General features: G+C 67.1%; 52 protein-coding genes, 1 pseudogene and 1 riboswitch (1 of these 54 running past the window's edge). Of the genes and pseudogenes, 32 read left to right on the forward strand and 21 right to left on the reverse strand.

All coding sequences use genetic code 11. From position 1 onward, the window contains the following. Positions 1-242, reverse strand: a pseudogene (locus J2X34_RS24430) (steroid 3-ketoacyl-CoA thiolase); the annotation flags it as partial. Between the two features lie 301 nt (positions 243-543). On the opposite strand from J2X34_RS24430, the gene J2X34_RS24435 reads away from it, so the two are divergent. From J2X34_RS24435 to J2X34_RS24450, 4 genes are all read left to right on the forward strand, one after another. Further along, the gene (locus J2X34_RS24435) at positions 544-909 is read left to right on the forward strand and encodes an ArsR/SmtB family transcription factor (protein WP_114724219.1); all 366 of its coding nucleotides are present in this window, start codon (positions 544-546) and stop codon (positions 907-909) included. A gap of 153 nt (positions 910-1062) precedes the next feature. Beyond that, positions 1063-2949, forward strand: coding sequence for a phosphoenolpyruvate carboxykinase (GTP) (locus J2X34_RS24440; protein ID WP_429519980.1), 1887 nt, complete (start codon positions 1063-1065; stop codon positions 2947-2949). Between the two features lie 157 nt (positions 2950-3106). Further along, on the forward strand, positions 3107-4831 hold the full coding sequence (locus tag J2X34_RS24445; protein WP_429519981.1) for a SulP family inorganic anion transporter: 1725 nt from the start codon (positions 3107-3109) through the stop codon (positions 4829-4831). A gap of 2 nt (positions 4832-4833) precedes the next feature. Continuing rightward, entirely contained in the window at positions 4834-5241 is a 408-nt protein-coding gene (locus tag J2X34_RS24450; protein WP_429519982.1) for a DUF5313 family protein, read from the forward strand. 23 nt (positions 5242-5264) lie between these two features. Here the strand turns inward: J2X34_RS24450 and J2X34_RS24455 are convergent, their stop codons facing one another. From J2X34_RS24455 to J2X34_RS24485, 7 genes are all read right to left on the reverse strand, one after another. After that, entirely contained in the window at positions 5265-6158 is an 894-nt protein-coding gene (locus J2X34_RS24455; RefSeq protein ID WP_429519983.1) for a carbohydrate ABC transporter permease, read from the reverse strand. A 9-nt stretch (positions 6159-6167) separates the two neighbouring features. Then, positions 6168-7133: a carbohydrate ABC transporter permease gene (locus J2X34_RS24460; RefSeq protein ID WP_429519984.1), complete on the reverse strand. Its 966-nt coding sequence runs from the start codon at positions 7131-7133 to the stop codon at positions 6168-6170. 30 nt (positions 7134-7163) lie between these two features. Next, on the reverse strand, positions 7164-8063 hold the full coding sequence (locus J2X34_RS24465; protein ID WP_429519985.1) for a phosphodiesterase: 900 nt from the start codon (positions 8061-8063) through the stop codon (positions 7164-7166). 34 nt (positions 8064-8097) lie between these two features. Further along, complete coding sequence (locus tag J2X34_RS24470; protein ID WP_429519986.1) at positions 8098-8862, reverse strand: tyrosine-protein phosphatase; 765 nt, start codon at positions 8860-8862, stop codon at positions 8098-8100. An 11-nt stretch (positions 8863-8873) separates the two neighbouring features. After that, positions 8874-10229, reverse strand: coding sequence for an ABC transporter substrate-binding protein (locus J2X34_RS24475; RefSeq protein WP_429519987.1), 1356 nt, complete (start codon positions 10227-10229; stop codon positions 8874-8876). After that, a complete protein-coding gene (locus tag J2X34_RS24480; protein WP_114724228.1) occupies positions 10222-11355 on the reverse strand; it encodes an ABC transporter ATP-binding protein in 1134 nt (377 codons plus the stop codon). The genes J2X34_RS24475 and J2X34_RS24480 overlap by 8 nt, the downstream gene beginning before the upstream one ends. A gap of 129 nt (positions 11356-11484) precedes the next feature. Beyond that, positions 11485-12408 carry a MurR/RpiR family transcriptional regulator gene (locus J2X34_RS24485; RefSeq protein ID WP_114724229.1) on the reverse strand — a complete coding sequence of 308 codons (924 nt, stop codon included), beginning with the start codon at positions 12406-12408 and terminating at the stop codon, positions 11485-11487. Positions 12409-12629: 221 nt separating this feature from the next. Here J2X34_RS24485 and J2X34_RS24490 point away from each other — a divergent pair, with 221 nt between their 5' ends. From J2X34_RS24490 to J2X34_RS24540, 11 genes are all read left to right on the forward strand, one after another. Further along, positions 12630-13901 (forward strand): globin domain-containing protein, encoded by a 1272-nt coding sequence (locus J2X34_RS24490; RefSeq protein WP_258558168.1) that lies wholly within the window; start codon positions 12630-12632, stop codon positions 13899-13901. Between the two features lie 97 nt (positions 13902-13998). Then, positions 13999-14868, forward strand: a complete 870-nt coding sequence (locus tag J2X34_RS24495; RefSeq protein ID WP_429519988.1) for a DUF4261 domain-containing protein — start codon at positions 13999-14001, stop codon at positions 14866-14868. Between the two features lie 7 nt (positions 14869-14875). Next, positions 14876-15475: a GDSL-type esterase/lipase family protein gene (locus tag J2X34_RS24500; protein WP_429519989.1), complete on the forward strand. Its 600-nt coding sequence runs from the start codon at positions 14876-14878 to the stop codon at positions 15473-15475. A 64-nt stretch (positions 15476-15539) separates the two neighbouring features. Continuing rightward, complete coding sequence (locus J2X34_RS24505) at positions 15540-16529, forward strand: AraC family transcriptional regulator (RefSeq protein ID WP_114724232.1); 990 nt, start codon at positions 15540-15542, stop codon at positions 16527-16529. Positions 16530-16647: 118 nt separating this feature from the next. After that, on the forward strand, positions 16648-17838 hold the full coding sequence (locus tag J2X34_RS24510; RefSeq protein ID WP_114724233.1) for a serine hydrolase domain-containing protein: 1191 nt from the start codon (positions 16648-16650) through the stop codon (positions 17836-17838). Between the two features lie 136 nt (positions 17839-17974). Continuing rightward, entirely contained in the window at positions 17975-21253 is a 3279-nt protein-coding gene (locus J2X34_RS24515) for an error-prone DNA polymerase (protein ID WP_429519990.1), read from the forward strand. Between the two features lie 64 nt (positions 21254-21317). Next, complete coding sequence (locus J2X34_RS24520) at positions 21318-22961, forward strand: FAD-dependent oxidoreductase (RefSeq protein ID WP_220181970.1); 1644 nt, start codon at positions 21318-21320, stop codon at positions 22959-22961. Between the two features lie 49 nt (positions 22962-23010). Beyond that, on the forward strand, positions 23011-23319 hold the full coding sequence (locus J2X34_RS24525) for a rhodanese-like domain-containing protein (RefSeq protein ID WP_114724236.1): 309 nt from the start codon (positions 23011-23013) through the stop codon (positions 23317-23319). Positions 23320-23419: 100 nt separating this feature from the next. Then, a complete protein-coding gene (locus tag J2X34_RS24530) occupies positions 23420-25594 on the forward strand; it encodes an MMPL family transporter (protein WP_114724265.1) in 2175 nt (724 codons plus the stop codon). 92 nt (positions 25595-25686) lie between these two features. Beyond that, positions 25687-25953 carry a metal-sensitive transcriptional regulator gene (locus J2X34_RS24535; RefSeq protein WP_114724237.1) on the forward strand — a complete coding sequence of 89 codons (267 nt, stop codon included), beginning with the start codon at positions 25687-25689 and terminating at the stop codon, positions 25951-25953. A 39-nt stretch (positions 25954-25992) separates the two neighbouring features. Beyond that, positions 25993-26379: a DUF302 domain-containing protein gene (locus J2X34_RS24540; RefSeq protein ID WP_114724238.1), complete on the forward strand. Its 387-nt coding sequence runs from the start codon at positions 25993-25995 to the stop codon at positions 26377-26379. Positions 26380-26397: 18 nt separating this feature from the next. Here the strand turns inward: J2X34_RS24540 and J2X34_RS24545 are convergent, their stop codons facing one another. After that, positions 26398-27462: a TDT family transporter gene (locus J2X34_RS24545; protein WP_114724239.1), complete on the reverse strand. Its 1065-nt coding sequence runs from the start codon at positions 27460-27462 to the stop codon at positions 26398-26400. A gap of 91 nt (positions 27463-27553) precedes the next feature. Here J2X34_RS24545 and J2X34_RS24550 point away from each other — a divergent pair, with 91 nt between their 5' ends. Beyond that, positions 27554-28447, forward strand: coding sequence for a LysR family transcriptional regulator (locus J2X34_RS24550; protein ID WP_429519991.1), 894 nt, complete (start codon positions 27554-27556; stop codon positions 28445-28447). A gap of 26 nt (positions 28448-28473) precedes the next feature. Here J2X34_RS24550 and J2X34_RS24555 read toward each other — a convergent pair whose 3' ends face one another. Continuing rightward, positions 28474-29493: an alpha/beta hydrolase gene (locus J2X34_RS24555; protein WP_114724241.1), complete on the reverse strand. Its 1020-nt coding sequence runs from the start codon at positions 29491-29493 to the stop codon at positions 28474-28476. A 153-nt stretch (positions 29494-29646) separates the two neighbouring features. Next, positions 29647-30111, reverse strand: a complete 465-nt coding sequence (locus J2X34_RS24560; protein WP_174912138.1) for a tRNA (cytidine(34)-2'-O)-methyltransferase — start codon at positions 30109-30111, stop codon at positions 29647-29649. A 10-nt stretch (positions 30112-30121) separates the two neighbouring features. Here J2X34_RS24560 and J2X34_RS24565 point away from each other — a divergent pair, with 10 nt between their 5' ends. From J2X34_RS24565 to J2X34_RS24580, 4 genes are read left to right on the forward strand one after another with little or no spacing between them, the layout of a single operon-like run. Beyond that, positions 30122-30472: a hypothetical protein gene (locus J2X34_RS24565; RefSeq protein WP_429519992.1), complete on the forward strand. Its 351-nt coding sequence runs from the start codon at positions 30122-30124 to the stop codon at positions 30470-30472. A gap of 43 nt (positions 30473-30515) precedes the next feature. Beyond that, on the forward strand, positions 30516-31124 hold the full coding sequence (locus tag J2X34_RS24570; protein WP_114724244.1) for a pentapeptide repeat-containing protein: 609 nt from the start codon (positions 30516-30518) through the stop codon (positions 31122-31124). Between the two features lie 57 nt (positions 31125-31181). Continuing rightward, positions 31182-32042 (forward strand): bifunctional methylenetetrahydrofolate dehydrogenase/methenyltetrahydrofolate cyclohydrolase, encoded by an 861-nt coding sequence (locus J2X34_RS24575; protein WP_174912133.1) that lies wholly within the window; start codon positions 31182-31184, stop codon positions 32040-32042. A gap of 51 nt (positions 32043-32093) precedes the next feature. Beyond that, a complete protein-coding gene (locus J2X34_RS24580) occupies positions 32094-32339 on the forward strand; it encodes a DUF3017 domain-containing protein (protein WP_174914896.1) in 246 nt (81 codons plus the stop codon). A 364-nt stretch (positions 32340-32703) separates the two neighbouring features. Here J2X34_RS24580 and J2X34_RS24585 read toward each other — a convergent pair whose 3' ends face one another. After that, on the reverse strand, positions 32704-33906 hold the full coding sequence (locus J2X34_RS24585) for a cytochrome P450 (protein WP_429519993.1): 1203 nt from the start codon (positions 33904-33906) through the stop codon (positions 32704-32706). 115 nt (positions 33907-34021) lie between these two features. On the opposite strand from J2X34_RS24585, the gene J2X34_RS24590 reads away from it, so the two are divergent. Next, on the forward strand, positions 34022-35071 hold the full coding sequence (locus tag J2X34_RS24590) for a PDR/VanB family oxidoreductase (RefSeq protein WP_429519994.1): 1050 nt from the start codon (positions 34022-34024) through the stop codon (positions 35069-35071). 170 nt (positions 35072-35241) lie between these two features. Here the strand turns inward: J2X34_RS24590 and J2X34_RS24595 are convergent, their stop codons facing one another. Next, positions 35242-35991, reverse strand: a complete 750-nt coding sequence (locus tag J2X34_RS24595; protein ID WP_429519995.1) for an IclR family transcriptional regulator — start codon at positions 35989-35991, stop codon at positions 35242-35244. Between the two features lie 401 nt (positions 35992-36392). On the opposite strand from J2X34_RS24595, the gene J2X34_RS24600 reads away from it, so the two are divergent. After that, positions 36393-37688, forward strand: coding sequence for an MFS transporter (locus tag J2X34_RS24600; RefSeq protein ID WP_429519996.1), 1296 nt, complete (start codon positions 36393-36395; stop codon positions 37686-37688). A 426-nt stretch (positions 37689-38114) separates the two neighbouring features. On the opposite strand, the gene J2X34_RS24605 is transcribed toward J2X34_RS24600, so the two are convergent. From J2X34_RS24605 to J2X34_RS24615, 3 genes are all read right to left on the reverse strand, one after another. Continuing rightward, on the reverse strand, positions 38115-38465 hold the full coding sequence (locus tag J2X34_RS24605) for a hypothetical protein (protein WP_429519997.1): 351 nt from the start codon (positions 38463-38465) through the stop codon (positions 38115-38117). 638 nt (positions 38466-39103) lie between these two features. Continuing rightward, complete coding sequence (metX, locus tag J2X34_RS24610; RefSeq protein WP_429519998.1) at positions 39104-40249, reverse strand: homoserine O-acetyltransferase MetX; 1146 nt, start codon at positions 40247-40249, stop codon at positions 39104-39106. Continuing rightward, on the reverse strand, positions 40246-41559 hold the full coding sequence (locus J2X34_RS24615) for a bifunctional o-acetylhomoserine/o-acetylserine sulfhydrylase (protein ID WP_114724247.1): 1314 nt from the start codon (positions 41557-41559) through the stop codon (positions 40246-40248). Before J2X34_RS24615 ends, metX begins: the two co-directional genes overlap by 4 nt. Positions 41560-41697: 138 nt before the next feature. Further along, positions 41698-41813: riboswitch (SAM riboswitch) on the reverse strand. A gap of 215 nt (positions 41814-42028) precedes the next feature. On the opposite strand from J2X34_RS24615, the gene J2X34_RS24620 reads away from it, so the two are divergent. The 9 genes from J2X34_RS24620 to yhjD all read left to right on the forward strand — a co-directional run bounded on the left by J2X34_RS24620 (position 42029) and on the right by yhjD (position 51758). Further along, the gene (locus tag J2X34_RS24620) at positions 42029-43420 is read left to right on the forward strand and encodes an amino acid permease (RefSeq protein ID WP_114724248.1); all 1392 of its coding nucleotides are present in this window, start codon (positions 42029-42031) and stop codon (positions 43418-43420) included. 51 nt (positions 43421-43471) lie between these two features. Next, a complete protein-coding gene (hutH, locus tag J2X34_RS24625) occupies positions 43472-45058 on the forward strand; it encodes a histidine ammonia-lyase (RefSeq protein WP_174912130.1) in 1587 nt (528 codons plus the stop codon). A gap of 257 nt (positions 45059-45315) precedes the next feature. Continuing rightward, entirely contained in the window at positions 45316-46539 is a 1224-nt protein-coding gene (locus tag J2X34_RS24630) for an NADP-dependent isocitrate dehydrogenase (protein ID WP_114724250.1), read from the forward strand. A gap of 185 nt (positions 46540-46724) precedes the next feature. Beyond that, on the forward strand, positions 46725-47855 hold the full coding sequence (locus J2X34_RS24635) for an MFS transporter (RefSeq protein WP_114724267.1): 1131 nt from the start codon (positions 46725-46727) through the stop codon (positions 47853-47855). Positions 47856-47884: 29 nt separating this feature from the next. Beyond that, on the forward strand, positions 47885-48688 hold the full coding sequence (locus tag J2X34_RS24640; RefSeq protein ID WP_174912127.1) for an exodeoxyribonuclease III: 804 nt from the start codon (positions 47885-47887) through the stop codon (positions 48686-48688). Next, entirely contained in the window at positions 48688-49209 is a 522-nt protein-coding gene (locus tag J2X34_RS24645; RefSeq protein WP_429519999.1) for a ribonuclease domain-containing protein, read from the forward strand. Before J2X34_RS24640 ends, J2X34_RS24645 begins: the two co-directional genes overlap by 1 nt. A gap of 16 nt (positions 49210-49225) precedes the next feature. Further along, positions 49226-49666, forward strand: a complete 441-nt coding sequence (locus J2X34_RS24650) for a barstar family protein (RefSeq protein ID WP_429520000.1) — start codon at positions 49226-49228, stop codon at positions 49664-49666. A 14-nt stretch (positions 49667-49680) separates the two neighbouring features. Beyond that, positions 49681-50724, forward strand: coding sequence for a tryptophan--tRNA ligase (trpS, locus tag J2X34_RS24655; protein ID WP_429520001.1), 1044 nt, complete (start codon positions 49681-49683; stop codon positions 50722-50724). A gap of 8 nt (positions 50725-50732) precedes the next feature. Further along, positions 50733-51758 carry an inner membrane protein YhjD gene (gene yhjD, locus J2X34_RS24660; protein ID WP_429520002.1) on the forward strand — a complete coding sequence of 342 codons (1026 nt, stop codon included), beginning with the start codon at positions 50733-50735 and terminating at the stop codon, positions 51756-51758. A gap of 7 nt (positions 51759-51765) precedes the next feature. Here the strand turns inward: yhjD and J2X34_RS24665 are convergent, their stop codons facing one another. From J2X34_RS24665 to sdhC, 5 genes are all read right to left on the reverse strand, one after another. Beyond that, on the reverse strand, positions 51766-53103 hold the full coding sequence (locus J2X34_RS24665; protein WP_429520003.1) for a D-alanyl-D-alanine carboxypeptidase family protein: 1338 nt from the start codon (positions 53101-53103) through the stop codon (positions 51766-51768). Between the two features lie 113 nt (positions 53104-53216). Next, positions 53217-53993, reverse strand: coding sequence for a succinate dehydrogenase iron-sulfur subunit (locus J2X34_RS24670; protein WP_114724263.1), 777 nt, complete (start codon positions 53991-53993; stop codon positions 53217-53219). Next, positions 53993-55744 carry a succinate dehydrogenase flavoprotein subunit gene (gene sdhA / locus J2X34_RS24675; RefSeq protein WP_174912111.1) on the reverse strand — a complete coding sequence of 584 codons (1752 nt, stop codon included), beginning with the start codon at positions 55742-55744 and terminating at the stop codon, positions 53993-53995. The genes J2X34_RS24670 and sdhA overlap by 1 nt, the downstream gene beginning before the upstream one ends. Positions 55745-55759: 15 nt before the next feature. Continuing rightward, positions 55760-56203, reverse strand: a complete 444-nt coding sequence (locus tag J2X34_RS24680) for a succinate dehydrogenase hydrophobic membrane anchor subunit (RefSeq protein ID WP_114721834.1) — start codon at positions 56201-56203, stop codon at positions 55760-55762. Position 56204: 1 nt separating this feature from the next. Continuing rightward, a complete protein-coding gene (gene sdhC, locus J2X34_RS24685; protein WP_114721835.1) occupies positions 56205-56609 on the reverse strand; it encodes a succinate dehydrogenase, cytochrome b556 subunit in 405 nt (134 codons plus the stop codon). A 534-nt stretch (positions 56610-57143) separates the two neighbouring features. Here sdhC and J2X34_RS24690 point away from each other — a divergent pair. Further along, positions 57144-57671, forward strand: the 5' end (the start) of a protein-coding gene (locus tag J2X34_RS24690) for an adenosine deaminase (protein WP_114721836.1). Its footprint extends 561 nt past the window's final position; only the first 528 of its 1089 coding nucleotides appear in the window; it begins with the start codon at positions 57144-57146; the stop codon falls past the right edge of the window.

Genomic DNA, 57671 nt, shown 5'->3' on the forward strand with positions numbered 1-57671 from the left:
CCGGTCTGCCACGGCAGGCCCGCGGCGAGCCACGCGGTGCGGGTGACGTTGTTGGACTGCGCGCCGGCCTGCGTGACACAGCCGCCGATGACCTGTTCGACCAGTACCGGATCGATCCCCGCGCGATCGACGATTCCCTTTTGTGCGGCACCGAGGATCTCGGCCGCGTGCAGGCCCGACAACCAGCCACCGCGCTTCCCGATCGGTGTGCGAACTGCCTCGACGATTACTGGTGTGCCCATGGCGAAGAACCTCCGTGTGTCTACCTACTAGAACGTGTTCTTCATATCAGCGGCACATCAAAAAGTCGATATGGCAAGAGGATTCGGGAGATATCCAGGGCTGGATTGGAACAGCAGGGGACGACCTGTGGTGGTGGCCGACGGGTGGCGACAGGCGAGGCATGGCAAATTGCTAAGATTCGCAACTAGTGCATCAATGTGTAGCATAGTTCGCGGACGGCGGGTCTGCCGTGCTGTCCGGGCAGGGTGTGCACCTCTCGGTGGAGAGTTGCTGATTTCGATGGGTACGACAGGAGGTGACATGGTCGCGAACTCGCACCAGCCGCTGTATCGGATGAAGGCCGATTTCTTCAAGACCCTCGGGCATCCAGCCCGGATCAGGGTTCTCGAGTTGTTGAGTGAGCGCGAGCATGCCGTTTCCGAAATGCTGCCCGAGGTCGGAATCGAGCCGGCGAACCTGTCCCAGCAGCTATCGATCCTCCGGCGGGCCGGGTTGGTCACGGCCCGGCGGGAGGGGCTGTCGGTGTCGTATGCGCTGACCTCACCCCGAGTTGCCGAACTGTTGAAGACCGCGCGAGAGATCCTCACCGGTGTGGTCGCCGGCCAGGCCGAGCTTCTCGAGGAGGCCCCCCAGGTGTCGGTGCTGTCAGGCGAGTCGCGGGGCTGAGTTGATGTCTTCTTCGGGCGGTCCACTGCTACTCACTAGTTGCGAACTTTCTAAACTTCTTATCTTCTGTGATTCGATATCGATCGTGGTGAACACGCAGCCGGCCTCGCCGTCGGGTGGTCGGTTCACGAGCCCTGGACGAGGAGAGACGTCATGACGAGTACCCCTGCCGGATCGGCATGCACTGCAACCGGACACCCGGAGATCGTCTCGTGGGTGGCCGATGTCGCCGCACTCACCGAACCGGAGAACGTGGTGTGGTGCGACGGTTCTGCCGCCGAATGGGACCGTTTGACCGCGCTGCTGGTCGACAAGGGCACCTTCGTTCGACTCGAGGGCAAACCCAATTCGTTCTGGTGTGCCTCGGATCCGGCGGATGTCGCGCGGGTGGAGGACCGCACGTTCATTTGCTCGGCATCGCAGTCCGATGCCGGGCCGACCAACAACTGGATGGACCCCGTCGACATGAAGACGGTGATGACCGAGCAGTACCGCGGGGCCATGGCCGGGCGCACGATGTACGTCATCGCCTTTTGCATGGGTCCGCTGGACGCCGCCGAGCCGAAGTTCGGTGTTCAGGTCACCGACTCCGAATACGTCGCCGTGTCGATGCAGATCATGACCCGATCCGGTGCGCCGGTGTGGGACAAGCTCACCGCCGGAACAGAATTCGTCAAATGCCTGCACTCGCTAGGTGCCCCTCTGCGCCCCGGCCAGGCAGACGCGACGTGGCCGTGCGATCACACCAAGTACATCTCGCACTTCCCCGAGGAACGCATGATCTGGAGTTACGGCTCCGGCTACGGCGGCAACGCACTGCTCGGGAAGAAGTGCTACTCGCTGCGGATCGCGTCGAAGATGGCCAAGGACGAGGGCTGGCTGGCCGAGCACATGCTCATCCTCAAGCTCACCTCTCCCTCGCACGAGGTCCGCTACATCGCGGCGGCGTTCCCGTCCTCGTGCGGCAAGACGAACCTCGCGATGCTCGAGCCCGCCCTCGACGGGTGGACCGCCGAGACCATCGGCGACGACATCGCCTGGATGAGATTCGGGCAGGACGGTCGGCTGTACGCCGTCAACCCGGAGGCCGGGTTCTTCGGTGTCGCACCGGGCACCGGCGCGCACACGAACCCGCACGCGATGGCGACCATCGAGCGAGGCAATTCGATCTTCACCAACGTCGCGCTCACCGACGACGGCGACATCTGGTGGGAGGGCATGACCGATCAGCCGCCCGCACATCTGACGGACTGGCGGCGTCGGGACTGGACCCCGAACTCCGGCGAGCCTGCGGCCCACCCGAACTCCCGGTACTGCACCCCCATCGCGCAGTGCCCGACCGTCGCGCCGGAATGGAACGACCCCGCCGGCGTACCGATCTCGGCGATCTTCTTCGGCGGCCGCCGCGGCACCACCGTTCCCCTGGTCACCGAGGCCTCGAGCTGGCAGCACGGGGTGTTCCTCGCCTCCACCCTGTCGTCGGAGACGACCGCCGCGGCCACCGGCAACGTCGGTGTGGTGCGCCGTGACCCGATGGCGATGCTGCCGTTCCTCGGTTACCACGTCGGTGACTACTTCGCGCACTGGCTCGACATCGGCACCAAGACCGACCCGTCGCTGCTTCCGAGGATCTTCTATGTCAACTGGTTCCGCCGCGGTGACGACGGACGCTTCCTGTGGCCCGGGTTCGGCGAGAACGCCCGGATCCTCGAATGGGCGTTGCGCCGGATCGACGGCGCGGCTGGGGCCGAGGCGACGCCGATCGGGAACGTGCCCGCCGTCGACGACTTGGACCTGAATGGCCTGACGGTCGACAAGGCCGAGGTGGCGGCGGCGCTGAACGTCGATCCCGACGAGTGGATCACCGAGACTCGACTGATCGACGAGTGGTTCGCCACCATCGGCGGCAACACCCTGCCCGACGCGCTTCGCGATGAACTCGCGGCCCTCAAGCTGCGACTGTCCGGCCGGGACCTGCTCGGTGATCCGGTGCCGGTGCGCGACGAGCACTTCAGCCGGGTTCGTCGCGACGAGCGGTGACGCGCCCGCAATCGGGGTAGAACGCCCCGTCCATGACGAGGCGTGGAGCGCGTCACGTCGATCCCCCTGCGCTCCACGCCTTCTCGGCCCGACCCGAGCCGAACCGATCTCGACTCGGGTCGGGCCACCCTCAGCCCATCTACCAGGATCACCGTGAATGTCTGAACCTCGTTCCGTTCCCGCCTCGGGCGGCCGCGTCGCCGACGCCGCGCGCGCCGCAGTCGTCTTGATGCCGCGCTGGAGCGACTGGAGCCCCGCTGTCCGCGCGCCGGGCGCCGATCTGCTCGCCGGACTCATCGTCGCGCTCGTCGCGCTGCCACTCGCGTTGGGATTCGGAATCAGTTCCGGTCTCGGCGCCGCAGCAGGCTTGACGACAGCGGTCGTCGCCGGTGTGGTCGCCGCCGTCTTCGGCGGTTCGCGGTTCCAGGTGTCGGGGCCGACCGGTGCGATGACCGTCGTCCTGGTCCCGATCGTCGCCCAGTACGGGCCGACCGGAGTGCTCGCTGTCGGCTTGATCGCCGGCATCATCCTGGTGCTGCTGGCGTTCGCGGGCGTCGGGCGGGCCGTGCGCTTTGTGCCTGCCCCGGTGATCGAGGGGTTCACCGCGGGCATCGCCGTCGTCATCGCCCTGCAGCAGGTTCCGGCCGCGCTCGGTGTTTCGGGCGCGGAGGGGGAGAAGGTGTGGCAGAGCGCCTTCGACGCTGTTCGCCGCTACCTGGAGAACCCGTCGGTCCTGACTCCAGCGACCGCGCTGTGCGTGGCCGCCGTGATCCTCGTCGGCGGCCGCTACCTGCCCCGAGTGCCGTTCTCGCTTCTGGCGGTCGCTGTCGCCACGATCGTGGCGCAGCTGTTCCACCTCGATCTCGCGCGGATCAGTTCCATCCCTTCCGGATTCGCGGCCCCGTCCCTGGATTTCCTGCATCCCGGTGAGGTGACCTCACTGCTGGCGCCCGCCCTCGCCGTCGCCGCCCTCGGCGCCCTCGAATCGCTGCTGTCCGCGACCGCCGCCGACTCGATGGCGGTGGGAACACGCCACAACCCGGACCGTGAACTGCTCGGTCAGGGCCTGGCGAACATCGCCGCACCCCTCTTCGGCGGAGTGCCCGCCACGGGGGCGATCGCCCGGACCGCGGTCAATGTTCGATCCGGTGCCCGCACGCGCCTGGCCGCGCTCACCCATGCGGCAATCCTCGCCGCCATCGTCTACCTCGCCGCCGGACTGGTCGCCGAGATCCCGTTGGCCGCACTCGCCGGAGTTCTCCTGGCTACCACTGTCCGGATGGTCGAGACCGCGTCCATTCTCGCGATCGTGCGCGCCACCAGGGCCGACACGATCGTCATGGTGGCGACGTTCCTGGTCACCGTCGTGTTCGACCTGGTCGCGGCTGTTGCCGTCGGCGTCGGGTTCGCCGCGATCCTTGCGCTGCGTGCAGTCGCGCGCTCCGCCCGCATCGAACAGGTCCCGCTCGACGAGACCGGCGATCACCTGGCCGAGGAACACGAACTGCTGCGCGAGCACATCGTCGCGTACCGGATCGACGGTGCCCTGTTCTTCGCCGCTGCGCATCGATTCCTGCTCGAACTCGCCGAAGTCTCCGACGTCAAGGTGGTGATCCTGCGAATGTCGCGGATCACCGCCCTCGACGCCACCGGCACCCTCGTACTCCAGGACGTCATCGCGAAGCTCGAGAATCGTCAGATCACCGTCCTGATCGCCGGTGCCAAACCCGAGCATCTGCGCCCCCTGGCCGCGCTCGGCGTGTTCACCACCAGTGACGGCGAGAGACGCCGACTCTTCGCCACCACCCCCGAAGCGATCGAGCACGCACGCGCAATCGTCTTCGCCGATACCCGCCATCCAACGATTGCCAGCGAGGACTGACGATGACACACAGCACATTTCCGGCGAGGCCGAGTTCGCCGGCGCCCACCGGCGGTCAGCGCCTCGGCTACATCTTGGGCGGGACGCTTCCCGACCACCTGCACGAGTGGGTTGTCCGGGACATCACCGGGCCGGGCGCCACCCGGCGCTACGCGATCCGTTGCCTGGTTCCGCTGGTCCCGATCCTGGTTGCCCTGCTGTTGATCCCCGGACCGTGGATCATCCGAATCGGCATGGTGCTGTTGCTGTTTCTGCCCTTCGTGTACTTCCTGCTGGCGCTGAAGGCGATCTACCTTCGACACCGCCTCGTCAGCCACAGTCTCGACCCGGAACTGCTCAACGCCCACAAACAACAGCGACTCGGCCAGGAACGAGACGCCTACGAATCGCGTTACCGCCACGGAGCTTGACCACCTGCGCTGTCAGGCGCCGGTCACTTCAACCCGGATCGCACGAAGGCGTCCACGACGTGCCGCTGCAGGAACATGTAGATCAGGAAGATCGGCAGACATGCGATGCCGGAGGCGGCCATCACCGCGCCCCAGTTGTTGCCCTCCGCGCCGAGGAAGCTGCGGATACCGATCTGCACCAGGGCATCGGAGTTCCGCAGGATCAGCGACGGCCAGAGGTACTCGTTCCACGCCGAGATGAACAGCATGATGCCCAGGGCCGCGAGTGCCGGTCGCATGTTCGGCACGATCACACGCCAGAGCGACGCCCACGCACCCTGCCCGTCCATCTCGCTCGCGTCGAGCAACTCACGCGGGAATGCCTCCATGTGCTGGCGCAGCAGCATGACGCCGAACGCCGAGCACAGGTTGGGGATCACCACGCCGGCCACGGTGTCGAGCAGGCCCATCTGCGAGATCAACAGGTAGTTCGGGATCATCGTGACCTGGAACGGCACCAGCCAGGATCCGACGAACAGAAGGAACAGCAGGCGCTTGCCGACGAAGTCCCAGCGTGCGAACGCGTACGACGCGAGCAGGGCTACCAGTAGCTGACTGACCGCGACCACGAACGCCATCGCGAAGGTGTTGAGGAGCATCGACAGCATCGGGATGGTGTCGAACACGTACCGGAAGCTCTCGGTACTCAGCGGCCACGGGACCGGGCTGCCGGACAACGTGTCCTCCGGTCGGCGGAACGCGGTGGCGAACATCCAGTACACCGGGAAGACACTGAACACCGCGAGCGCTGCGAGCGCCACGTGACCGAGCGCGACTCGGCGACCGCTCCTGTGCTGTGGTTCGGGCGATCCGGACGGCGCGGTGGGTGCGTTGGTTGCAGTGGGCACTTTGGGCGGGTCGAGGAGGACGAAGGCCATGACTGGTTCCTAGTTGTCGTAGAAGCTCAGGCGCTCGGTCAGCCGCACGAACACGAGCGCGATGACGCCGAAGCCGAGGAAGAACAGGGTGCCCGCGGCGGCCGACATGCCGGCATCGAAGTTGCGGAAACCGAACTCGTACAACAGGTAGTAGATGTTGGTCGAGGAGCCGCTGGGTCCGCCCTGCGTGAGGACGTCGATCACCGGGTAGGTCCACTGCGCGCTGAGCAGGATCGTCATCATCGCCAGGAACAGCAGGGTGGGGGAGAGCAGCGGCAGCGTGATCCGGCGCGTGATCGTCGACGGCGTGGCGCCGTCGAGCGCGGCCGCGTGGCCGTAGTCGGGGCTGATCCCCGCCATTCCCGCAGAGATGACGAGAACGCCGAAGCCGAGCATCTGCCATCCGACGATCACGACCACGCCGATCAGCGCGAGCTTCGGATCACGGAACACGTTGCCGAGGTCGTGACCCATCGTCGCCGAGATGCGGGCGATCATGCCGTTGTCGGGATTGAACAGCCAGCGCCAGATGGCGCTGCTCGCAACGGGAGTCACGAGGAACGGGACGAAGATCAGTGCTTGGTAGAACGTGCGGGCCCGGCCGCTCACCCGGGCGGACAGGAGCGCGATCGCGAGCGGGAGAACCAGGGAGAACACCATGAATGCGCCGATGTAGAGGGCGGTGTTCCACAGTGCCTGGTGCAGTTCGGGGAGCGAGAGCACGGTGACGTAGTTGTCCAGGCCGACCGGCGTCTTCGGGCTGGTCGGGATCATGTTCCATTTGTAGAACGACAGCCCCACCGTCTCGGCGAGCGGCTTGTAGGTCCACATCACGAGCAGGACGACCGCGGGCAGCAGGAACATGTAGGGGACGGCGCGCCGTGCTGCGCGTGACCGCCACCCCGGCCCTGCCTGCACAGGCAGGGCCGGGGTGACGCTCCGCGGCTCAGCGCTCGCCGGAACTTCGACGAACATCGAATACTCGCAATCGGTTTCGGGGTCGGATCAGTGGTTCGACGCGTCGGCCATGACCGCGAGCTGCTCCTCGGGGGACAGCGACTGGTAGTAGCGCAGCTGCTCCATCGTCACCTCGTACAGCGTCGGGCCCTCCTCGACCGGTACGACGGTGTGCAGGATCCGGTCGGAGTACACGTGCACCAGGTTGAACGACTGCCCGCTGTCCTGGCCGCGCATGCCGCCGCCCGCAGGGAACAGGTCCTGGGTGTAGCAGGTGGCCGATGCGACGGACACCGGGATGCCTGCGAAGGTGCAGGTGGTCGAGTAGTGCAGGTGGCCGCCGAGGATGCCGCGGACGTCGGTGCCGCGCAGCACGTCCTCGAGCCGGTGCTGGTCGCGCAGTTCGACGGACTCGAGCAGTTCCAGCGGGCTCGGCACCGGCGGGTGATGCAGCGCCAGCAGCGTGCCGTGCGGGGCAGGAGTCGCGAGAACATCACGGAGCCAATCGATCTGCTCGTCGGTGATCTCGCCGTGATGGTGGCCGGGAACGGTGCTGTCGAGCGCGATGATCCGCAGGCCGTCGATGTCGTGGACCATGTCCACCGACTCCTGTGTGGGCTCGGTGCCGAGCAGGCCCGCGCGGAACTCGGGCCGGCTGTCGTGGTTGCCGATCACCCAGATCACCTGGGCGCCCAGCTTCTCCGCCGCCGGCTCGACCATGTCCCGCAGTCGGGCGTACGCCTGCGGGTTGCCGGCGTCGGCGAGGTCGCCGGTGAACACGATCGCCTCGGGTCGCTGCCCGGCGCGGTCGAGGCGGTCGAACAGGCGGCCCAGGTTGGCGTCGCTGTCGACGCTGCCGTGGAGCAACTCGCCGTCCCCGACGAAGTGGGTGTCGCTGATGTGCAGGACGAAGTGTTCGGGGGCGCCGTACTGTCCGTTCGTGGACATGGTTGTCTTCCTTCGGGTTAGTGAGGGTGGGGGGTCAGCCGAGGAGGCAGACGCGCAGGTTGTCGAGTTCGATGTCGGTCATGCCGTGCGCGCGCAGGTAGTCGGGCACGTCGCCGTGGCGCTCGCGCAGTGACGCGAGCGTGGCGAGCATCAGCGGGGCCGGGCTGGAGGCGACGATCTGGGTGATGTCGGTTCCGGCGGGCAGGCCGCGCGCCGCCATCACGGCGGTCATCGCGTCCACCCATTCACCGGCCAGCATCAGCTCGGACAGGGAGTAGTCGGCGGCGATGTCGCGGTCGTCGACGCCGACGGCCGCCAGGGCCAGGGCGATCACCAGGCCGGTGCGGTCCTTGCCGGCAGTGCAGTGCACCAGGACCGGGTCGCTTCCGGAGTCGGCGATGAGGCGGACGGCGTCGGTCAGGGCGGAGCCGTGGTCGTCGAGCATCCAGGTGTAGATCCCGCCGAGGTCTAGGGTCTCGGCGGTGTAGGTCGCGCCGCGGGTGCCGAGTCCGTCGCGGTAGACGGGCAGGTGCACCTCGCGGTGCCCGACGCCGTCGAGTGCGTTCGGTGCGCTGGTCCGTTCGTCCGTCTCCCGCAGGTCGATGACGAGCGCCAGGCCGCGGCCCGCCAGTTCGGCCCGGCCGTCGGCGTCGATTCCGTGCAGGGCGTCCGAGCGGAAGAGCTTGCCCCACTTGGTCGTCAGGTTCGACACTGTCGGATATCCGCCGACGTCGCGGAGGTTGTGCACACCGCGGGCAGGGAGGCGGCGGGACGGGGTGCGGTCGAGGTTGGTCGTCATGTTCGTTTCACTCAGCCGATCAGGTCCTGGGCGCGCTGCTGGGCAGCGGCCATCGTGGATGCGGGGTCCTTGCCGTAGAAGACCGACTCCTCGATCGCAGTCGCGAGGATGTCGTCGATCTGAACGTAGCTGTTGCCCGGGTAGGACTGCCACGGCTCGAGCCGGTCCAACTGCTTCAGATTGGGGGCGAGGAGCGGGTTGCCGTCGGCCCAGGCCTTCAGTGCCGTGGGGTCGGTGGTCAGCGACGTGCGCAGCGGCAGGTAGCCGATCTTGGACGAGATCTCGGTGTACGCGTGATCGCTCGTCATGAACTTGATCAGCTCCCACGATGCGCGCTGCTTCGCGGGATCCTGGGAGAACACGAACAGCGCCGAGCCGGAGTTGGTGGGCACCGCCTCGCCGCCGGCGAACGCGGGCATCGCCGCGGCCCGCAGTTCCCAGCCGGCGGCCTTCGACGCGCCCAGCAGCATGCCCTGGACCGCCGAGGACTGCAGCTGGATCGAGCTGTCGCCCTTCATGAAGCTCTCCATCTGGCCCGCCGAGTCCTGGTTGGCGAGCACGCCCTGGTCGTACAGGTCGCGCAGCATCTGCACCGCCGCGAGCGAATCGTCGCTCGCGAACTCGACGGTGCTGCGGTCCTCGGACAGCACATTGCCGCCGGCCGACCGGAACAGTCCCTGCATGCACCAGTTGCCGCCCTTGACCGCGCACGAGATCGTCAGCGCCGGCTTGCCTGTCGTCGCGGTGATCTTCTTCGCGGCCGCCGCGACATCGGTCCACGTCGACAGGTCGGTGTCGGCCGGCAGGCCCGCCTTCTGGAACGCGGTGGCGTTGTAGAACAGGACCGGGGTGGAGAAGACGTACGGCATGCCGTACGTCTGGCCCTCCCAGTCGCCGAGGGTCGCGGCCCGCGGGTGATAGGGGTGCGCGCCTGCGAGATGCTCGTCGACGGCATCGGCGCCGACCATCGAGTCGAGGGAACGGGCACCCAGCTCGTTGACGGCGAAGTCGAGCGTGTCGAAGGTCAACTGCGCCACGTCGGGCGGGGTTCCGGCGAGCAACTGGGTCTGCACGCTGCTCGCCGTTCCGCTTCCCGCGGCCGATGTTCCTTGCGGTGGTTGGGGTTTGACATCGATGTTGGGATGTTCGGCCTCGAAGTCGGCGATCAATCCGGTGATGGTGTCCGTCCACGGACCTGCCTGTGTCAGGTTGTAGGACTCGAAGGTGATCTCGACCTTCTGGTCGGGGTCGAGTTCGGGCACGACGCCGTCGGACGACGAACTCGAGGCGCCGGCGCCGGTGGCGCATCCGGTGAGGGTGAGGGCGGCCAGCGACAGCAGCGCCAGGCCGGTGGTGCGTCTACGCATGGGTCAAGCTCCTAGCTGGAGAAACAGGAACGTCGGTGTGCTGGGGTACATCGATCCACTCGATTCGCCGACCGCTCGCGCGGTCGAACAGGTGCACGTGTTGCGGATCGGCGGTCAGGGTGAGGATCTGCAAGGGCTTCATCGCGATCGGCCGCGGGGACCGGACACACACCGTCGTGTCGCCGACCGTGCAGTACGCGATCTCCTCGCTGCCGAGGTTCTCGACGGAATCGACAGTCGCGGTGAGGCATACGGATTCGGTGTTGTCGCCGACGCGAAGGTGTTCGGGACGGATGCCGAGGACCACGTCGAGGTCGTCGGTCTCGCCCGGCCACAGGTCCGCACGCATGCCGGGGGCGAGGGCGCACACGGCGCCGTCGACGGTGCGGACCGTGGCGTCGAGCAGGTTCATCGCGGGGCTGCCGAGGAAGCCGGCGACGAACACCGAGGCCGGGCGGTCGTAGACCTCCTCCGGGGTGCCGATCTGTTCGACGGCGCCACCGTTGAGGAGCGCGATCCGGGTCGCCATCGTCATCGCCTCGACCTGGTCGTGGGTGACGTACACGAACGTCGCGCCGAGTCGTCGGTGCAGATCGGTGAGTTCGCGTCGTGTCGCGGTCCGCAGCTTGGCGTCCAGGTTGGACAGGGGTTCGTCCATCAGGAACGCCTTGGGATTGCGGACGATCGCGCGCCCGACAGCCACGCGCTGTCGCTGGCCGCCCGACAGTTCCTTCGGCTTCCGGTCGAGCAGGTGCGCGATCTCGAGTTGGCGCGCGACCTCGTCGACCCGTTCCGCGGCCTGACTCTTCTCGACCTTCCGCACCTTGAGCGGGAAACCGAGATTGCGGGCCACCGACAGGTGCGGGTAGAGCGCGTAATTCTGAAAGACCATCGCGACGTCACGCTTGCGCGCGGGCGCCGAGGTGATGTCCTCGCCGTCGAGGACGATGCGTCCGCTGGTCGGCTCCAGTAGTCCGGCGATCATTCGGAGGAGCGTGGTCTTGCCGCAGCCTGAGGGGCCCAGGAGCACCAGGAAGTCGCCGTCCTGGATCTCCATCGAGATGTCGTCGACGGCGGTGACGCCGCCGAAGCTCCTGCCCAGGCCCTCGATTCGAATACTGCCCATGACCCTCTCCCGATGAAACGTGATTACCCGAATCGGCTCGATTCGGAATTCTCATTACATCGAGTAGTTAGCCAGTCGAAGGTGAACGTGAACTGAATGGTCCAGCAACGAACGATGAGGTTTGGTGGGCTAGATGCGGTCCGTCGGCTCGTTCTCGATGATCGGCGGATTCATCAGGGCGGCAAAGTGTTCCAGGCTCTTCGTGGCGGCGTCGGTGGTCGCCCCGTCGACCTCGGACACCGCGACCTGCAGCCCCAACAGGAACGTCAGCTGGATGATTGTCGCCGACACCCCGTGCCCGGCGTACGGGCCCGACCCGTTCCCGATCACCAGCGCGGAGTCCGACAGTTCGACCAACGTGGACCGGGCATGGCCGGTCACGCCGACGACGTACGCGCCGGCCGCGCGGGCGGCCCTCGTCACGTCGATCGTGTACGCGTTCATGCCCGAGTCGCTGACCGCGACGCAGACGTCGTCGGCGGTCAGGGTCCGTGCTGCGAACAGTTGGACGACGGTGTCGGTGGGTGCCTCGGCGATCCTGCCGTTGACCAGCATCCGAACCGCGAAGGCGGCGGCGGCCGGTGCCGAGCCGCCGTTCGCGACGACGAAGATTCGCCGCGCGTTCGCGAGTACGCGCACCGTGTCGTCGAAGGACTTCTCCGACAGCGGCGCCAGACCTCCGGACAGGTCCGAACCGACCTCCGAGACGATCGCCTGCAGCACGCCGATGCTGCCCGGCGGCGAGGCGTCCTGCGGCGTCGTGGAGGTCTCCGCGCCGAGGTCGCGCAGCAGCAGCATCCGTACGTGCTGGAAGCCGGTGAAACCGAGATTCTGGCACGCGCGCACCACGGTCGCGGTCGACGTCGATGCCGCCTCCGCGAGATCCGCCGCGGACCACCACGCCACCTCGCGCGGCCGCTCCACGCACACGTCCGCGACGCGGCGTTCGCTCGGCGCGAGCCCTGCCGCCATCGCCCGGATGGTCGCGGTCGTCGTGCCGATCGGAAACTGCGTGCCGGAAGCTGACTCTGATTCGGGGGAACCTGCGCTCATGGCTTCTGGATAACACACGCCGGTGAACGGCTGATCCTGTCGGCCCGAGCGCCCGTTCCCGCGGGTTCGAGACGGGATCCCGCGGATCGGGACGAAGAGTGGGCGCTCAAGCCGATCTAAACCGGGCAATTGCCCCGAACTCCATAAATTGCCTGTCGTGGGGGGATCGGTGATGCTGTATTGCGGTAACCGGTCGGTCCCGAAAGGTCTCTGATTTCCTCATGTCTATCGTAGTCGCCCCCGTCGGCATCTCCACTGTCGCGCCCTCCGTCGTCGTGGGCGCCGGCGACTCCGGAACCGGGAGGGCGTCCGCACCGAATTCGTCTCTGCTGTCGCCGGACTCGCTTCCGATCATCGAGGCTACGTTGCCGGTGGTGGGGGAGCACCTGGGGGAGATCAGTGAGGTCTTCTACCGTCATCTGTTCGACGGGGTGCCCGCGCTGGAGTCCGACCTGTTCAACAGGTCCAATCAGGCGAACGGCGAGCAGCAGAAGGCCCTGGCCGGTTCGATCGCGGCGTTCGCCACCCTGCTGGTCACCGAGGATGCACCGCCGGTCGACCGGGTGATGTCGCGGATCGCCGCGAAGCATGCGTCCCTGGGTATCTCGCGGGTGCACTACGACCTGGTGCACCGGGCGCTGTTCAGGGCCATCGGCGACGTGCTCGGTGACGCCGTGACCCCGGAGGTCGCGGCTGCCTGGGACGAGGTGTACTGGCTGATGGCCGACTCGCTGATCGCGCAGGAAGCGGCGATGTACGACCGGGCCGAGGTTGCGGCAGGATGCGTGTGGCATGTGCTCACGGTGGTCGGTCGCCGTGAGGTCGCGCCGGGAGTGTGGACGTTCACGCTGGCAGGCGGTACGGGTGTTTCGATGGTGAACTATTCTGCTGGACAGTATATTTCGGTCGCGATGATCGTCGGCGACGGCGCTCGGCAGATCCGTCAGTACACGGTGATGTCGGGGGACGAGCCGGACACGTGGGAGATTACCGTCGACCCCATGCCGGGCGGTCTGGTGTCGAACAAGCTGATCGCCGAGGCCGGGATCGGATATCCGCTGGTGGTGTCCATCCCGTCCGGGACCGCGTACCCGGTCCGGAACGACAACCCGGTCGTGCTCGGCTCGTCCGGTGTCGGCTCGTCGCTGACCGTCGCGATCCTGCAGGAGATGATCGCCGTGCGGGACACCCGGCCGGTCTATGTGGTGCACGTCGACAAGGATGAGCAGTCGTTCGCTCATCGGAGTCGGATCCTCGGTCTCCTCGAGGCGTATCCCGGCTATTCGTGGCTCGAGACGTACTACGTCGACGACGCGGAGGAGGCGGTGCCACTTCTGCGTGACCGCGAATGGGACAGCGGCGCTGAGGTATACCTGTGCGGATCACCGCGATTCATGCGACAGGTTCGCAGGATCGCTGTCGTCAAAGGTATTTCGCCGGAGAAGGTCCACTACGAGGTGTTCGCGCCGGATTCGTGGTTCGGGTTCGACTGATTCGGTCGCGAGGTCGTCGGCTGTCCGCGTGGGCAGAATGTCGAGGATGTCCGGTCCACGGATAGGGTGTAGCGCGACGCGGTCCTGGAAGCATCCCGTGCGGTCGCCGATCGCGTCGATACGCACACGATTCTCCGAGGGAGCCCATGCCGCGCTCGCGATGCTGTTCCAGGACCGGCTCGACGCCGACGTCACTGCCGAAGCGCTCGCCGCGCAAATGCGGCTGGACTGGCCGGACGTCGAACTCTCCGGCCTTGCCGTCGATCGGGACGAGTCCGCAGACCGGGACGGGCCGGTGCGTCTCGACCTGGACGGCAGGATGATTGCGCTGCTCACGGTTCCTTCCCCGGTGGGCGACGACGTCGCCGACATCGCCGGGCACAGTCGGCTGTGGCCGAAGGAGGTGCCCGCTCCTACCGACTACACCGCGCACACGATCGTCACCGTGCTCCGTCCGGGAAGCACCGACGAGGACGCGATCGCGGACGCGGTGTTGTTGTCCCGTGTCGTCGCGTCGCTCGTCGCGCTCAGCGGCACCATCCGCGCCGTGTACTTCGGCAGTGCGAATCACATCATCCTGCCCGCACTGTTCCGTGACCTCGTGAAGGACGTGCTGCCCGAGCCGCCGTTGCTCGCCTGGGTCGCGATCAACGTCGGCCGGCGCCCCGACGGCGTGATGACCGGTCACACACGAGGTCTCGACATGCTCGACCTCCCGGACATCGATATCCCGGACACCCCCGAGTCCGCCGGCGACACGTTCGACCGTCTCACCGGCATCGCCTCGTACCTTCTCAAGGAAGGCCCCGTCATCAACGACGGCGACACGATCGGGAGCACCGAGGTCGCCGAGATCGTCGTCGATCACGCCCCGAGCGACATCGATCCCGAACGCACCGTCCTACGGCTGAGGTTCGATGCCGGGCAGAGCAAGCGCAAGCGGGGCTGGTTCGGCCGTCGACGCTGACATCATCATGGCTATGGATGATGTGCGGGTGTGCTTCGTCGGTGACTCCTTCGTTGCGGGGGTCGGTGATTCCGAGTACCTGGGGTGGGCCGGACGGCTCGCGGCGGGAACGGCGCGGGCGGCTCTGACGGCCTACAACCTCGGGGTCCGGCGGCAGACGTCGAGCGAGATCCGCGACCGCTGGCTGAGCGAGTGCGCTCCGCGGCTGCCGTCCGGGTGCGCAGGGCACGTGGTGTTCGCGTTCGGGACCAACGACACGACGGTCGAGGACGGATCGGTCCGGATCGATCTGTCGGAGTCCGCGGAGAACCTGGCCACGATGCTGAAGGAGTGCGCCGAGACCGGTTGGCGCGCAATGGTAGTCGGACCGCCGCCGATCGAGGATGCCGGCCAGAACGAGCGGACGGCACGGTTGGACCGATCCTTCGCCGACATCTGCCTCGGTGCCGGGGTGCCGTACGTCGCGGTGTTCGCGGAGTTGTCGGGCAACGCGGTCTGGGCGGAGGAGGTACGCAACGGCGACGGCGCACACCCGGACAGCGGTGGGTACCGGGAGCTCGCAGAACTGACCCGGCCTGCCTGGGACACGTGGATCGCCGATTCCTGATCCGCGAACGGCGCCGGGACGCCGAGGGGTTCCCGGTCGGGGCGAAGCTGCCTATGCTCCCGGTGTGTCATCGACATTCGATCCCCGGACCCGCGATGAGCGGGCGGCGGGACTGGTCACCGACTGGGACGAGATCAAGCAGTGGTCGGACGCGGTCTACATGCCGTACGAGGTGCGACCGGTCGGCCGCGCGCTCGCCCCTGCGTCCAGCATGTTCTCGGCGGAGATCGGTGAGATGACGTTGACCCGGTTCAGCTACGGAATCCCGGTGACGATCGGCGAGTTCGCCCCGGAGGCGGGCAACATCCTGGTGCTCACCACACTCGCCGGGTGGACGCGGCACGAGATCACTGCGAAGTCGAGTGTCGATCTGACGACCGGGGAGACCTTCGTCGCCGACTGCAGTCGGGTCGACTACCGGTTCGACGCGGACGCCGCGCACCTGCAACTGAACCTCACGATTCCGCACCGAATGCTCGCCGATCTGGCACTGAGCTGGTGGGGGTGGATGCCCGACGACCGATTGTGGCGGCACAAGTGCGTCATCGGTGGGCCGGGCGGCCCGTGGCTCGGGTTGATGGAGTACGTCACTCGCACCCTGTCGAGTGCACGGAACCTGGTCGATCACGAACGTGTCCGGCTGAACCTGCAGGAACTGATCGCCGCGCAGCTGCTCGCCGAGTGGGCCGCCGACGCCGGCATCGATCCGGTGTCGACCAGCGGTGTGCGTGCCCCGGGCTATGTCCGGCGCGCCGTGCGCTACATCGAGGACAATGCGCAGGACCTACCGACCGTGTCAGAGGTTGCGGGGTCGGTCGGTGTCAGCGTGCGTGCCCTGTCCGGCGCGTTCCGTGAGTACCTCGGGATCACGCCGCGAGACTGTCTGCGGGAGCAGCGGTTGCAGGGGGTGCGGCGAGAACTGTCGTCGTCGACATCCACGGTCGCTGCCGCTGCCGGTGCGTGGGGGTACGTGAACATGGGTGTGTTCGCAGCCGCCTACCGGCGGCGATTCGGCGAGAATCCGTCGGACACCCTGAGTCGCGCGCAGGGGTGACGCGGCTCACGAACGGCTGCCGATTCGGGACGGGTGTTGCCGATCGGGGACATGGGTGCCGCGCAGATCCTCGTAGGTTGCTCTCCTGCAACGACTTCTCGCTGACAGGAGAAAAACCATGGGCCAACGTGATTCGGAACTGAACGCCGTCCTGCGTGACGTGACGGCGGCCGGCGGTGCCGGGCAGGTGCCCGGTGTGGTCGCGATGCTGACGGACCGGAACGGCACCGTGTTCGAGGGTGCGGCCGGGCTCCGATCGGTCGGTGGCACACAGCAGCCGATGACCCTCGACACGGTCTTCGCGATGTTCTCGACGACGAAGGCGATCACCGGCACCGCCGTGCTGCAGTGCGTGGAGGAGGGGCTCGTCGACCTGGATGCGCCGGCAGCACGTTACCTCCCGGAGATCGGAAAGCTCCAGGTGATCGACGGGTTCGATGCGTCGGGGGCCCCGGTGCTGCGGGCGCCCCGGCGTGAGATCACCACGCGCATGCTGTTGCTGCACACCGCGGGACTCGGATACTCCTTCTTCGACGAGACCTACCACCGCCTGGCGGTCGAGCACGGTCAGCCCAGCATCATCACCGGGACCCGGGCGTCGTTGGAGACGCCGCTGCTGTTCGAGCCCGGTGAACGCTGGCAGTACGGTTCGAACATCGACTGGGCCGGCCTCGTGGTCGAGGCTGTCAGAGGTGAGCGGTTGGGTGACGTGATGGCCGAACGCATCTTCGCCCCCCTGGGGATGGCCGACACTGCGTTCACGATGACCCCGGAGATGGAACGGCGTAGGGCCACCGTCCATCAGCGGGGCGCGGACGGCACGCTCGAACCGCTCGACCTGGTTCTGCCGCAGGATCCCGAGGTGCACATGGGTGGGCACGGGCTCTACTCGACGGCCGGTGACTACACGAAGTTCCTCCGCATGTGGCTCGGTGACGGGGCGGGCGAGCACGGGCGTGTCCTCGCTCCGGACACTGTGCGGCAGGCCGTGCAGAGCGGGTTGGACGGTCACCAGGTGACGATGCTGCCCGGTGTCGAACCCGAACTTTCGCACGACGCGGAGTTCTTCCCCGGCCAGCGCAAGTCGTGGGCGTACACGTTCATGGTCAACGACGAGGACGCGCCGACCGGCCGACCGGCCGGATCTCTCGGCTGGGCCGGGCTCGCGAACCTCTACTACTGGATCGACCGACGCAACGGCATCGCCGGATTCTGGGCGACGCAGGTCCTGCCGTTCGTCGACCCGGCGTCGATTGGGGGCTATCTCGACTTCGAGACCATCACCTATCGCAGCCTCGACCGGAAATAGGCGGTTGCCCGGCGGGGTCCGCGTTGACCCCGCCGGGCACACGTGTCAGACTCGAACATGAGTTCGAAAGATGCGTCTTCCCCGTCGGCATCTTCCCTGGTGTGCGGGCTGGTGCCTGCGGGAAGGCTGCAGAGGGATGGGATGGGGCAACGGTCCGCCGACGTGGGCGGAGATGGAGCGGGTGCTGTCGGGGCGGCCGCGTCGGGATGCGGAGTTCCCGGGCGACGGCGGCGACAGTCCGGCGTGGTCCCGTAAGCGCGGAGACTATCGAGGCGAGACGTCCCGACCCGTCGGTGCCACCGTTCCCTACGCGGAACTGCACACGCACTCGGCCTTCAGCTTCCTCGACGGTGCCAGCCCGCCCGAGGAGTTGGTGGAGGAAGCGGTGAGGCTCGGTCTCGACGCGATCGCGCTGACGGACCACGACGGGCTGTACGGGGTGGTCCGATTCGCCGAGGCCGCGAAGGAACTGAACATGCGGACGGTGTTCGGGGCCGAGTTGTCGCTCGACGCGGCGCCGCGTACCGGCATCCCCGATCCGGACGGCACCCACCTGCTGGTGCTGGCGCGCGGGCAGGAGGGCTACCGGCGACTGTCCCGTCAGATCGCGGCCGCGCACCTGGCCGGCGGTGAGAAGGGCAAGCCGCGCTACGACTACGACACGCTCACCGAGGCCGCCGGCGGGCACTGGCAGATCCTCACCGGCTGCCGCAAGGGTCACGTGCGGAGCGCGCTCGCGGCGGGCGGCCCCGACGCGGCCGCCGCCGCCCTACGCGATCTCGTCGACCGCTTCGGTGCGGATCGGGTGACGGTCGAACTGACACATCGTGGGCTGCCGGAGGACGACGAGATCAACGCGCGGCTCGCAGAACTGGCCGGGCGGCAAGGCCTTTCCGTGATCGCCTCCACGGCCGCGCACTTCGCGGGACCGTCACGGCGACGGCTCGCGATGGCGATGGCCGCGGTGCGGGCCCGGCAGAGTCTCGACGAGGCGGCGGGCTGGCTCGCTCCCACCGGCGGCGCGCACCTGCGGTCGGGGGTGGAGATGGCGCGACTGTTCGCGCAGTACCCGCAAGCCGTGTCGGGTGCGGCCGAGTTGGGGCTCGAGTGCGCGTTCGACCTGCGGCTGATCGCGCCGCAACTGCCGCCGTTCGACGTCCCGGACGGGCACACCGAGGCGAGTTGGCTGCGTGAGCTCACCATGCGGGGTGCGCGTCGGCGTTACGGGCCGCCGTCATCGAATTCGGCCGCCTACGAGCAGATCGAACACGAACTCGGAATCATCGAGAGGCTCAACTTTCCTGGGTACTTCCTCGTGGTCCACGACATCGTCTCGTTCTGCAAGGACAACGACATCCTCTGTCAGGGAAGAGGATCGGCGGCCAACTCGGCCGTCTGCTATGCGATCGGCATCACCAACGTGGACCCGGTGCGCAACCAGTTGCTGTTCGAACGGTTCCTCTCGCCCGAACGCGACGGCCCGCCCGACATCGACGTCGACATCGAATCCGACCGCCGGGAGGAGGCCATCCAGCACGTCTACGCCAAGTACGGCCGCGAGTACGCCGCGCAGGTCGCCAACGTCATCACCTACCGGGGCAGGTCGTCGGTGCGGGACATGGCCCGCGCGCTCGGCTTCTCGCAGGGGCAGCAGGACGCGTGGAGCAAACAGGTCAGCAGGTGGAGCGGCGTCGGCGCCGAAACCGGGACGGACATCCCGCCGGCGGTCCTGGAGTTGGCCGCCCAGATCGAGGGCTTCCCGCGACACCTCGGGATCCACTCCGGCGGCATGGTGATCTGCGACCGTCCCATCGCCGACGTGTGCCCGGTGGAATGGGCGCGCATGGAGAACCGCAGCGTCCTGCAGTGGGACAAGGACGACTGCGCCGCAGTGGGACTGGTGAAGTTCGACCTGCTGGGCCTCGGCATGCTCTCGGCGCTGCATTACATGATCGACCTGGTCGCCGAGCACAAGGGGATCGCCGTGGACCTGGCGCAACTCGACCTGTCCGAGCAGGCGGTGTACGAGATGCTGCAGCGGGCCGACTCGGTGGGCGTGTTCCAGGTGGAGTCCCGCGCCCAGATGGCGACGCTGCCGCGGCTGAAGCCCCGCAACTTCTACGACCTCGTCGTGGAGGTCGCGCTGATCCGCCCCGGGCCGATCCAGGGCGGCTCGGTGCACCCCTACATCCGACGCCGCAACGGCCGCGAACCCGTCACGTACGACCATCCGTGTCTCGAGAAGGCACTGGAACGGACGCTGGGGGTTCCGCTGTTCCAGGAGCAGCTCATGCAGATGGCCGTCGACGTCGCCGGATTCAGTGCCGCCGAGGCCGACCAATTGCGGCGGGCGATGGGGTCCAAGCGCTCACCGGAGAAGATGGAGCGGCTGCGCGGGCGGCTCTACGACGGCATGCGGGAGCTGCACGGCATCACCGGCGCGGTGGCCGACCGGATCTACGAGAAGCTGTACGCGTTCGCGAACTTCGGTTTCCCCGAGAGTCATTCGCAGAGCTTCGCGTCGCTGGTCTTCTACTCGTCGTGGTTCAAGCTGCACCATCCGGCGGCGTTCTGTGCCGGGCTGCTGCGGGCGCAGCCGATGGGTTTCTACTCGCCGCAGTCGCTGGTGGCCGACGTCCGGCGGCACGGGGTGACGGTGCACGGGGCGGACGTCAACGCGAGCCTCCCACACGCGACGGTGGAGGCGGCCGGCACCGAGGTGCGGCTGGGGTTGGGGGAGGTCCGCAACATCGGGACCGCGTTGGCCGAGCGGATCGTCGCGGCCCGCGACGAGGACGGGCCGTTCACCTCGTTCCTGAACCTGACCGGGCGGGTGGAACTGAGCACGGCGCAGGCCGAGTCGCTGGCCACGTCCGGGGCGCTGGGCTGCTTCGGGATCTCGCGTCGGGAGGCGCTGTGGGCGGCGGGTGCCGCGGCGGGGGAGCGCCCGGACCGGTTGCCGGGAATGGGGGCGTCGACACGGGCGCCGACGCTGCCCGGCATGAGCGACATCGAACTCGCCGCAGCCGACGTCTGGGCCACCGGGGTCTCCCCGGACAGCTACCCGACCCAGTTCCTGCGCCCGCAACTCGAGGCCCTCGGGGTGATTCCCGCGTCGCGACTGCTGGACGTCCCCGACGGGGACCGGGTGCTGGTCGGGGGAGCGGTCACGCACCGCCAGCGTCCCGCGACGGCCGCCGGGGTGACCTTCGTCAATCTCGAGGACGAGACCGGAATGGTCAACGTCGTGTGCTCGGTTGGCCTGTGGGCGAAGTACCGCAGGCTCGCGAACAGTGCCCCGGCGCTGCTGGTGCGCGGGCGGGTGCAGAACGCGGAGGGCGCGGTGACGATCGTCGCGGACCATCTCCAGTTGATGGACCTGCGGATGCCGACGAAGTCCCGGGACTTCCGCTGAGAGCAGCTTCACACCCCGCTATATACCCCCTGGGGTATGCTCGACTCCAACATCGAGGAGGTAGATCGTGAAGGTTGTCATCGTCGGAGGTGTCGCCGGCGGCATGTCCGCGGCCACCCGCATGCGTCGTCTGGACGAGTCGGCGGAGATCGTCGTGTTCGAGCGCGGCGCACACGTGTCGTTCGCGAACTGCGGTCTGCCCTACTATGCGGGCGGCGTCATCGAGGACCGCGACGAACTGCTGCTGCAGACCCCCGAGAGTCTCGGCGCCCGCTTCCGCCTGGACGTCCGGGTCCGCAGCGAGGTCGTCTCCATCGACGCCGACGCGCGCACCGTCACGGTCCGCGACCTGGAGTCCGGGAACGCCTACGTCGAGAGCTACGACGAACTGGTCCTGAGCACCGGCGCGAGCCCCATCGTGCCGCCGCTGCCCGGCGTCGAGCGCGCCCTGATCCTGCGCGACGTCGAGGACGTCGACCGCCTGGTCGGGCAGATGGAGACGGCGCGCAGCGCGGTCATCGTCGGGGCCGGGTTCATCGGCGTCGAACTCGCCGAGAACCTGCGTCACCGCGACCTGGACGTCACCGTCGTCGAGCTCGCCGATCAGGTGCTCGCGCCCCTCGACCCCGAGATGGCCGCACCGGTCGCCGACCGCATGCGCGAGAACGGGGTGAACCTCGAGCTGGGCACCCAGCTCACCCGCATCGACGCGACCACCGCCGACCTGGCCGACGGGCGCACCGTCCCGGCCGACGTCGTGGTCATGGCGATCGGTGTCCGGCCCGAGACTGCGCTCGCGAAGATGGCCGGACTGAAGCTGGGGGAGCGTGGCGGCGTCGCGGTCGACGACCAGATGCGCACCTCGGTCCCGCACATCTTCGCGGTCGGCGACACCGTCGAGAAGCACGACGCGATCGGCGACAGCGCAGCGCTGATCCCGCTGGCCAACCCGGCGAACCGTCAGGGCCGCCTGGTGGCCGACGTCATCGCGGGCCGACCCGTGCACGCGCGCTCGTCGTCGGGCACCGCGGTGGTCGGGGTCTTCGGGCTCGTCGTCACCGCGACCGGCTGGAACGAGAAGCGGCTGCGGGCCGCGGGCCGCCCGTACCGGGCCATCCACACCCATCCGCAGTCGCACGCCGGCTACTACCCGGGCGCGCAGCAGATGTCGATCAAGCTGCTGGTCGATCCCGAGACCGACGCGATCCTCGGCGCCCAGGCCGTGGGCGGGGACGGCGTCGACAAGCGGATCGACATCATCGCCACCGCGATGGCCGGTGGGCTCACGGCGTCGGATCTGGCCGACCTCGAACTGGCGTACGCGCCGCAGTTCGGCTCGGCGAAGGACCCGGTGAACATGCTCGGCTACATCGCCGACAACCTGCGCACCGACTCCACCCGCACCGTCCAGTGGCACGAACTCGATACCCTGGTCGCCGACGGTGCGTCGCTGGTCGACGTCCGCACCGCCGACGAGTTCGCGGCCGGCGCCATCCCCGGTGCCGTCAACGTTCCGCTCGACGAGCTCCGGGACCGTGTCGGTGAACTGCCGGCCGGTGACCTGGTCGTGCACTGCCAGGTGGGCCAGCGTGGTCACACCGCGGTGCGCCTGCTCGGACAGCTGGGTCGGCCCGCGGCCAACCTCGACGGCGGCTACAGGACGTGGGACGCGGGACGGCGTGTGAACGCGCCGGCCACCGTCTCGTGACGAACCGCGACAATCGAACGACTGCTGAAGAACATCCGGAAGGAACCCCATGCGCGAAATTGACGTGACCGAACTCGAATCGGTGTTGGCCTCGGGCGCCCCGCTCGTCGACGTCCGGGAGGCGGACGAGTTCGCCGGCGGGCACGTCCCGGGTGCCGTCTCGATCCCGCTGAGCGAGTTCGTCGCGCGCGTCGACGAGGTTCCCGCGGACGCCACCGTGTACATGATCTGCGCGGTCGGCGGCCGCAGCGGCCAGGCTGCCGAGTACCTCGTGGCCCGCGGCGTCGACGCCGTCAACGTCGCCGGCGGCACCATGGCCTGGATGCAGTCCGGCCGCGCCGTCGACGCCGGCAGCTAGTCTCCTCCGGACCCGGTCGAGGTCGTCACGTACTCGGCCGGGTTTCTTCGGGCCGTTCATATACCCCCACCCGTATTTTCGAACCATGAAGGGCAAGCTCATGACCACCACCGGACAGCAGCGAGAAACTGCGAAGTCCCCGCCGCCCTCCAGCGAGTCAGTCGGCGGACCGCTCGCACGACTCGGCGCCGCGATGGCCGGCAACTTCAAATGGGTGATCACCGCCTGGCTGGTGCTCGTCGTCGCCCTCGGCGCCGCGGCGCCGTCGGTGTTCAACTCGCTGGCCGGCGCCGGTTGGCAGGCCAACGGCTCCGAGTCGGTGCAGGTCCGCGAACTCGCGCAGGAACACTTCGGCGGCAACGCGTCGTCCGCGGTCCAGGTCGTCGTCCACTCCGACGACAAGCCGCTCGACGATCCCGCGATGCAGCAGGTGCTGGGCGAGGCCACGTCGATCCTGAAGGCCGACGCCCGCATCGGCGAGGTGATCCCGCCGCAGCCCGGCATGACCATCAGCCCCGACGGCCACACCGGAATCCTGGTGGCCGGCGCGAACGCGAACACCGACGAGATGGTGCGCGCGGTCGACGACCTGGGTGGTGACCTGACGGCCCTGTCCGGCGACGGCATCGATGTCTACCCGACCGGCGCGTCGGCGCTGTGGAGCGACTTCAACAAGGCCAACCACGAGGCGATGATCAAGGCCGAGATGATGTCGTGGCCGGTCACGCTCGGCATCATGGTGCTCGCATTCGGCTCCCTCGTCGCGGCCGGTCTGCCGCTGCTGCTGACCCTCGCGGGACTCGTCGCGTCGGCCGGTGCGCTGGTGCTGCTCAACGAGATCACGCCGATCTCGGTGTGGGCCATGAACTTCGCGATGATGTTCGCCCTCGCCCTCGGCATCGACTACGCACTGTTCCTGGTGGTCCGCTTCCGGGAGGCGCTGCGCGCCAAGGCCGACGCGCGGCTCGCCGTCGCGGAGACGATGGACACTGCCGGCAAGGCCGTGCTGCTGTCCGGGCTGACCGTGCTGGTGAGTCTGTCGGCGGTGCTGCTGGTGCCCGCACCGGCGGTGCGGACGATGGCGGTCGGCATCATGCTCGCGGTCGTGTTCGTCCTCGCCGCGACGCTGACGCTGCTGCCCGCGGTCCTGGCCAAGCTGGGCCGCAAGGTCAACGCCGGTTCGCTGCCGTACGCCAAGAAGCAGCAGACCCAGAAGGACGGCTCGCCGCTGTTCGCGAAGTGGGGACGACTGCTGGACCGGCACCCGTGGCCGTTCGCGGTCGGTGCCGTCGCGATCCTGATCGGACTCGCGATTCCGCTGGGCGGGCTCGAGGTCGCGATGCCGTCGATCCAGGTGGTGCCCGAGGACGCCCCCGTCCGTCAGGGCTACGAACTGGTGCAGGAACAGATGGGCATCGGCGCACCGGGTGCGCTGCAGATCGTCGTGCCCGCGTCCGACGCCCCGGCAGCCGCCGAAGCGGCCGCGGCCGTCGACGGTGTCGCCGCGGTGACACCCGCGATGCCCGCGATGGACGGCTCCGACCTGATGATGATGCAGGCGCTGCCGACAGTGGATCCGTCCGATCCCGCGCTCGGCGGAACGCTCGACCAGCTCCGTGCCGAGCTGCCCGACAGCGCTCTCGTCGGCGGTGCGCCGGCGGAGAACCTGGACCTGCAGCAGGCGCTCAACGACTACCTGCCGCTGGTGATCGGCGTGATCCTGGCGCTCGGCTTCCTGCTGCTGCTGGTCGCGCTGCAGGCCCCGCTGGTGTCGCTGATCGGCACCGTGGTGAGCCTGCTCTCGACCGCCGCCGCGTTCGGTGTCTCGAAGCTGATCTTCCAGGACGGCCACCTGTCCGGGCTGCTCGGTTTCGAACCGCAGGGCTTCCTCGACGGCTGGGGTCCGGTGTTCTTCTTCGCGATGATCTTCGCGATCGCGATGGACTACACGGTGTTCCTGCTGTCGACGGTCAAGGAACAGTACGAGAAGACCGGTGACGCCCGTCGCGCCCAGATCGGGGGCATGGCGCACTCGGGCCGGGTCATCTTCGCGGCGGCCGCCGTCATGGTGGGCGTGTTCTTCAGCTTCGCGCTGGCCGAGCCGCTGCCGCCGAAGGAGATGGGCATCCTGCTCGGTGTCGCGGTGCTGCTCGACGCGGTGCTGATCCGCCTGGTGCTGCTGCCGGTGCTGCTGCGCCTGACCGGCAACGCCGCCTGGTGGTCCCCGCGCTGGCTGCGCCGGGCGCTGCCGAACATCACGTTCTCGCACGGGTGACTCCGGCGCCGGATCCGGCTGATGATCGTTGTCACAGCCGGATCCGGTCGGATACCCCTGTGGGTAATCTGGAAGTAGAACTAGGAGGTCCCATGACCGGAGACGAAGAGAGCATCGCCCTGGTGCTCAACCGACTGCGCCGCGCGCAGGGGCAGCTGGCGGGCGTCATCTCGATGATCGAGAACGGCCGCGAGTGCAAGGACGTCGTGACCCAGCTGGCCGCGGTGTCGCGGGCCCTGGACCGGGCCGGATTCAAGATCGTCGCCACCGGTCTGCGTGAGTGCCTGGCCGGCGACGGGAAGGCGTCCGAGCCGCTGACCGAGGCCGAACTGGAGAAGCTGTTCCTGGCACTGGCGTGATCGCCGGGAAACCGAACCGACAACCGTGAGGAGTTCGTCATGGATCTGGGAATCTCGACCCGCTTGAACACCGAGTTCGACGACGCAATCGCCAAGACGCGGGCCGCGTTGCAGGAGCAGGGTTTCGGTGTCCTCACCGAGATCGACATGCAGGCCACGCTGAAGACGAAGATCGGCGCCGAGATGGAGCAGTACGTCATCCTCGGAGCCTGCAATCCGCAGCTCGCGCACCGCGCGGTCGGGGTGGATCGTCAGATCGGCCTGCTGCTGCCGTGCAACGTCGTCGTCCGCGCCGACGGTGACGGCGTGATCGTCGAGGCCATGAACCCCGCGCTGATGGTCGAGGTGACCAAGGAGCCCGGACTCGAGTCCGTCGCCGACGAGGCCACGACCCGACTCCAGGCTGCCATCGACGCCCTCGCCTGACCGACGGTTCGGCCCGGCTCAGGCCGGGGCCGGAAGCGCCCTGGTCCGAACCTTGTGTGCGGTGTGCACTGCCACCACGCACCAGGCGACGACCAGGGCGCACAGCAGTCCGGCCGACAACACTCGCGGGATCTCGAAGTCACCCGCGACACCGAATGCTCCCATCCCGACCGCGCAGGCACCGACCGGGAAGGTGAAGCTCCACCAGCTCATCGTGAAGGTCAGACCGTTGCGGAACGCGCGGGCCGTCACCACGCCGACCGCGGTCAGCGCGACGATCATGATGGTGCCCATCAGCAGTCCGTACCCGAGCCCGAAGATGTGCAGGGTGTCGGCGACGTCGTGACCGACGGCCCCCTCCGCCGCCGTGCCCAGCAGGTTCGCCGCCGCGATCGACTGTCCGACGATGCCGAGCGGAATCCACATGGTCGGCAGGGCCTGCAGCGGCGGGAGTCCACGCTCGCCGAACTCGCGTCCGACCATCGTGGCGATGACCAGCGCGAAGACCAGAGCGACCGTGAACAGCGCATAGCAGCCGGTCAGCATCGCCACACGCGGCCAGCCCTCCGGCAGGTGGTGCACCAGGGCGGCGCCGGTCGCGGCCGACACCATCGGCGGCACCACCGGCATGAGCCAAGCGGGCACCGGAGTGCCGCGATCGGCGACCGACCGCAACCGCATCCCCATCACCGCGCTCGTCACGAGTCCTCCCGCGGTGCCGATTGCCCACAGCGTGCCCGCGATGGCGAAGGCCGCATCGGCGTTGATCACGGTGGACCCGACGGCCGCGGTCCCGGCTCCCACGGTGAGCACGGCCATCGGCAGCGCGCCGTAGAAGGGGAACATGGTGGCGCTGCGGGCGTAACCGCGGGCGTGCTCGGTGTGGCGGACCCAGTGGATGACGAACGCGGTCACCAGCACGACCAGCAGGGCCGTCGCCAGCAGCCAGAACGCGAGCGCGATTCCGCGCCGTCCGGGGAGGTCGACCGGGAGCGACGACGTGGCGACGGCGATGATTCCCGTGCCCATCACCATGGCGAACCAATTGGGGGTCAGGTGTGCCAGACGTGAAGCTGTGAGCATGACACCAACTCTCCCGTCTCGTCGTTGTCCCCGGTAGAAGCCTTGGGGTAGATGGGGTACAAACGCGCTTTGTGGGGCTAGCCTTGGTGGTATGCCGCTTTCGAACCGCGTACCCGAACTCGCCGCGCTGGACGTGCTGGTCGCGGTGGGTCGGCTCGGGAGCATGGGGGCCGCGGGGCGCGAGCACGGACTCAGCCAGCAGGCCGTCAGCGCGCGCGTGCGCTCCGCGGAACGCCAGCTCGGGATCCGCGTGTTCGACCGCGGCTCCGGCGGCGTCCAGCCCACCGCCGAGGGCGCACTGATCCTGGAATGGGCGTCCGCGATCCTCGACTCCGCGGAGGAGCTCGCGTCCGGAGTCGCCGCGCTGCGCGGCGAGATGGAGGCCAACCTCACCGTCGCGGCCAGCATGACCATCGCCGAGTACCTCGTGCCCGCCTGGACGGTCACTATGCGGCGCAAGCACCCGAACGTCGTCACCTCGATTCGGCTGCTCAACTCCACCGACGTCGCCGCGCAGGTACGGGCGGGGGAGGCCGACCTCGGTTTCGTCGAGGGGCCCGTGGTCCCGGACGGCCTCCGGTCGGTCGAGGTGGCCCGGGACGAACTGGTCGTGATCGTCCCGCCCGGCCATACCTGGATCTCACGCGCACCGATCGCCGCGAGTGAACTCGCGGCCACGGCACTGATCCAGCGGGAATCGGGGTCCGGCACTCGAACGACACTCGAGCACGCGGTGCCCGGATGCGTCGAGCCGCTGCTGGAACTGACGTCGTGCACGGCGGTCAAGGCGGCCGTCGTGGCCGGCAACGCTCCAGCCGTCGTGTCGTCGCTCGCGGTCGAAGCGGACCTCAACGACGGTCGGCTCTCGTCCGTCGAGGTGGAGGGTCTGCGGATGCCGCGACGGCTGCTCGCGGTGTGGGACGAGTCCCGCGGACTGCGCGGAGCCGCCCGCGACTTCCTCGGGATCGCCCGCACGGGAAGCTGACCGCAGGCCCGGAATCCGGGCGGGAGTCAGATCCCCATCGCACGCGCCAACAGCGGCCACGACTGGTGCAGATCGTCCTGCCAGTACAACCACGAATGCGAGCCCGAGGGCGCGAAATCGAAGGTGGCCGGAATGTCGAGCTGCTGCAAGCGATTCGCGAGGTTGTGCGTGCACATGTTGGTGGCGGCCTCGATGACGCCGCCGACGGCGACCTGCCGCGCGAAGGCAACCAGGTCGCCGTCCACGCCGGGGGCGCCGAGGTGGTCGTACTGTCCCGGCAGCCCCGAGCCGGACGAGACGAACAGGGCGGTGCCCCGGAGTTTCTCGGCGTTCACCACGGGATCGTTGGCGATCCAGCCCGGCCCGCCGACGGGCCCCCACATGTTTGTCGGGTCGGCACCCTTCGCCGATCGGACGACCAGGTCGACGAACGCGGTACCGGCGGGGCTGCTCGTTTCGGCGCAACCGCTGTACGACCCGACACCCTTGTACAGGCCGGGAGCGGCGATGGCCAGGTTCAGGACCGACGTCGCGGTCATCGAGATGGCGGCGATCGAATTGTTTCCGTTGCCACCGAACTCGGCGTCGATGATCGGGGGCAGCTCGCGGGTCAGGAACGTCTGCCACTTGTTGCGGCCCAGGATCGGATCGTCGCGCTCCCAGTCCGTGTAGTAGCTCGCGGCGCCGTCCATCGGGGTGACCACGTTGACGTGCTTGTCGGCGAAGAACTCGGTGACGTCGGTGTTCTCCTGCCACGTCGCGTCCGTATTCCCGCCGCCGGCGCCGTTGAGCAGGTAGAGCGTCGGGCGAGGAGTCGAGGTCTCCGCGGGCAGCAGCACACGAACGGGGATCACCCGGTCCATCGACGGGGAGTAGACCTGTGCGGTGACCGCACGTGAGCCGTCGTCGTCCACCCGGGTCACGCGCGGTGCGGGTTCGGCGCTCGCCGCGGGTGCCTGGGCAAGGAGCCCGGTCACGACGAGTGCCGTCACGGACAGTACCGCGGCGCAGGCGCTCCGCAGACGGTGCACTGCTTCAGTACGCATGGTGACCCCTCAGCCACTCCGAGGGGTGGCACCCGACATACCTGCGACGCGCGCTAACACGCATTCCCCCTGCTAATTCAGGTTTTCGAGGGCACTGTAGCGCGTGTGACCCGGTCGTCGTACACCGGATCGGTCAAGTGTCCAACTCGGGACTCAGACGCCTCCGGCGAATCCGTGCTGACGCCACGCCTCGTACGTCACGACGGCGGCGGCGTTGGACAGATTCAGCGACCGCCTGCCCGGAACCATCGGGATCCGCACGTGCGCGGTCACGTGCGGATCGGCGAGAACCTCCTCCGACAGGCCCGTCGGCTCGGGACCGAACAGCAGGACGTCGCCCGGCTGGTACGCGATGTCGGCGTACGACGTCGACGCGTGCGCGGTGAACGCGAACACCCGGTCCGGATTCAGCGCCGCCCACGCCGCATCGAGATCCTCGTGCACGGTGACCGAGGCCAGGTCGTGGTAGTCGAGGCCGGCGCGGCGAAGCTTCGGCTCCGACAGGTCGAACCCGAGCGGTCCCACGAGGTGCAGTTCGCAGCCGGTACCTGCGACCATCCGGATCGCGTTGCCGGTATTGGGGGGAATGCGGGGCTCGTGGAACATCACTCGGAACACGGCGTTCAGCTTGCCAGGCGCCGGAGGTGCTCCGATACTCGGGCGCGGCGGCCTCGAGTACCGTCTCAGGGATGCGGCCGAGGCGCTCGATCTGGCCGCCGCCGCAAAGGACGCCGACACTGCCTGGGACTTCTATTCGCAGCGATGCCAGGCGGAGATCGGGGACGTCGAGTCCTACCGTCGTCTGCTCGACGCCTTCTATGCAGGCCGGGAGCCGCGGCCGACCAGCTGGACCGTTCGCGTGATCGGATCGTCGGGCCAGGTGGTCACGGTGGACGCGGACCCGAACGCACCCGCGCACGCGATGGAGCCGCGCACCTGGACGCTGATCGACGATCGCTGGCAGTTCGACAACTGCTAGAGGACCGGTCGTAATTGTCGGTACCCGAGGGCAGCATGGACGTATGACGGGAGAACTCGTGGAGATCGTCGGGGAGGACTTCTCCGACGCCCGCATGTCGCGGGAGAACTGGAACCGGCAGCACTACACCGCGTGCTCGTTCCGGGACGCCGACCTGTCCGAGCTGCACACCGAGTTCGCCGTCTTCACCGAATGCGACTTCACCGGTGCCGATCTCACCGACTCGCATCATCACGGCAGTGCGTTCCGGTCGTGCATGTTCGCGCGGACCACCATGTGGCACAGCAGCTTCCGCAACTGCAGTCTGCTCGGATCGGTGTTCGTCGACTGTCAGCTACGGCCGCTGCTGATCGACGAGGTGGACTTCACGCTGGTGTCGATGGGCGGCGCCGACCTGCGCGGGCTCGACTTCACCGACTCCCGGTTCCGCGAGGCCAACCTGGTGCAGGCGGACCTGCGCGGCGCGATCCTGCGGTCGGTGGACCTGCTCGGCGCCCGCGTCGAGGGTGCGCGACTCGAGGGCGCCGACCTGCGGGGAGCCCACGTCGACGCCGGGCTGTGGACCACCGCGAAGCTCGACAAGACCCAGGTGGAACTCACCCAGGCGGTGGCCTACGCGACCGCGATGGGACTCGTCGTCGAGCCGTGGTGACCGCGAAGATTCGGAGCCGGTGACGCGGAGTCGCTCCAGCCTGGAACAATGGTCGCCGTGACTGCAACGATCCTGGATGGCAAAGCAACCCGCGACGAGATTTTCGAGGACCTCGAGGCCAGGGTGGCGGCCCTGAAGGAGAGGGGCATCACGCCCGGACTCGGTACCGTCCTCGTCGGTGACGACCCCGGCTCGGCGGCCTACGTTCGTGGCAAGCACAACGACTGCGCCAAGGTCGGGATCACCTCCATCCGCCGCGACCTGCCCGCCGACATCACCCAGGCCGACCTCGAGGCCACCATCGACGAACTCAACGCCAACCCCGAGTGCACCGGCTACATCGTGCAGCTCCCGCTGCCCAAGCACCTCGACGAGAACGCGGCCCTCGAGCGCATCGACCCCGAGAAGGACGCCGACGGTCTGCACCCGGTGAACCTCGGTCGTCTGGTCCTCGGCAAGGAGGCCCCGCTGCCGTGCACCCCGCGCGGCATCGTCCACCTGCTGCGCCGCTACGAGGTCCCGATCGCCGGCGCGCACGTCGCCGTCGTCGGTCGTGGCGTCACGGTCGGCCGTCCCATCGGCCTGCTGCTCACCCGCCGGTCGGAGAACGCGACGGTCACCCTGTGCCACACCGGAACCCGCGATCTCGCGGCGCAGGTGCGCCAGGCGGACATCGTCATCGCCGCCGCGGGCGTGCCGGGACTGATCACCGCCGACATGGTCAAGCCGGGTGCCGCGGTGCTCGACGTGGGTGTCAGCCGCACCGCCGACGGACTCAAGGGTGACGTCGCCCCCGACGTCCGCGAGGTCGCCGGATTCATCTCCCCGAACCCCGGTGGCGTCGGACCCCTCACCCGTGCATTCCTGCTCACCAACGTCGTGGAGCGCGCCGAGCAGCTCGCCGGTCTGCGCGACTAGGCTCGCCCAGTGTCCCAGCCTGTGACGCGGTTCGTGCGACAGAACCTCCCGATGCTGGCCGTCCTCCTCGTGGTGGCGGCCGCATTCGTGCTGGTCCTCGCCGACCGCTGGCGGCGTGGCGCCTTCGTGCTCGGAGGCGCCATGCTGCTCGCGGCGTTCCTGCGCGGCATCCTCTCGCCCGACCGGGTCGGGCTGCTGGCCGTGCGGGGCAAGGGGTTCGACGTCGCGGCCATGGCGGTCGTCGGCGTCACGATCCTCGCGCTGGCGGTCTCGATCGATCCGCTCGGCACCGACTGACGCGCATCCCGCGCGGCCATTGTCTGAGTACGGCGAAGGCTCGCTCGACGACGCGCGAGGCGCTGGTCTTCTCGGAGCCGACGCGAACCGGACGGCCGCCACGGCTGCCTTTTCGGAGAGGCGATGGCGTTTTTGGCCGCCCGGTCGGCGATCACGGCTTCGATGGTGCTGGCCACGTATGGAGGAGGGTTCGTCGGTGGCGACCCCATTCGACAACACAACGCGACGGCCGTGCGCGTGCCATGACCAGCCGCCACTACTGTGCGACGGCATGGGTACCGCGATCAGTCCGTTCACGTAATCGAGGTTACGGTTCCAAACGAACGTGCTGCGAGTTGCCCAATCTGCCGCTATACAGGGACCGCTATGCGGGGACGACGCGAAGAGGAAGTGAGGACCAGCCGCGCAGTGTATTGTGCAAGAATGGCTGAGGTTCTCCCGCCAGTTCTATTGTTTTGATTCGCTTCACAAGCTCGGAGAACAGTACTTCCATCTCGAGTCGAGAGATGGGTTGTCCGACACATTGATGAATTCCCATACCAAAGGTGAGATGTCCTCCGCTGTCGCGCTCAACCCTGTACTCATCCGCGTCGGCTCCCCAACGCTGCTCGTCGCGGTTCGCTGCGCCGGGAAATACGATCAGCTTGCTGCCGGCAGGTAGGTGGACCCCGTGTACGTCGACAGCGCGGCTAGTGGTTCGAAAGAACGACTGAAATGGGGCATCGTATCGCAGAGCTTCGTCGATGCCGAAGCGAATCAACTTCGGGTCCGCCCGTAGGATATCCCACTGGCCCGGATTCGCTGCCAAACACTGCACCGCATTTCCGATCGAGATCACCGTTGTGTCGAGCCCGGCCGAGAGCAAGGCTCTAACCAGGATTGCGGCGTCCTCGCTCTCGATGAAGCCAGCGTCGACATGCGCCCAAATCTTGGCTCCCAGGCCGTTTGGGTCGAGATTCTCGCGGGCGCAGTTTTCTGCGACCCAGCCCGTCGTGTGGGCGCCGGCACTGGTGAACTGCGCATACCGGGCGTCCTCCGGTCCGAAATTGGCGAAGTTCATGGCGCCGTGCGGTAGAAGATTCTCTGCGCGGCCCTGTCGTGGTATTCCTACTGCATCGCCGAAAACTCGAATGGGAAATGCTTCCGAGAGGTCACCCACCCCGTCGAATTCGCGTTCATCAAGGATCCTATCCACGAGTGAAGTCGCGAACTCTTGAAACCCAGCTCTGAGCGCTCGGAGATTGCGTGGGCTGATTACGTCGGACATGACCGCGCGCAATTGCGTGTGCATTGGCGGGTCGACTTCGAGAATTCCCGGCTTACGCCACGGCGGTTCGTGGTGAAAGTTTCGTGGGCCGACGCCGGCGCCGGAAATGAATGACTGGTGATCGACGAGAATATCCCTGACCTCCGTGAAACGCGTAAAGGCGGGGGTATTGTATTTTTCGAGCCAAACTGCAGGCCCGGCGGCGCGCATCTTTGCGAAGAGTGGGTACGGGTTGGTGAGATTCTCATCTGAGTACGGGTCGTCATTCAACAAGGGAATACTGCCGAGTGTCAGGGACACGCCGCCTCCTGTGCGTTGTAGGTGTCCAGCACGCTAGGCGGGGATGGGAGGCATCACAACGGAGATTCTTACCCGGTGATAATCGCGTTTGAACCGCCCCACGAGGTTCGGGATTATGGCCGGCATGAAGGATTCTGCAGTTCAGATCGGTGATTCAAACGTCGTTCCCGTGCTCACTGAGCCGACGATTCGACGCGCATCTCTGCCCGGGCTGACCGGCCCCGACACGCTGACGACGCGTATTGTTTCGATGGAACTCGTCGCGGAACGAGTCATGTCCATCGAACTCGAGCCTCGAGATGGATCTGAGTTCCCCGCGTGGGCACCGGGATCGCACGTCGATGTATTCCTCGGAGAAGGGATTGTCCGCCAGTACTCGCTGTCCCGTTCGCCGCTGTCGTCGCGTTGCAGGATTGGCGTATTGGAGGATGTCGACAGTCGCGGCGGGAGTCGCTTCGTCCACCACGAGCTGCGTGCCGGCGATGAACTCGTTGTTTCAACCCCTCGAAACCACTTCCCGTTCGAACCTGGCGATAGGGATGTCGTCTTTGTTGCAGGAGGAATCGGCATCACCCCGCTTTTGTCGATGATCGCCCAAGCTGCAGCGGAGGGGCTTGACTGGACGTTGGTGTACCTCACCCGAACTCCGGATTCAACCGCATTCGCGGATGAACTTTCCGTGTACGGAGGTAATGTTCGGCACCACTACGACAGTGTTGACGGCATTCTCGATCTGGCCGCCGAACTCGACGCTCACGGAGGCTCAACAGCCGACATTTATGCTTGTGGACCCGTGGGGCTACTGGATTCTCTCGAAGGTTATTGTGCGGAAAATCCGAAGTGTCGTCTGACGATTGAACGGTTCGAGTCGGCTGGATCTAGGGAGTCGTATCCAGAGGACAGCGAATTCACTGTCGAACTTCTGGATGGAACTGAAGTGATCGTGGGCTCGACGGAGACAATTCTGGACGCGCTTCAGCGATCGGGTGTGCGGGTTCTCAGCTCATGTCACTCCGGCATATGTGGGACTTGCGAGACGCGGGTTCTGGAGGGGGCACCCGATCATCGTGACCACATTCTCGACCAGGATGAGCGCGAAAGCGCGGAGACCATCTTTCCGTGTGTTTCCAGGTGTCGAGGCACGCGACTGAAGCTTGATCTCTGATCCTGTGGATACGGCCTCCACGACTGTCCGTGTTTGCCCGACAGTGGAATTCGACCGCCCGTGTCGAGCGGCCTGAGGTCGGTTCCATGGCACCCGGCAATCTGCGTGATCGGTGTTGCATCGTTCGCCCGAACCCCTCGGCCGCTACCCGCCGGCGTCTGCATTGACCGTTATTCAACGAGAACGTCCCCGAGATGGGCGGCGGCGTCACGCAACAGGGAGAGGGAACGGCGTAACCAACGATCCGTCGAGCATCGTTCGGACGGACCTGCGAGCGTCAAGGAACAGGCGACCTCGCCGCCTGCAAAGACCGGAACAGAGATGGCGACCGCTCCCGTGCGGAACTCTCCCCGCGAGACCGCGAATCCGTTCCGACGCGTCGTTTCGATGAGTTGGGTGAGCTGCTCCGCGCTCGGCGTGTTCGATGTTTGTGGTGATATTCGTGCGAGCACGATGTCGATTATTGGTCTCGGGGCAAAGGCGAGGAGAACACGTTGACCCGCTCCGGCATAGAGGGGCAACAACTCGTTGACACGAAACTCGTAACGATCAGGGTTTGGCGAGGTGGCTTGCCTCAGACATATTCCTTGCGAGCCGGCGCGAATCGCTAGCACCGATGTTTCCGATGTTTGATCGGTCAGTTGCCGAAGGCGCTCTGTCCCAGCCGTTACCAGTTTGGTGTTGATGAGGTGATGGCCAGCGATGTCCATTAGGCGCCAGCCTGGTATGTAGATACCCCGCGACTCCTCGATAAGGGCCCGGTCGCGGAGAGAACGGATGTATCTATATACCGTGCTTTGCGGAATATCCAGCTCATCGGCGATGTCAGCTACGGTTGTCTGCCCGTTCTGGGCGATCGAAATGAGGACGTCCAAGCCGCGCGCGAATGAGTTTTGTTGCCTGCCATGCTGCTTATCCATATGTTATATCCTAGGTGGCTTGGCAGAATTGTTGATCGGCTACCGGTGTTGATAGTTTTCTGCCTTATCTACAAGAAGGGGGCCGTGCACGATTACGGCCGAGGAGTCGTGGGGCGGAGGGCTCCCTTCGGGCCGAGTGTCCTGTTTAGTTCAAGGGACGATTTCCGAAGAGTACCGAAATCGCACTGGTTTTGTTGATGTGGCGGTAGCGGTCTGTGTTCCCTGTTTTCTGACAGCGTGACGCGGCGGTGGGTGCAGATTTCGGCGCGTGGACCTGCGCCTTTCTCACCCTGTGGCAATCGCCGTTGGTTCTCATCTGCCTGCAGGCATATACATACGAACCTGTGATCTGCAGCATAGTTCACCGCTCTCAGAGTGCAAAGACAGTGAGGAGATACTTGATGGACCGTTCCCCGTTCGCCAGTAGACGTTGGGGTTACCTGATCCCTGTCGTCATGGTGATGTACCTGCTGGCCTACCTGGACCGAGGCAACGTCGCACTCATCCTCCCGTTCATTGGTGATGACCTGCATCTGTCCAGTTCTGCTAAGGGCATGATCTCCGGCGCGTTCTTCATCGGATACCTTGTCCTCCAAGTCCCGTCGGTACTGATGGCCCGACGTTGGGGCGCGCGGCCTGTCGTTGCGGTGTTGCTGGTTGCGTGGTCTATAGCGGCAACCGCATGCGGGTTCGTGCAGAACCAGGAACAGTTGTACGTGGCGCGGTTCGCGCTCGGTGTTTTCGAGGGCGGTGTGCTCCCGGTCGTCGTCTTGTTGCTCTCGAGATGGTTTGTCGATAGCGAGCGCAGTCGTGCCAACACGCTGTTCCTGACCTGTATCCCATTGTCCGCTGTTCTCGCTTCCCCGTTTTCCGGCTGGTTGCTCTCAATTACAGACTGGCGCATGGTTTTCGTCATAGAGGGCCTGATCCCGTTGCTGTGGCTGGTCCCATGGCTTCTGATCGTTCGTGAGCGACCTGTGGATGCTCGGTGGCTGCCGATCGACGAGGGCACACTGGTGCAGTCGCAGATCGACGCGGAGCAGCTCGAGCGAGCGTCGGAGTCTGTGGTTGGTACCCGCTACCACGAAGTCTTGCGGAGTCGCACGGTCTGGCAGTTGATTGCTGTGTATTTCCTTTGGTTTGGTGGGGCGTATGGGGTCGTTCTCTGGTTGCCGACTGTTATCAAGGATGCGTCCCCGGACAGTTCCGCTCTGCATGTCGGACTCCTGAGCGCAGTCCCCTATGTTGTGGCTTTGGTGGGGATGCTGCTCGCAAGTCGCTACACCCACTCTGTTGGCTCGGTGCGGGCATGGATCGTGGCACCTTTGGCTGCCGCTGGCCTGGCGACCATCGCCGGCCAGGCAACATCAAATGTGGTGCTTCAGCTGGCGCTTCTGAGCGTGGTCGCGACGGGTAGCTATCTGTCATTGGGAACCTACTTGGCGGTACCGAGTCTGATGTTCCCTGATTCGTATGCAGGTATCACTGTTGCCGCAATGACCACCTTCGGCAGTATTGGCGGATTCGTGGGTCCGTTTGCGGTCGGTTGGCTATCGGATGTGAGTGGATCGACCGTGGTGGGGTTCCTGGTACTCGGAGGCAGCTTCGTCGTCGCCGCTGTTATCGCTGCGGTCACCGTCCCGGGACGGCTGTCGACGGATCCAACCCCGTCGCGAGAACTAGGGCGTGTCTCCTGAATAGGGGCAGGTAGTTCTCGGCATTGAACCCGACGGGGCGGCCGCCACGACTGCCCCGTCGGGTTCAATGCCGTTTCTGGTCGTCCGGTTCGGCGATGACCGCTCGATCGCAGATGAGTGCGATCGTTCTCGACGAGTAGGCCTTGTCGCCGAGAAGGGCGTCCGGTTGCTTTCGGGCCGACCAGGCTCGATCCGGGGCTCTGACAACGCGTTCATCAGGATTGGGAACATCGGCGAGTCGCCAGCCTGGCCGGGTCTGCGCCAAACACGAGATCCAGCAGAAGTTCATCAGAGCGCACTGCCGTGGCAGAACGGCAAGGTCGAACGCCTGAACCGGACACTCGTCGACGCCTCAGCGCACTTGGCGGACTCCCGCCGATCAGCCGCCGGGCGCCAACCTGATGGCCGGGTACATCTGATGGCTCGTCAGGCAACCTTGGCCGGGTAATGCGGGTATTCGGTCCACGACCGGATCGGGGAGTCGGGTGCGAAGTTGGGTTTCGGCTCGGCGTGGGCGTTACTCCACCGCACGTAGGCAGCGATCGCAGCGTTCTGCTCGCCGTGGCTGCGGTGATCGGTGCCTCCCAACGCGAAGTACCGGAAGGCTGCGAACTCGGCTTCGATCCAGAGCCTTGACCCGTATGTCGGCAGGAACACCAAATTGACGTCGTTGTCGGCGGCCCACACTCGCACGGTGGCGTGCCGGTGCGGGGAGAAGTTGTCGAGCAGGTCGAGGAACTCGCGGGAGCGTTTGCGTGGACGGATGCGGTAATACATTCTGCCGCTGGCTGAATCGAGTGCCGCGAGCATGTGCATGACACCGTCGTTACTGTTGTAGTTTGCGCGCTGCCGATGTGGGCGCGTGATCGGACGCCAGCATTTGCCCTTACGGGGCTGCAGATTCAACGGCCCGAACTCGTCGACAGAGACCACCCGCCCGTCGGTGGGTGGATCGTCGTACAGGGCCAAGATCGCCTACATCTTGCTCAGGAAGTCCGGATCGGTGGACGCCTTCCACGGCGTGGTGGTCTGCCAGGTGACCTTGCCGTCGTGCAGGATCCTGCGCAGGGTCTCCCGGCTGATCGCTGGCACCACCATTTTCGTGGTCAGGTGTTCGGCGAGTTGGCCAAGCTCGAGGTGGAGAAGGCGGTGATCTTCCAGTCTGCGGGGGACGTCCGGGCGATCAGACAGATCTCCTCGCGGTTCTGCTCATCGATCGCCATCGGGCGTCCCCCACTCCATTTGGGGTTCAGGGCCTCGAATCCGTACTCGTTGAAGGCATGGATGATGCCGCGGACGTCGTCGGCGTCGACCTACAGACGTGCCACGACCACCTCCCTTCTGACTCGGAGACAGTCTGCAGCGCGCCTCACCCGAAACCGCGGATTACCCGGCCAACGATCCGTGACGAGCCACTAGTCGCGACGGGCCGCGCGCGCCAACTCCATCGTTTCCTTCAGCAGTTCGGCCACCGCGTCGGCCTCGGTGAGGAAGCCGTCGTGGCCGTCCTTCGACTCGAGGACCCGCAGCCGGTCGGAGCCGGGCAGGCCGTCCGCGAGCTCCTTCTGCAGCCGCAGCGGGTACAGCCGATCCGAGTCGACGCCACCGACGATCACCGGAACGTCGGTCGACGCGAGCGCCGCCTCGATACCGCCGCGTCCGCGTCCGACGTCGTGCCGGTTCATGGCCTCGGTCAGCAGCACGTACGTGCTCGGGTCGAACCGGGAGACCAGCTTGTCAGCCTGGTGTTCGAGGTAGCTCTGGACCGCGTAACGTCCGCCGTCCCAAGGGTTCTCGTCGCCCTGGCCGTCGTTCGCGAAGCGCGAGTCCAGCTCGTTCTCCGTGCGGTACGTCAGGTGTGCAATCCGGCGGGCGAGGCGCAGTCCGGTCGCCGGGACGCGGCCGGTGCCGTGATAGTTGCCGCCCTGCCAGTCGGGGTCGGCCTCGATGGCCGCGATCTGGGTGGTCTGGGTGCCGATCTGGTCGGCGGTCGCACGCGCGCCCACCGCGAGGATCAGCGCCGAATCGACCCGATCGGGGCGCCCGACGACCCATTCGAGTGCGCGCATGCCACCCATCGACCCGCCGACGACGGAGGACAGGCGCTCGATGCCGAGCAGGTCCGCGAGCGCGATCTCGGCGGTCACCTGATCGCGGATGGAGATCGCGGGGAACCGTGAACCCCACGGCGACCCGTCGGCCGCGAGTGAACCCGGGCCGGTGGTGCCGCGGCAGCCGCCCAGCACGTTGGTGGCGAGCACGCACCACTCGTTGGTGTCGATCGGCGCGCCGGGCCCGACCATGCCGTCCCACCAGCCGGGGGAGGGGTGTTCGGCGTCCGCCGGCCCGGTCACGTGCGAATCGCCGGTCAGGGCGTGCTCGACCAGGATCACGTTGTCGCGGTTGGGTGCCAGTTCACCCCACCGCTGGACGGCCAGCGTGACGTCGGGCAGCACCGCACCGCTCTCGAGCTCGATCGAGCCGATGTGGACAGTGCCCAACTGCCCGTCCGGCGGAGGGAATCCGGCCGGACGGGCGTTGCGAACGGAGCTGACGGTCAAGATGCCGCCGCCGCAAACCCGGCATCGAGGTCGGCGAGGATGTCGTCGAGGCCTTCGATCCCGACGGCGAGGCGGACGAGACCCGGGGTGACGCCGGAGGCGAGCTGCTCTGCGGGAGTCAGCTGCGAGTGCGTCGTCGAGGCGGGGTGGATCACCAGCGACCGCACGTCACCGATGTTGGCGACATGGCTGTGCAGGGTGAGGGCGTTGACGAACTTCTTGCCCGCGTCCACGCCACCGGCCAGCTCGAACGCCACGATGGCGCCGGTGCCGCGGGGGGCCAGCGTCTTGCCGCGCTCGTGCCACGGCGACGACGGCAGACCGGCGTACGACACCGAGGTCACCTCGGGGCGGGCCTCGAGGTACTCGGCGACGGCCTTCGCGTTCGCGACGTGGCGCTCCATGCGCAGGCTCAGCGTCTCGATGCCCTGCGAGATGAGGAACGCGTTGAACGGCGAGATGGCCGCACCCAGGTCGCGCAGCAGCTGCACGCGGGCCTTGAGCGCGAATGCCGGTGCGCCGAGATCCGCGTAGACGACGCCGTGGTAGCTCGGGTCGGCGGTGGTGAAGTTGGTGTGGCGGCCCTGTGTCCAGTCGAAGTTGCCGCCGTCGACGATCACGCCGGCGACCGCGGTGCCGTGGCCGCCGAGGTACTTGGTGGCCGAGTGGACGACGATGTCCGCGCCGAACTCGAGCGGACGGATCAGGTACGGGGTCGCGACCGTGTTGTCGACGATCAGCGGGATGCCGTTCTCGTGCGCGACCTTCGAGATGCCGGGGATGTCCAGCACGTCGTTGCGCGGGTTCGAGATGGACTCACCGTAGAACGCCTTGGTGTTCGGGCGGATGGCGGCGCGCCACTGCTCGATGTCGTCGGGATCCTCGACGAACGAGACCTCGATGCCCAGCTTGCGCAGCGAGTAGTGGAACAGGTTGTACGTGCCGCCGTACAGGCGCGGGCTCGACACGATGTGGTCGCCGGCCTCGGCAAGGTTGAGGATCGCGAACGTCTCGGCGGCCTGACCGGACGCGAGCAGCAGCGCTGCCACGCCACCCTCGAGCGCGGCGATCCGCTGCTCGACGGCGTCCTGCGTCGGGTTCATGATGCGGGTGTAGATGTTGCCCGGCTCTGCCAGCCCGAACAGCGCGGCGGCGTGGTCGGTGCTGTTGAACGTGTACGAGGTGGTCTGGTAGATCGGCAACGCGCGCGCGTTGGTGGTGCCGTCCGGCAACTGGCCAGCGTGGATCTGCTTGGTCTCGAAGCTCCAGTCGGCCGTCGGATCGGTCGCGGCGTCCGTGATGTCGGTCATGAGTCGTCTACTCCAGGTTGGGGAGGTGATGAGTCGGCGCTGCGGCGTACGCGCGCCGGAATGACTGGGCTATCTGCGACAACAACACATGAGAAACCTCCGGTGGGGCATGGCCCGGTCAGTGGGTCCGTCCCAGCGGACCCGCGCTTGTCACCCGACTCTCGCCGGGAAACCTGGTCATCACCCGGGGCACCCCACCGCGGTTGGAGGGTTGCCGACCAGCGAGCCGGGGCTTGACGCTGGCACTCATGACCTGCCGCCGATAGTAGCGGTATCGACCGCGCGGTTGGAAGGAGGGCGGGCAAGCGCGTCGAGAAGGGAAAGTGACGAGCCCCACTTGACTTAGCTGTATATACAGGACTAGACATGTGCCGCAGGTTGTGACGCAGGGCACAAAACTCGCACAAAACTGTGGGTTTCCGATCCGCGCTGCGTCCGCCGATAACGCCACCGTCCAGGGAGTTCGATTGTGACAGACACTGCCCCGGCGCTGACCCGAGGTCTCACAGCGCGCCATATCCGCTTCATCGCCCTCGGTTCCGCCATAGGCACCGGCCTTTTCTACGGCTCCGCGGAGGCAATAAGCCAGGCAGGGCCGTCCGTGTTGCTGGCCTACTTGATCGGCGGCGCGGTGATCTACATCGTGCTCCGTGCGCTCGGCGAGATGGCGGTGAGCAATCCGGTCTCGGGTTCGTTCGGCGAGTACGCGAGCAAGTATCTGGGTCCACTCGCGGGATTCGCGACCGGCTGGACCTACACGTTCGAGATGATCGTGGTCTGTCTGGCCGACGTGACGGCCTTCGGCGTCTACATGGGTTTCTGGTTTCCGGATGTCCCGCGGTGGATCTGGGTGTTGTCGGTCATCTTCTTCATCGGCGCGATCAACCTGCTCAGCGTCAAGGTCTTCGGTGAGGTGGAGTTCTGGTTCACGATCGTCAAGATCGTGGCGATCGTGGCGATGATCGCCGGAGGTATCGCGGTTCTGATCTTCGGGTTCGGTCTTCACGACACCAGCGAGGGAGTGTCGAACCTGTGGAACGAGGGCGGGTTCTTCGCCACTGGGCTCGGCGGGTTCCTCGGCTGCTTCGCGATCGTGATGTTCGCATTCGGTGGCACCGAGATCATCGGCATCACAGCGGGCGAGGCCGAGGACCCGAAGAAGACCATTCCACGAGCGATCAACACCGTGCCCATCCGGATCATCGTCTTCTACGTGCTCACACTCGCCGTGATCATGGCGATCACCCCGTGGCAGAACATCGGGTCCGAGGGCAGCCCCTTCGTGCAGATCTTCCAGGGACTCGGCATCGGTCCGGCCGCGACGGTGCTGAACGTCGTGGTGATCACCGCTGCGCTGTCCGCGATCAACAGCGACATTTTCGGCGCCGGCCGCATGATGTACGGAATGGCGCAGCGTGGGTACGCGCCGAAGGTGATGAGCCGGGTCTCCCGCAACGGGGTCCCGTGGATGACGGTGGTGATCATGGTCGCCGCACTGTTGGTCGGCGTCTTGCTGAACTACACGATGCCGGACCGGGTCTTCCTCGTCATCGCGTCGATCGCGACCTTCGCGACGGTCTTCGTCTGGCTGATGATCCTGTTCGCCCAGTACCGCTCGCGGAAGCAGATGAGCGCGGACGAGGTTGCGGCACTGAAGTTCCCGGTGCCGTTCTGGCCGTACGGGCAGCTGATCGCGATCGGCTTCCTGGTCTTCGTCATCGCCGTGCTGGCCTTCGACGCCGACTCTCGGGTGGCACTCGTGGTCGGAGCGGTGTGGCTGGTGCTGCTCGCCCTGGCCTACCGCCGCTGGGCGCGACCGGAGCCCGTAGTCGAGGACGAGATCCTCGTCGATCCCGTCTGACACCGACCACAACTTCGAGCACGACCCTTACTTTCGAAACGGAGAACAAAGATGAGCACGAACACCCTCCCGCGTACCGCAGACCAGGCAGCGAAGGAGATCGCACCTGTCGTTGTCGGTGTCGGCGCGGTGACGCCCGAGGAAGTCGTGCGCGTCGCACGATTCGGTGCGACGGTGCAACTGTCCGAGGAGGCCCTGTCGGCCATCGGCGAGAGCCGCGCCCGTATCCGGGCACTCGCCGAGGATCCGAAGCCGGTCTACGGAGTGTCCACCGGTTTCGGTGCCCTGGCCACCCGGCACATTCCGCTGGAGCTGCGGGCACAGTTGCAGCGCAGCCTGATCCGCTCGCACGCCGCCGGGTCCGGTCCCGAGGTGGAGCGTGAGGTGGTCCGGGCGCTGATGCTGCTGCGCCTGTCGACGCTCGCGACCGGCCGCACCGGGGTTCGCCCGGAGGTGGCGCAGGTCTACGCGGCGCTGCTGTCGTCCGGCATCACCCCGGTGGTCCACGAGTACGGCAGCCTCGGCTGTTCCGGCGACCTCGCGCCGCTGGCGCACGTCGCGCTCGTCGTCATCGGGGAAGGCACCGTGCGGAACGCCGACGGCGAGCTGATGCCCACCGCCGAGGCGCTGGCCGCGGCCGGGATCGAGCCCGTCCAGCTCGAGGAGAAGGAGGGCCTCGCCCTCATCAACGGCACCGACGGCATGCTGGGCCAGCTGGTCCTCGCCTGCCACGATCTGCACAAGCTGCTCTCGCTCGCCGACATCACCGCGGCGATGAGCGTCGAGGGCCTGCTCGGAACGGACAAGGTCTTCGCCGCGGACCTCCAGGCGCTGCGCCCGCAGCCCGGGCAGGCGGTCGCGGCCGCAAACATGACCCGGATCCTCGCCGGCTCGGAGATCGTCGCCAGCCACGCCAACCCGGACTGCACCGTCGTCCAGGATGCCTACTCCCTGCGATGCGCGCCCCAGGTCGCGGGCGGTGCGCGCGACACCCTCGCCCACGCGGAGCGGATCGCGTCCTACGAGCTGGCGAGTGCGGTCGACAATCCGGTCGTCACCCTCGACGGCCGGGTCGAGTCGAACGGCAACTTCCACGGTGCGCCCGTGGCCTACGTGCTGGACTTCCTGGCGATCGTCGTCGCCGACGTGGCGAGCATGAGTGAGCGCCGGACGGACCGGTTCCTGGACAAGGCGCGCAACCACGGGCTGCCGCCGTTCCTGGCCGACGATCCGGGTGTCGACAGTGGACACATGATCGCTCAGTACACCCAGGCTGCGATCGTCTCCGAGCTCAAGCGCCTCGCCGCGCCGTCGAGCGTGGACTCGATTCCGTCCTCGGCGATGCAGGAGGATCACGTGTCGATGGGTTGGTCGGGGGCGCGCAAGCTGCGCCGCGCGATCGACGGACTCACCCGGGTGCTGGCCATCGAGGCTCTCACCTCGGCGCGTGGTCTGGACCTGCGGGCGCCCCTGCAGCCGTCGCCGGCGACCGGTGCCGTGCGCGACACCCTCCGCGAGCACGTCGAGGGCCCCGGCACGGACCGCTACCTGGCCCCCGAAATCGAGGCTGCGGTGCAGTTGGTTGCGTCGGGTGCGCTGCTCGGTAGCGCCGAGGCCGTCGTCGGCGAACTCGGCTGATCGGCCGACGGAGGGTCGCCGCGCGCAATCGCGGCGGCCCTCTGCGGAAGTCTGGTTACTGAACGGTAGGGTGTGCGGCTTTCGGCCCGGTGGTTGCGGTCCGGGCGGATAGCAGTACGCTCGTCATGTTTGGATCGGCCCTCACGCGGGAGATCCGGACCGTATACGTTTGATAATTGAACCGTTGGCGGACCCGCCCACAAAGTGGTCCGTGCACGTGGAACCAGGGAAACTTCCTAGGAGGACACGAAGCCCCCATGTCCAAGATCAAGGTCGAAGGTAAGGTCGTCGAACTCGACGGCGACGAGATGACTCGCATCATCTGGCAGTTCATCAAAGACAAGCTGGTCCATCCCTACCTGGATGTCGACCTGGAGTACTACGACCTGGGGATCGAGCATCGCGATGCGACCGACGACCAGGTGACGATCGACGCTGCAGAAGCGATCAAGAAGCACGGCGTCGGCGTCAAGTGCGCGACGATCACCCCGGACGAGGCCCGGGTCGAGGAATTCGGCCTGAAGAAGATGTGGCGTTCCCCGAACGGCACCATCCGTAACATCCTGGGCGGCACCATCTTCCGTGCGCCGATCCTGATCTCCAACGTCCCGCGTCTGGTCCCGGGTTGGACCAAGCCGGTCATCGTCGGACGTCACGCGTTCGGTGACCAGTACCGCGCCACGGACTTCAAGGTCCCCGGCGCCGGCACCGTCACCATCACCTACACCCCCGAGGACGGCTCCGAGCCGATCCAGCACGAGGTGTGCAAGATTCCCGAGGACGGCGGCGTCGTCATGGGGATGTACAACTACAAGAAGTCCATCCAGGACTTCGCCCGCGCCTCGCTCGCGTACGGCCTGCAACAGAACTACCCGGTGTACCTCTCCACGAAGAACACCATCCTCAAGGCCTACGACGGCATGTTCAAGGACGAGTTCCAGAACATCTACGAGACCGAGTTCAAGGCCGAGTTCGATGCCGCAGGTCTGACCTACGAGCACCGCCTCATCGACGACATGGTCGCCTCCTCGCTCAAGTGGGAGGGTGGCTACGTCTGGGCCTGCAAGAACTACGACGGCGATGTGCAGTCGGACACGGTCGCGCAGGGCTACGGCTCGCTGGGTCTGATGACCTCCGTGCTGATGACCCCGGACGGCCGCACGGTCGAGGCGGAGGCCGCACACGGCACCGTCACGCGCCACTACCGTCAGCACCAGCAGGGCAAGCCCACCTCGACGAACCCGATCGCGTCCATCTTCGCGTGGACCCGGGGCCTCGAGCACCGCGGCAAGCTGGACAACACCCCCGAGGTCATCGACTTCGCGCAGCAGCTCGAGGACGTCGTCATCAAGACCGTCGAGAACGGTCAGATGACGAAGGACCTCGCTCTGCTGATCGGACCCGACCAGGGTTGGCAGACCACCGAGGAGTTCCTCTCCACGCTGGACGAGAACCTGCAGAAGGCTCGCGCGTCACGCTGATGCGTCGCTGACTTCAGCTGAAACGGGACGTTCCCCTCGTGGGAACGTCCCGTTTTCTTTCGGTCGGTACCGTCGAACGTCTGCTGTTTTCACTGTGCCCCGAAAGGCATCTCTTCTTGACCATCTCGGCCCCCGCCCAGACGTCCACGGACGTGTTCCTCTCACCCACCGGCCGCCGCCGCGCGATGCTGGCGCTCGCGATGGGTGGCTTCGGCATCGGCACCACCGAGTTCGTGGCGATGGGCCTGCTGCCGCAGATCGCCGGCGGCCTGGGCGTCTCCGAGCCCACCGCCGGGCACGTCATCACCGCGTACGCGCTGGGTGTCGTGGTGGGCGCGCCGCTGATCGCGGCGCTCACCGCGCGGATGCCGCGCCGGGCGCTGCTCATCGGCCTGATGATCGCCTTCACCGTCGGGAACGCGGCCGCGATCGTGGCCCCGAACTACGGCGGGCTGATGGTCGCGCGTTTCGTCGCCGGTCTGCCACACGGCGCCTACTTCGGTGTGGCCTCGCTCGTGGCCGCCCACCTGGCGGGACCCGGCCACCGCGCGAAGGCGGTGGCGATGGTGATGTCGGGTCTCGCGGTCGCCAACGTCGTCGGCGTGCCGGCCGCCACCTGGATCGGGCAGGGCTTGGGCTGGCGCAGCGCATTCGCGGTGGTCGCCGTCATCGGCGCCGTCACCGTCGCCGCGATAACCGTGTGGGTTCCGCCACTGCACGCGATCCGCACCAGCAACCCGGCCACCGAACTCGGCGCACTGTGGCGGGGCCAGGTGTGGCTGACCCTGGTGGTGGGCATGGTCGGCTTCGGCGGCATGTTCGCCGTCTACACCTACGTGAGCTCGACGATGACGGAGGTCGCCGGGCTGCCGATGTCCCTGGTGCCGCTCGCGCTGATGGTCTACGGGCTCGGCATGGTCGCCGGAAACCTCCTCGGCGGCCGGCTCGCGGACCGTGCCCTCACCCGCGGACTGTTCGTCATGATGGGCGCGTTGGTGGTGCTGCTCGCGCTCTTCGCCGTCGCCGCGCACAACCCGTACACGGCGATGATCGTGCTGTTCCTCGTCGCCGCCGCCGGATCGGCGCTGGTGCCCGGACTCCAGACCCGGCTGATGGACGTCGCCGCGGACGCACAGACCCTCGCAGCGGCCCTCAACCACTCCGCGTTGAACATCGCGAACGCGTTCGGCGCGTGGATCGGCGGCGTCGTCATCGCGGCCGGATTCGGCTACACCGCCCCCGCCCTGGTGGGCTCGCTGCTGGCCCTGACGGGCATCGCGGTCCTCGCCGTCGCGGTGGTGACGGCCCGCCGATAGCGTCGGCCCGTTCGGCTACGGTTCTTCGCGTGCCACATATCATCACCACGGTCAATGTCAACGGCGTCCGCGCTGCCGCCCGCAAGGGGTTGCTCGAGTGGCTCGAGGGCTCGCAGGCGGACGTCGTGTGCCTGCAGGAGACCCGCGCGTCGGACAAGCAGCTCCACGAGACCCTCGCGCCGGCGCTCGATGCCGGCTGGCACCTCGCCTCCGCGGAGCCGTCCGCGAAGGGCCGCAACGGTGTCGCGGTGCTGTCCCGTCGCGCCGCCGACGCCGTGCGGATCGGGTTCGGTGACGACGAGTTCGCCGACGCCGGGCGCTACATCGAGGCCGACTTCGACACCCTGACCGTCGGCAGCCTGTATCTGCCCACCGGTGAGGCCGAGACGCCCAAGCAGGAGCAGAAGGAACGCTTCATGGCGTCGTTCGCGGCGCACCTGAACCGCAGCGCCGAGTCGTCCGCCGCGGCGGGACGCGACGTTCTCGTGTGCGGTGACTGGAACATCGCCCACACCGAGCGGGACATCAAGAACTGGAAGGGCAACGTCAAGAAGTCCGGTTTCCTGCCGGGCGAGCGCGCCTGGGTCGACGCCCTCCTCGCCGACGGGGCCTGGGTCGACGTCGTGCGGACGCTGCACCCCGAGGTCGACGGCCCGTACTCGTGGTGGTCGTACCGCGGCAAGGCGTTCGACACCGACGCGGGCTGGCGCATCGACTACCACCTGACTACGCCGGGCCTGGCGGAGCGGGCGAAGGAGGCCCGTGTCGAGCGGGCCGCCACGTACGCCGAGCGCTGGTCGGACCATGCGCCCGTCACGGTCCAGTTCCGCTGATGGCGTCACCGAAGCCCAAGAACTCGCTGCTGGCGCTGCTCGTGGCGATCGTCGGCCTCGCCGTGGCGATCGTCCTCGGGACGCAGAGCGGGGGAGACGACACGGCACCGGCCGCAGCCTCGGTCACGTCGGTGACGAGCAGCGTCTCCGCGTCCGGCACCAAGACCACCCCTGCCACCAGTACCAGGACCACCACCAGCCCGACCGCCACCACGAGCCCGGCGAAGAAGGCCGCGAACAGCGCCGTCCCCGAGTACGTGTGGACCACGCTGGCCGCGATCGACGCCAGCGGCTGGCCGCCCGCCGACGCGCCCGGCACGCAGGGCGGGCGGGTGTTCGGCAATCACGAGGGCCGGCTGCCCGGCAAGTCCGACAGCGGTCAGAAGGTCCGCTACCAGGAGTGGGACGTCAACCGGAAGCAGAGCGGCCGGGGTCGCGACGCCGAACGCATCATCACCGGTGACGACGGCTCCGCGTGGTACACCTCGGACCATTACGAAACATTCGTGAGGATGCGCTGATGACGAGGACGCTGTGATGAGACCCGGGTTCCCGCGCGGACTGTCCCTGCTGGTGACGGATCGGGGCCGCGCGGCGGGTATCGAGGAGGACCTGCGCGCGGCCGGGCGTCCGGTGCGGCACGTGCGCGGACGACGGATGTCGACCGTGCCGGCGCTGTTCGACGAGTTCGCGGCCGCACTGCAGTTCCCGTACTACTTCGGCCGCAACAAGGACGCGTTCGACGAGTGCCTCGGCGAGATCGGCGACACCGTCGGACCCGACCCCGTGGTGTTCGTCCTCGACGCCGACGCGCTGCTGGGAGAGCAGGTCTCGGAGCTGGCCTGGTTCGCGGAAGCCGTGGGCGATATGCCGGGGTCGATCGTGTTGCAGGTGCGACCCGGCCACGCCGACGCTGTGGTCGACCGATGCCTGGCCGTCGGCGTGCACCTCCCTCACATCGCCGATCCGCACGCGTGAAAGTATCGGGGATTATGTCGAGCACTGCAGAGAACACCGCGACCCCTCCGACCGCGAAGCCTCGCGTCCTGTCGGGCATCCAGCCGACCGCCGACTCGTTCCACCTCGGCAATTTCCTCGGTGCGCTGCAGCAGTGGGTGCCCCTGCAGGACGAGTTCGACGCGTTCTACTTCATCCCCGACATGCACGCGATCACCGTGCCGCAGGACCCCAAGGAACTGCGCATGCGCACCCTGCGGGCCGTCGCGCAGCTGCTGGCCCTGGGCATCGACCCCGAGCGGTCGACGCTGTTCGTGCAGAGTCAGGTGCCGCAGCACGCCGAGCTGGCGTGGGTGCTCAACTGCATCACCGGTTTCGGTGAGGCCAGCCGCATGACGCAGTTCAAGGACAAGTCGGCGCGGCAGGGCAGTGACCACGCGAGCGTGGGTCTGTTCACGTACCCGGTCCTGATGGCCGCCGACATCCTGCTCTACCGCCCGCAGCGCGTGCCGGTGGGCGAGGACCAGCGTCAGCACCTCGAACTCGCGCGCGACCTCGCCGGCCGCTTCAACACCCGCTTCGGCAAGACGTTCGTGATTCCGGAGCCGCAGATCATCAAGGGCACCGCGAAGATCTACGACCTGCAGGACCCGACGTCGAAGATGAGCAAGTCCGGGCCCACCCCGGCCGGCCTGATCAACCTGCTCGACGACCCCAAGATCTCGGCCAAGAAGATCAAGTCCGCGGTCACCGACAACGAGCGCGAGATCCGCTTCGATCAGGCGAACAAGCCGGGCGTGAGCAACCTGCTCACCATTCAGTCGGCGTTGTCGGGAAAGAGCATCGACGATCTGGTCGCCGGGTACGAGGGCAAGGGCTACGGCGACCTCAAGTCCGACACCGCCGAGGTCCTCGCCGACTTCGTCACCCCGCTGCGCGCGACGGTCGACGGGTACCTGTCCGACCGGACCGAGCTGGATCGGATCCTCGCCGCCGGCGCCGATCGGGCCCGTGAAGTTGCTGCCCGGACACTCGGCCAGGTCTATGAGAAGGTGGGATTCCTCACCAGTAAGGGGTAGATCTGCACATGACGGACGAGGCGCCGAGCTTTCTCGACAGGCAGCGAGCGGCGCGGCCGTGGCTGGATCACCTCGTTCGCGCGGGCGGGCGCTATCAGCAGCAGAAGGGCGACTACTACGCCGCCGGGATCACGTACTTCACGATCCTTGCGATCGTGCCGATCCTGATGGTGGCGTTCGCCGTCGCGGGCTTCGTGCTCGCCGGTAATCCCGACTGGATCACCGACATCCAGGACCAGGTCAGCAAGAACATGCCGGGCGGGCTCGGCGACACCGTCAACTCCCTGATCGACTCGGCCATCTCGGCGCGTACCGGTGTCGGTGTGCTCGGTCTGCTCGGTGCCGCCTACGCGGGACTCGGGTGGATGGCGAACCTGCGCGACGCGCTGACCGCGATGTGGGAGACCACCCACGAGTCCGGGAACTTCATCGTCACCAAGTTGAAGGATCTCGCGGCCCTCCTCGGGCTGGGCCTGACGATGCTCGTGTCGTTCGGACTGTCCGCTCTCAGCAACGGGCCCCTGTCGGGCAAGGTCGTCGAATGGCTCGGCGCGGAGAACATCACCGGTGTCGGGGTGGCGGTGCGGATCGTGTCGCTCGTGATCGGTCTGCTCGCGACGTGGGCCGTGCTGACCTGGGTGATCGCGCGCCTGCCCCGCGAACCGGTGACGCTGCGCAGCGCCGCCCGGGCCGCCTTCGCCGCCGCGATCGTGTTCGAGATCTTCCGACAGGTCGGAGCGCTCTATCTGGCGGCTGTCAGTCAGGGGCCGGCCGGTATCGCGTTCGGACCGATCATCGGCCTGCTCGTGTTCAGCAATCTCACCGCGCGCCTGATCCTCTTCGCGACCGCGTGGGCGGCGACCGCGCGGGAGAACCTCGAGAACGCGTTCGTGCCGCCGCCGGACTCGGCGGTCATCCGCCCGCGCGTGCAACTGCGGGCGGGCCCGACGGTGAAGGAGGCGCTCGCGTTCACCGGCGCCGGCGCGCTCGCCGCCATCGGCCTGGCCGGCCTGTGGAAGCGCCGGGGGGACTGACCGACGCTCAGCGGCGCCGGCGGCGGGTGAGCGCGCGGGCCCAGCCGAGGAGCCCGATGATCACGCCCGATCCGACGATCCCCACCGCGACCCGACCGGCGACGTCCTTGTTCGGCAGATCCGATCCGGATGCCAGATCCATACCGCCGGCGTCGGAGCTGTCCGGTCCCGCGACGGCCACCGCCGAGCCGTCGGTCGCGGACATCGGATCCACGAGTGCGCCCACGGAAGTGTCGGGATCGAGGGCATAGCCGTAGTCGAGCAGCCGTGCGGCCTGCTCCCACGGACGGATGGGCAGCACGTCGGCGGCCATCAGCGTGACCGCCAGCCGCCGCCCGTCGCGATCGGCGCCGCCCACGAACGTCTGGCGGGCGTCGTCGGTGTAACCGGTCTTGCCGCCGAGTGCCCCCGCGTAGTTGGCGAGCAGCAGGTTGTCGTTGTAGATCGGGTAGGGCTCGACCGGCTTGCTGTCGGGCACAGTCGGGTCTGCCGGGTGCCCGGGGAACATCACCTCGTCGGTGGAGATCAGCTGCGCGAACGTCGGGTTCTGCATCGCCGCACGGAAGAACAGCGCGAGGTCGTACGGCGACGTCGACATGCCGGGACCGTCCAGGCCCGAGACCGACGCCGTCCGGGTGTCCAACGCGCCCAGGGACTGTGCCTTGGCGTTCATCTTGGCGACGGTGGCCTCGTCGCCCCCGAGCTGTGCAGCGAGGGCGTGGGCGGCATCGTTGCCGGAGCGCATCACGAGGCCCTGCATCAGCTGGTGGTTCGTGTAGGTGCCGCCGGCGCCGAGGCCCACCGAGCTGCCCTCCGTAGCGGCAGCGGTCGCGTCCGCGACGACGGTCTTGTCGAGATCGAGTTCGTCGAGGGCGACCAGCGACAACAGGATCTTGATCGTGCTCGCCGGCCGGTAGCGGCCGTGCGGGTCCTTCGCGGCGAGTACCTGGCCGGTGTCGAGGTCCGACAGGATCCAGCCGGTCGCGGACAGGTCCGCGGGCAGGGGCGGGGTGCCCGGGGCGGTGACGATGCCGCAGTTGCCGAGCGCGTCGCCGCCGACGGGGTCGTCCGGCACCGGGACGGGAGCGGGCGCCGACCCGCCGGGGCGCGGCACCTCGGACAGGTCGATCGCCGGCGGTGGTGACTGCCGGTGCGGGCAGCTGTCGGTGCTAGGGGTGCTGAACGGGGGAGTGGTGGTGGGCGAGGGGTCCACGTCGGCTGCCGACGGTTGCTGCGCTGCCACGGGAAGAGCGGCGGCGGGGGCGGCCCCGGCGCCGAAGGCGAGCGTGGCGGCTGTGGCGGTCAGCAGCAGACGCCGTCGCGCAGTCTTGTCGAGAGCAGTCATAACGAGAGTCCAGGGTATGCCCTGAAACGCATTTTGCGCACTCACCGCTGCCCCGAACTGGTCGGGAACAGCGGCAAGTGCGCAGAACGGGTGGTGCGTGGCTTACCGGAACATCACTGGCGGGCGAACAGCAGTGCGCGCTTGACTTCCTGGATGGCCTTCGTCACCTGGATGCCACGGGGGCACGCGTCGGTGCAGTTGAAGGTGGTGCGGCAGCGCCACACGCCTTCCTTGTCGTTCAGGATGTCGAGCCGCTCGGCGGCGCCCTCGTCACGGCTGTCGAAGATGAAGCGGTGCGCGTTCACGATCGCGGCCGGGCCGAAGTAGCTGCCGTCGCTCCAGTACACCGGGCACGACGTGGTGCAGCAGGCACACAGGATGCACTTGGTGGTGTCGTCGAAGCGTGCACGGTCCGCCTGCGACTGGATGCGCTCGCGGGTCGGCTCGTTGCCCGAGGTCATGAGGAACGGCTTCACGGCGCGGAACGCGTCGAAGAAGGGCTCCATGTCGACCAGTAGATCCTTCTCCACCGGCAGACCCTTGATGGGCTCGACGGTGATCGTGATCGGCGAGCCGTCCTTGGGCAGCATGTCGCGCATCAGGACCTTGCAGGCCAGACGGTTGACGCCGTTGATCCGCATCGCGTCCGAACCGCACACGCCGTGCGCGCAGGAGCGACGGAACGTCAGGGTGCCGTCCAGGTAGCCCTTCACGTACAGCAGCAGGTTCAGCAGGCGGTCGGTCGGCAGAGTGGGGACCTGGAAGCTCTCCCAGCGCTGGCCCTCGCCGTCCTCCGGGTTGAACCGGGCGATCTTGAGGGTGACCATGACGGCGCCCTCGGGAACGGGCGGCAGCGCGGGTGCGTCCTTGTCCATGACAGGTGCGGACATCAGTACTTACGCTCCATGGGCTCGTAGCGGGTCTGGACCACCGGCTTGTAGTCGAGACGGATGTCGGAGAGCAGACCGTCGCCCACCTTGTAGGCCATGGTGTGCTGCATGTACTCGGCGTCGTTGCGATCCGGGTAGTCCTCGCGGGCGTGTCCGCCGCGCGATTCCTTGCGGTTGAGTGCACCGACGACGGTGACCTCGGCCATCTCGAGCAGGAAGCCGAGCTCGACGGCCTCGAGCAGGTCGCTGTTGTAGCGCTTGCCCTTGTCCTGGACCGTGATGTGGTTGTAGCGCTCTTTGAGAGCACGCACATCCTGCAGCGCCTGGGTCAGCGTGGCCTCGGTGCGGAACACCGACGCGTTGTTGTCCATGGTCTGCTGCAGCTCGGTCCGGATGTCCGCGACACGCTCGTGGCCGTGGTCGGACAGGATGACCTCGAGCCACTCCTCGACCATCTTCGCCGGGTTCTCCGGCAGCGGCACGAAGTCGCTGTTCTCGGCGTGCTCCGCGGCGGCGATGCCGGCGCGGCGACCGAAGACGTTGATGTCGAGCAGCGAGTTGGTGCCCAGACGGTTCGCGCCGTGCACCGAGACGCAGGCGCACTCGCCGGCGGCGTACAGGCCGGGGACGACGTCCTCGTTGTTGCGCAGCACCTCACCGCGGATCTTGGTGGGGATGCCACCCATCACGTAGTGGCACGTCGGGTACACCGGGACGAGCTCGGTGACCGGGTCGACGCCCAGGTAGGTGCGGGCGAACTCGGTGATGTCGGGGAGCTTCTCCTCGAGCACGTCCTCGCCGAGGTGCGTGACGTCGATGTAGACGTAGTCCTTGTTCGGACCGGCGCCGCGACCCTCGAGCACCTCGAGCACCATCGAGCGGGCGACGATGTCGCGCGGCGCGAGGTCCTTGATGGTGGGGGCGTAGCGCTCCATGAAGCGTTCGCCGTCGGCGTTGCGGAGGATGCCGCCCTCGCCTCGGACAGCCTCGGAGATGAGGATGCCGAGACCCGCCAGACCTGTCGGATGGAACTGGTGGAATTCCATGTCCTCGAGCGGCAGGCCCTTGCGGAAGATGATGCCCATGCCGTCACCGGTGAGGGTGTGCGCGTTGGACGTCGTCTTGTACATGCGGCCCGAGCCGCCGGTGGCGAACACGATCGACTTCGCGTGGAAGACGTGGATCTCGCCGGTCGCGAGCTCGTAGGCGATGACACCGGTGGCGACGGGGCCCTCGGGGGTCTCGGTCAGCGCGAGGTCGAGCGCGTAGAACTCGTTGAAGAACTCGACGTCGTGCTTGACGCAGTTCTGGTAGAGCGTCTGCAGGATCATGTGACCGGTGCGGTCGGCGGCGTAGCACGCGCGGCGAACCGGGGCCTTACCGTGATCGCGGGTGTGACCACCGAAACGACGCTGGTCGATCTTGCCCTCGGGGGTGCGGTTGAACGGGAGACCCATCTTCTCGAGGTCCAGCACCGCGTCGATGGCTTCCTTCGCCATGATCTCGACGGCGTCCTGGTCGGCGAGGTAGTCGCCGCCCTTGACGGTGTCGAAGGTGTGCCACTCCCAGTTGTCTTCCTCGACGTTGGCCAGCGCGGCGCACATGCCACCCTGTGCGGCACCGGTGTGGCTGCGAGTGGGGTACAGCTTGGTCAGGACCGCGGTGCGGGCGCGGGGCCCGGCCTCGATGGCTGCGCGCATGCCTGCGCCGCCGGCGCCGACGATGACGACGTCATAACGATGTTCCTGCATGAAGTGTCTGCTCCCCTAGCTCGCCGAGATGTTGGGGTCGAAAGTGAAGATGACGTAGGTACCCAGGCCCATGATCAGGATCATCGACACGACCAGGATCGTGTTGAGCCAGAACCGGGTGGAGTCCTTACGCGAGTAGTCCGCGATGACCGTGCGCAGACCGTTACCGCCGTGCAGCTGGGCGAGCCAGAGCATGGTGAGGTCCCAGAACTGCCAGAACGGGCTGGACCAGCGACCCGCGACGAACGCGAAGTTGATGCGGTGCACGCCGTCGTCGAGCATCAGCATGATGAACAGGTGGCCCAGGACCAGCACGATGAGTGCCAGGCCGGAGAACCGCATGAACAGCCATGCGTAGAGCTCGAAGTTGTTCTTCGCGGCGCGACGCGGCGAGCGGGGGTTGTCCAGGCTGGCAGGGCGGTCGTACGCCGTGCCCAGAGACTTGGCTTCTGTCGTCATGTCAGTGCCCCGCAAACATGTTGTAGAAGATGCGACCTGCGCCCGGAATCATCACCACGAACCAGATGGCGAGGATGACCCAGAGCATGACGCGCTGGTACTGGGGGCCCTTCGACCAGAAGTCCACCAGCATCACCCGGATGCCGTTCAGTGCGTGGTACAGCACCATGGCAACGAGCGCGAGCTCCATGAGACCGACAAGGGGGTTCTTGTAGGTCTCGATGACGCGGTCGTAGGTGTCCGGGTTGACGCGCACGAGCGCGGTGTCCAGGACGTGGACGAAGAGAAAGAAGAATGTTGCGACGCCGGTGATCCGGTGTAGAACCCAGGACCACATTCCGGGGTCGCCCCGGTATAGCGACCGGGTGCGCTCCTTCGTGGGAGCGGCTTCCGTCGTGCTGCTCATCGAGTGCTGTGCCTCCAACGTCTTTGGTGGGCGCGTCGAGCCTGCAACACTGTTCGGGAGTACCGCAGCTCGGGCTCGACGAGAACCTAAACCGACTTCTGTGAACTCTAAACCCAACCGAATCCGGGAACTAATTCTCTGTGCGGTTCGTACGGCGTCGAAAATGCTTGTTAGGTTTGCCTTCCCATGGCAAGTTTGGGGGCGCCTGTCGATTCTCTGCATCCATTCAGCCCGTGTGATCGGGTGAGGACCTTCGGCCCTGTTTCGGCGGAAGTTGTTGCGCGACACTGTTGATCGGGTGCGTGGGCGTTTCGTCGGGTTGCATCCGGGGTGGACTGGCGAGTGGCGGCGACGGTGAACGACGGGTATAACGCCGCCATATGCAATGTGGAAAATGTCTCACGCGGGTGAACATTGCGTGTCGATAACCTACTCGCCGGTAACTTTATTTCGCCATGCTTCTGTCACTTCACGTTCCGACATCCGGCATGTCGATGCCACGCGATCGCCGGGATCCGCGGCTACCGTCTAGCCATGACAGCGCCGTTGGATCTGGACTACCTGCGCCGAGCGCCGAAGGTGCTGCTGCACGACCACCTCGACGGTGGTCTGCGGCCCGCGACCGTCGCGGAACTGGCCACCGAGTGCGGCTACACCGAACTTCCCGCGCACACGCCCGACGAACTCGCCGAATGGTTCCGTGACGCCGCCGACAGCGGATCGCTCGAGCGCTACCTCGAAACCTTCGCTCACACCGTCGCGGTGATGCAGACACCGGCGGGTCTGCGCCGGGTCGCGCGCGAATGCGCCGAGGACCTCGCCGCCGACGGCGTCGTCTACGCCGAGGTGCGCTTCGCGCCCGAACAACATCTCGACGCGGGATTGACCCTCGACGAGGTGGTCGAGCACGTCCTGGCCGGCTTCGAGGAGGGCACGGCGGTGGCCCGGGCCGCCGGGACCGACATCCGCATCGGGTGCCTGCTCACCGCGATGCGGCACGCGGCGCGCTCGCGCGAGATCGCGGAACTGGCGGTCCGGTTCCGGGACCGCGGCGTGGTCGGC

Origin of the sequence: Rhodococcus sp. BE178 (assembly GCF_050433545.1) — a bacterium.
Taxonomy (GTDB): Bacteria; Actinomycetota; Actinomycetes; order Mycobacteriales; family Mycobacteriaceae; genus Prescottella.

Bases quoted from the DNA above. Each gene is read 5' to 3' on its own strand.
- J2X34_RS24435 (WP_114724219.1), top strand. From the start codon at position 544: ATGGTCGCGAACTCGCACCAGCCGCTGTATCGGATGAAGGCCGATTTC.
- J2X34_RS24440 (WP_429519980.1), top strand. From the start codon at position 1,063: ATGACGAGTACCCCTGCCGGATCGGCATGCACTGCAACCGGACACCCG.
- J2X34_RS24445 (WP_429519981.1), top strand. From the start codon at position 3,107: ATGTCTGAACCTCGTTCCGTTCCCGCCTCGGGCGGCCGCGTCGCCGAC.
- J2X34_RS24450 (WP_429519982.1), top strand. From the start codon at position 4,834: ATGACACACAGCACATTTCCGGCGAGGCCGAGTTCGCCGGCGCCCACC.
- J2X34_RS24455 (WP_429519983.1), bottom strand. From the start codon at position 6,158: ATGGCCTTCGTCCTCCTCGACCCGCCCAAAGTGCCCACTGCAACCAAC.
- J2X34_RS24460 (WP_429519984.1), bottom strand. From the start codon at position 7,133: ATGTTCGTCGAAGTTCCGGCGAGCGCTGAGCCGCGGAGCGTCACCCCG.
- J2X34_RS24465 (WP_429519985.1), bottom strand. From the start codon at position 8,063: ATGTCCACGAACGGACAGTACGGCGCCCCCGAACACTTCGTCCTGCAC.
- J2X34_RS24470 (WP_429519986.1), bottom strand. From the start codon at position 8,862: ATGACGACCAACCTCGACCGCACCCCGTCCCGCCGCCTCCCTGCCCGC.
- J2X34_RS24475 (WP_429519987.1), bottom strand. From the start codon at position 10,229: ATGCGTAGACGCACCACCGGCCTGGCGCTGCTGTCGCTGGCCGCCCTC.
- J2X34_RS24480 (WP_114724228.1), bottom strand. From the start codon at position 11,355: ATGGGCAGTATTCGAATCGAGGGCCTGGGCAGGAGCTTCGGCGGCGTC.
- J2X34_RS24485 (WP_114724229.1), bottom strand. From the start codon at position 12,408: ATGAGCGCAGGTTCCCCCGAATCAGAGTCAGCTTCCGGCACGCAGTTT.
- J2X34_RS24490 (WP_258558168.1), top strand. From the start codon at position 12,630: ATGTCTATCGTAGTCGCCCCCGTCGGCATCTCCACTGTCGCGCCCTCC.
- J2X34_RS24500 (WP_429519989.1), top strand. From the start codon at position 14,876: ATGGCTATGGATGATGTGCGGGTGTGCTTCGTCGGTGACTCCTTCGTT.
- J2X34_RS24510 (WP_114724233.1), top strand. From the start codon at position 16,648: ATGGGCCAACGTGATTCGGAACTGAACGCCGTCCTGCGTGACGTGACG.
- J2X34_RS24515 (WP_429519990.1), top strand. From the start codon at position 17,975: ATGGGATGGGGCAACGGTCCGCCGACGTGGGCGGAGATGGAGCGGGTG.
- J2X34_RS24525 (WP_114724236.1), top strand. From the start codon at position 23,011: ATGCGCGAAATTGACGTGACCGAACTCGAATCGGTGTTGGCCTCGGGC.
- J2X34_RS24530 (WP_114724265.1), top strand. From the start codon at position 23,420: ATGACCACCACCGGACAGCAGCGAGAAACTGCGAAGTCCCCGCCGCCC.
- J2X34_RS24535 (WP_114724237.1), top strand. From the start codon at position 25,687: ATGACCGGAGACGAAGAGAGCATCGCCCTGGTGCTCAACCGACTGCGC.
- J2X34_RS24540 (WP_114724238.1), top strand. From the start codon at position 25,993: ATGGATCTGGGAATCTCGACCCGCTTGAACACCGAGTTCGACGACGCA.
- J2X34_RS24545 (WP_114724239.1), bottom strand. From the start codon at position 27,462: ATGCTCACAGCTTCACGTCTGGCACACCTGACCCCCAATTGGTTCGCC.
- J2X34_RS24550 (WP_429519991.1), top strand. From the start codon at position 27,554: ATGCCGCTTTCGAACCGCGTACCCGAACTCGCCGCGCTGGACGTGCTG.
- J2X34_RS24555 (WP_114724241.1), bottom strand. From the start codon at position 29,493: ATGCGTACTGAAGCAGTGCACCGTCTGCGGAGCGCCTGCGCCGCGGTA.
- J2X34_RS24570 (WP_114724244.1), top strand. From the start codon at position 30,516: ATGACGGGAGAACTCGTGGAGATCGTCGGGGAGGACTTCTCCGACGCC.
- J2X34_RS24580 (WP_174914896.1), top strand. From the start codon at position 32,094: ATGCTGGCCGTCCTCCTCGTGGTGGCGGCCGCATTCGTGCTGGTCCTC.
- J2X34_RS24590 (WP_429519994.1), top strand. From the start codon at position 34,022: ATGGCCGGCATGAAGGATTCTGCAGTTCAGATCGGTGATTCAAACGTC.
- J2X34_RS24595 (WP_429519995.1), bottom strand. From the start codon at position 35,991: ATGGATAAGCAGCATGGCAGGCAACAAAACTCATTCGCGCGCGGCTTG.
- J2X34_RS24600 (WP_429519996.1), top strand. From the start codon at position 36,393: ATGGACCGTTCCCCGTTCGCCAGTAGACGTTGGGGTTACCTGATCCCT.
- J2X34_RS24605 (WP_429519997.1), bottom strand. From the start codon at position 38,465: ATGTATTACCGCATCCGTCCACGCAAACGCTCCCGCGAGTTCCTCGAC.
- J2X34_RS24615 (WP_114724247.1), bottom strand. From the start codon at position 41,559: ATGACCGACATCACGGACGCCGCGACCGATCCGACGGCCGACTGGAGC.
- hutH (WP_174912130.1), top strand. From the start codon at position 43,472: ATGAGCACGAACACCCTCCCGCGTACCGCAGACCAGGCAGCGAAGGAG.
- J2X34_RS24630 (WP_114724250.1), top strand. From the start codon at position 45,316: ATGTCCAAGATCAAGGTCGAAGGTAAGGTCGTCGAACTCGACGGCGAC.
- J2X34_RS24635 (WP_114724267.1), top strand. From the start codon at position 46,725: ATGCTGGCGCTCGCGATGGGTGGCTTCGGCATCGGCACCACCGAGTTC.
- J2X34_RS24645 (WP_429519999.1), top strand. From the start codon at position 48,688: ATGGCGTCACCGAAGCCCAAGAACTCGCTGCTGGCGCTGCTCGTGGCG.
- J2X34_RS24650 (WP_429520000.1), top strand. From the start codon at position 49,226: ATGAGACCCGGGTTCCCGCGCGGACTGTCCCTGCTGGTGACGGATCGG.
- trpS (WP_429520001.1), top strand. From the start codon at position 49,681: ATGTCGAGCACTGCAGAGAACACCGCGACCCCTCCGACCGCGAAGCCT.
- yhjD (WP_429520002.1), top strand. From the start codon at position 50,733: ATGACGGACGAGGCGCCGAGCTTTCTCGACAGGCAGCGAGCGGCGCGG.
- J2X34_RS24665 (WP_429520003.1), bottom strand. From the start codon at position 53,103: ATGACTGCTCTCGACAAGACTGCGCGACGGCGTCTGCTGCTGACCGCC.
- J2X34_RS24670 (WP_114724263.1), bottom strand. From the start codon at position 53,993: ATGTCCGCACCTGTCATGGACAAGGACGCACCCGCGCTGCCGCCCGTT.
- sdhA (WP_174912111.1), bottom strand. From the start codon at position 55,744: ATGCAGGAACATCGTTATGACGTCGTCATCGTCGGCGCCGGCGGCGCA.
- J2X34_RS24680 (WP_114721834.1), bottom strand. From the start codon at position 56,203: ATGACGACAGAAGCCAAGTCTCTGGGCACGGCGTACGACCGCCCTGCC.
- sdhC (WP_114721835.1), bottom strand. From the start codon at position 56,609: ATGAGCAGCACGACGGAAGCCGCTCCCACGAAGGAGCGCACCCGGTCG.